The sequence below is a fragment of the Microcoleus sp. B5-D4 genome (assembly GCF_036705145.1).
Classification (GTDB): domain Bacteria; phylum Cyanobacteriota; class Cyanobacteriia; order Cyanobacteriales; family Microcoleaceae; genus Microcoleus.
Window position 1 is genome coordinate 58,545 of the sequence record NZ_JAUBTV010000013.1, and the last position, 57,671, is coordinate 116,215.

The 57,671-nt window shown below is 44.1% G+C and carries 54 protein-coding genes and 1 tRNA gene (1 of these 55 only partly in view); 28 read left to right on the top strand and 27 right to left on the bottom strand.

Going from position 1 to position 57,671, the window contains the following annotated elements; genetic code table 11:
* A partial coding sequence (locus tag QUB10_RS09070) for a WD40 repeat domain-containing protein (RefSeq protein ID WP_333201403.1) occupies positions 1–3,027 on the top strand: 3,027 nt, incomplete at its 5' end.
* 587 nt (positions 3,028–3,614) lie between these two features.
* Here QUB10_RS09070 and QUB10_RS09075 read toward each other — a convergent pair.
* A complete protein-coding gene (locus QUB10_RS09075; protein ID WP_333201405.1) occupies positions 3,615–4,226 on the bottom strand; it encodes a 2OG-Fe(II) oxygenase in 612 nt (203 codons plus the stop codon).
* Between the two features lie 239 nt (positions 4,227–4,465).
* On the opposite strand from QUB10_RS09075, the gene QUB10_RS09080 reads away from it, so the two are divergent.
* From QUB10_RS09080 to QUB10_RS09125, 10 genes are all read left to right on the top strand, one after another.
* On the top strand, positions 4,466–4,684 hold the full coding sequence (locus tag QUB10_RS09080) for a hypothetical protein (RefSeq protein WP_333201407.1): 219 nt from the start codon (positions 4,466–4,468) through the stop codon (positions 4,682–4,684).
* 176 nt (positions 4,685–4,860) lie between these two features.
* Positions 4,861–5,220 carry a group 1 truncated hemoglobin gene (locus QUB10_RS09085; RefSeq protein ID WP_333160123.1) on the top strand — a complete coding sequence of 120 codons (360 nt, stop codon included), beginning with the start codon at positions 4,861–4,863 and terminating at the stop codon, positions 5,218–5,220.
* 171 nt (positions 5,221–5,391) lie between these two features.
* Positions 5,392–5,691, top strand: coding sequence for a hypothetical protein (locus tag QUB10_RS09090; protein ID WP_333201409.1), 300 nt, complete (start codon positions 5,392–5,394; stop codon positions 5,689–5,691).
* Between the two features lie 103 nt (positions 5,692–5,794).
* Entirely contained in the window at positions 5,795–5,926 is a 132-nt protein-coding gene (locus QUB10_RS09095) for a hypothetical protein (protein ID WP_333201410.1), read from the top strand.
* A gap of 231 nt (positions 5,927–6,157) precedes the next feature.
* Positions 6,158–8,539 carry a glycoside hydrolase family 31 protein gene (locus QUB10_RS09100; protein ID WP_333201412.1) on the top strand — a complete coding sequence of 794 codons (2,382 nt, stop codon included), beginning with the start codon at positions 6,158–6,160 and terminating at the stop codon, positions 8,537–8,539.
* A gap of 161 nt (positions 8,540–8,700) precedes the next feature.
* Positions 8,701–9,045, top strand: coding sequence for a DUF433 domain-containing protein (locus QUB10_RS09105; protein ID WP_333201414.1), 345 nt, complete (start codon positions 8,701–8,703; stop codon positions 9,043–9,045).
* Positions 9,046–9,211: 166 nt separating this feature from the next.
* The gene (locus tag QUB10_RS09110) at positions 9,212–9,394 is read left to right on the top strand and encodes a hypothetical protein (protein ID WP_333201416.1); all 183 of its coding nucleotides are present in this window, start codon (positions 9,212–9,214) and stop codon (positions 9,392–9,394) included.
* Positions 9,395–9,541: 147 nt separating this feature from the next.
* Complete coding sequence (locus tag QUB10_RS09115) at positions 9,542–10,690, top strand: AAA family ATPase (protein ID WP_333201418.1); 1,149 nt, start codon at positions 9,542–9,544, stop codon at positions 10,688–10,690.
* On the top strand, positions 10,687–11,298 hold the full coding sequence (locus QUB10_RS09120; protein WP_333201420.1) for a hypothetical protein: 612 nt from the start codon (positions 10,687–10,689) through the stop codon (positions 11,296–11,298). Before QUB10_RS09115 ends, QUB10_RS09120 begins: the two co-directional genes overlap by 4 nt.
* A 106-nt stretch (positions 11,299–11,404) precedes the next feature.
* Positions 11,405–13,387 (top strand): ABC transporter ATP-binding protein, encoded by a 1,983-nt coding sequence (locus QUB10_RS09125; protein ID WP_333201422.1) that lies wholly within the window; start codon positions 11,405–11,407, stop codon positions 13,385–13,387.
* Positions 13,388–13,597: 210 nt separating this feature from the next.
* On the opposite strand, the gene QUB10_RS09130 is transcribed toward QUB10_RS09125, so the two are convergent.
* Positions 13,598–14,673 (bottom strand): ISKra4 family transposase gene (locus QUB10_RS09130; RefSeq protein ID WP_333201424.1). Its coding sequence is split into 2 segments (ribosomal slippage): positions 13,598–14,520 and positions 14,520–14,673, totalling 1,077 coding nucleotides; the frame shifts between segments, so codons are not numbered across the junction.
* 422 nt (positions 14,674–15,095) lie between these two features.
* On the opposite strand from QUB10_RS09130, the gene QUB10_RS09135 reads away from it, so the two are divergent.
* Complete coding sequence (locus tag QUB10_RS09135) at positions 15,096–15,692, top strand: Uma2 family endonuclease (RefSeq protein WP_333201426.1); 597 nt, start codon at positions 15,096–15,098, stop codon at positions 15,690–15,692.
* Positions 15,693–15,988: 296 nt separating this feature from the next.
* On the opposite strand, the gene QUB10_RS09140 is transcribed toward QUB10_RS09135, so the two are convergent.
* Positions 15,989–16,411, bottom strand: a complete 423-nt coding sequence (locus tag QUB10_RS09140; protein WP_333201428.1) for a hypothetical protein — start codon at positions 16,409–16,411, stop codon at positions 15,989–15,991.
* 293 nt (positions 16,412–16,704) lie between these two features.
* Between QUB10_RS09140 and gnd the strand changes: the two genes are divergently transcribed.
* From gnd to QUB10_RS09160, 4 genes are all read left to right on the top strand, one after another.
* Entirely contained in the window at positions 16,705–18,159 is a 1,455-nt protein-coding gene (gene gnd / locus QUB10_RS09145; RefSeq protein WP_333201429.1) for a decarboxylating NADP(+)-dependent phosphogluconate dehydrogenase, read from the top strand.
* 553 nt (positions 18,160–18,712) lie between these two features.
* Positions 18,713–19,192 carry a restriction endonuclease gene (locus QUB10_RS09150; protein WP_333201431.1) on the top strand — a complete coding sequence of 160 codons (480 nt, stop codon included), beginning with the start codon at positions 18,713–18,715 and terminating at the stop codon, positions 19,190–19,192.
* A gap of 72 nt (positions 19,193–19,264) precedes the next feature.
* Complete coding sequence (gene arfB / locus QUB10_RS09155) at positions 19,265–19,678, top strand: alternative ribosome rescue aminoacyl-tRNA hydrolase ArfB (protein WP_333201433.1); 414 nt, start codon at positions 19,265–19,267, stop codon at positions 19,676–19,678.
* Between the two features lie 172 nt (positions 19,679–19,850).
* Positions 19,851–20,090 carry a hypothetical protein gene (locus QUB10_RS09160; protein WP_333201435.1) on the top strand — a complete coding sequence of 80 codons (240 nt, stop codon included), beginning with the start codon at positions 19,851–19,853 and terminating at the stop codon, positions 20,088–20,090.
* Between the two features lie 123 nt (positions 20,091–20,213).
* Here the strand turns inward: QUB10_RS09160 and QUB10_RS09165 are convergent, their stop codons facing one another.
* From QUB10_RS09165 to QUB10_RS09180, 4 genes are all read right to left on the bottom strand, one after another.
* The gene (locus tag QUB10_RS09165) at positions 20,214–20,483 is read right to left on the bottom strand and encodes a helix-turn-helix domain-containing protein (RefSeq protein WP_190732409.1); all 270 of its coding nucleotides are present in this window, start codon (positions 20,481–20,483) and stop codon (positions 20,214–20,216) included.
* A 234-nt stretch (positions 20,484–20,717) separates the two neighbouring features.
* Positions 20,718–20,999 (bottom strand): helix-turn-helix transcriptional regulator, encoded by a 282-nt coding sequence (locus QUB10_RS09170; RefSeq protein WP_333102662.1) that lies wholly within the window; start codon positions 20,997–20,999, stop codon positions 20,718–20,720.
* A gap of 308 nt (positions 21,000–21,307) precedes the next feature.
* Positions 21,308–21,898, bottom strand: a complete 591-nt coding sequence (locus QUB10_RS09175) for a helix-turn-helix transcriptional regulator (RefSeq protein ID WP_333151447.1) — start codon at positions 21,896–21,898, stop codon at positions 21,308–21,310.
* A 327-nt stretch (positions 21,899–22,225) separates the two neighbouring features.
* Positions 22,226–22,498, bottom strand: a complete 273-nt coding sequence (locus tag QUB10_RS09180; protein WP_333038831.1) for a helix-turn-helix transcriptional regulator — start codon at positions 22,496–22,498, stop codon at positions 22,226–22,228.
* Between the two features lie 246 nt (positions 22,499–22,744).
* Here QUB10_RS09180 and QUB10_RS09185 point away from each other — a divergent pair, with 246 nt between their 5' ends.
* Positions 22,745–23,743, top strand: a complete 999-nt coding sequence (locus QUB10_RS09185; protein WP_333201438.1) for a hypothetical protein — start codon at positions 22,745–22,747, stop codon at positions 23,741–23,743.
* Positions 23,744–23,753: 10 nt separating this feature from the next.
* The gene (locus QUB10_RS09190) at positions 23,754–23,912 is read left to right on the top strand and encodes a hypothetical protein (RefSeq protein ID WP_333145087.1); all 159 of its coding nucleotides are present in this window, start codon (positions 23,754–23,756) and stop codon (positions 23,910–23,912) included.
* Between the two features lie 122 nt (positions 23,913–24,034).
* On the opposite strand, the gene QUB10_RS09195 is transcribed toward QUB10_RS09190, so the two are convergent.
* The 12 genes from QUB10_RS09195 to QUB10_RS09250 all read right to left on the bottom strand — a co-directional run bounded on the left by QUB10_RS09195 (position 24,035) and on the right by QUB10_RS09250 (position 40,630).
* Positions 24,035–25,351 (bottom strand): transposase, encoded by a 1,317-nt coding sequence (locus tag QUB10_RS09195; protein WP_333201441.1) that lies wholly within the window; start codon positions 25,349–25,351, stop codon positions 24,035–24,037.
* Between the two features lie 428 nt (positions 25,352–25,779).
* Entirely contained in the window at positions 25,780–27,261 is a 1,482-nt protein-coding gene (locus tag QUB10_RS09200; RefSeq protein WP_333201443.1) for an AAA family ATPase, read from the bottom strand.
* Positions 27,258–31,073, bottom strand: a complete 3,816-nt coding sequence (locus tag QUB10_RS09205; protein WP_333201445.1) for an Eco57I restriction-modification methylase domain-containing protein — start codon at positions 31,071–31,073, stop codon at positions 27,258–27,260. Before QUB10_RS09205 ends, QUB10_RS09200 begins: the two co-directional genes overlap by 4 nt.
* A gap of 73 nt (positions 31,074–31,146) precedes the next feature.
* Positions 31,147–31,386: a type II toxin-antitoxin system HicA family toxin gene (locus QUB10_RS09210; RefSeq protein WP_333201447.1), complete on the bottom strand. Its 240-nt coding sequence runs from the start codon at positions 31,384–31,386 to the stop codon at positions 31,147–31,149.
* Complete coding sequence (locus tag QUB10_RS09215) at positions 31,383–31,604, bottom strand: type II toxin-antitoxin system HicB family antitoxin (protein WP_333201449.1); 222 nt, start codon at positions 31,602–31,604, stop codon at positions 31,383–31,385. The genes QUB10_RS09210 and QUB10_RS09215 overlap by 4 nt, the downstream gene beginning before the upstream one ends.
* Positions 31,605–31,787: 183 nt before the next feature.
* Positions 31,788–35,150, bottom strand: a complete 3,363-nt coding sequence (locus QUB10_RS09220) for a helicase-related protein (protein WP_333201451.1) — start codon at positions 35,148–35,150, stop codon at positions 31,788–31,790.
* A gap of 266 nt (positions 35,151–35,416) precedes the next feature.
* A tRNA-Val gene (locus QUB10_RS09225) sits at positions 35,417–35,490 on the bottom strand.
* An 86-nt stretch (positions 35,491–35,576) separates the two neighbouring features.
* Positions 35,577–37,769, bottom strand: a complete 2,193-nt coding sequence (locus QUB10_RS09230; RefSeq protein ID WP_333201453.1) for a serine/threonine-protein kinase — start codon at positions 37,767–37,769, stop codon at positions 35,577–35,579.
* A gap of 106 nt (positions 37,770–37,875) precedes the next feature.
* A complete protein-coding gene (locus QUB10_RS09235) occupies positions 37,876–38,322 on the bottom strand; it encodes an SRPBCC family protein (RefSeq protein WP_015175311.1) in 447 nt (148 codons plus the stop codon).
* A 193-nt stretch (positions 38,323–38,515) separates the two neighbouring features.
* Positions 38,516–39,952: a 9,9'-di-cis-zeta-carotene desaturase gene (gene zds / locus QUB10_RS09240; RefSeq protein WP_333201455.1), complete on the bottom strand. Its 1,437-nt coding sequence runs from the start codon at positions 39,950–39,952 to the stop codon at positions 38,516–38,518.
* Positions 39,953–40,014: 62 nt separating this feature from the next.
* Positions 40,015–40,371 carry a type II toxin-antitoxin system PemK/MazF family toxin gene (locus QUB10_RS09245; RefSeq protein ID WP_333201457.1) on the bottom strand — a complete coding sequence of 119 codons (357 nt, stop codon included), beginning with the start codon at positions 40,369–40,371 and terminating at the stop codon, positions 40,015–40,017.
* Positions 40,372–40,375: 4 nt separating this feature from the next.
* Positions 40,376–40,630, bottom strand: coding sequence for a hypothetical protein (locus QUB10_RS09250; RefSeq protein ID WP_333201459.1), 255 nt, complete (start codon positions 40,628–40,630; stop codon positions 40,376–40,378).
* A 28-nt stretch (positions 40,631–40,658) separates the two neighbouring features.
* Here QUB10_RS09250 and QUB10_RS09255 point away from each other — a divergent pair, with 28 nt between their 5' ends.
* On the top strand, positions 40,659–40,805 hold the full coding sequence (locus QUB10_RS09255; protein ID WP_333201460.1) for a hypothetical protein: 147 nt from the start codon (positions 40,659–40,661) through the stop codon (positions 40,803–40,805).
* Here QUB10_RS09255 and QUB10_RS09260 read toward each other — a convergent pair.
* Entirely contained in the window at positions 40,788–42,437 is a 1,650-nt protein-coding gene (locus tag QUB10_RS09260) for a DUF6930 domain-containing protein (RefSeq protein WP_333201462.1), read from the bottom strand. The two genes, QUB10_RS09255 and QUB10_RS09260, sit on opposite strands and share 18 nt — an antisense overlap.
* 245 nt (positions 42,438–42,682) lie before the next feature.
* On the opposite strand from QUB10_RS09260, the gene QUB10_RS09265 reads away from it, so the two are divergent.
* The 3 genes from QUB10_RS09265 to QUB10_RS09275 all read left to right on the top strand — a co-directional run bounded on the left by QUB10_RS09265 (position 42,683) and on the right by QUB10_RS09275 (position 43,972).
* Positions 42,683–43,036: a HesB/IscA family protein gene (locus QUB10_RS09265; RefSeq protein ID WP_006632680.1), complete on the top strand. Its 354-nt coding sequence runs from the start codon at positions 42,683–42,685 to the stop codon at positions 43,034–43,036.
* 125 nt (positions 43,037–43,161) lie between these two features.
* Positions 43,162–43,578 (top strand): tetratricopeptide repeat protein, encoded by a 417-nt coding sequence (locus QUB10_RS09270; RefSeq protein WP_190743632.1) that lies wholly within the window; start codon positions 43,162–43,164, stop codon positions 43,576–43,578.
* A gap of 196 nt (positions 43,579–43,774) precedes the next feature.
* Positions 43,775–43,972 (top strand): hypothetical protein, encoded by a 198-nt coding sequence (locus QUB10_RS09275; protein WP_006632682.1) that lies wholly within the window; start codon positions 43,775–43,777, stop codon positions 43,970–43,972.
* Positions 43,973–44,136: 164 nt separating this feature from the next.
* On the opposite strand, the gene QUB10_RS09280 is transcribed toward QUB10_RS09275, so the two are convergent.
* The gene (locus QUB10_RS09280) at positions 44,137–45,768 is read right to left on the bottom strand and encodes a DUF3352 domain-containing protein (protein ID WP_333201464.1); all 1,632 of its coding nucleotides are present in this window, start codon (positions 45,766–45,768) and stop codon (positions 44,137–44,139) included.
* Positions 45,769–45,916: 148 nt separating this feature from the next.
* Between QUB10_RS09280 and thyD the strand changes: the two genes are divergently transcribed.
* The 3 genes from thyD to QUB10_RS09295 all read left to right on the top strand — a co-directional run bounded on the left by thyD (position 45,917) and on the right by QUB10_RS09295 (position 49,362).
* Entirely contained in the window at positions 45,917–46,843 is a 927-nt protein-coding gene (thyD, locus tag QUB10_RS09285) for a thylakoid membrane protein ThyD (RefSeq protein ID WP_333201466.1), read from the top strand.
* Positions 46,844–47,350: 507 nt separating this feature from the next.
* Entirely contained in the window at positions 47,351–47,917 is a 567-nt protein-coding gene (locus QUB10_RS09290; RefSeq protein WP_333201468.1) for a transposase, read from the top strand.
* A 662-nt stretch (positions 47,918–48,579) separates the two neighbouring features.
* On the top strand, positions 48,580–49,362 hold the full coding sequence (locus tag QUB10_RS09295; RefSeq protein ID WP_333201470.1) for a hypothetical protein: 783 nt from the start codon (positions 48,580–48,582) through the stop codon (positions 49,360–49,362).
* Positions 49,363–49,900: 538 nt separating this feature from the next.
* On the opposite strand, the gene QUB10_RS09300 is transcribed toward QUB10_RS09295, so the two are convergent.
* Together QUB10_RS09300 and QUB10_RS09305 are read right to left on the bottom strand one after the other, a co-directional pair.
* The gene (locus tag QUB10_RS09300) at positions 49,901–50,845 is read right to left on the bottom strand and encodes a glutathione S-transferase C-terminal domain-containing protein (RefSeq protein WP_333201492.1); all 945 of its coding nucleotides are present in this window, start codon (positions 50,843–50,845) and stop codon (positions 49,901–49,903) included.
* A 208-nt stretch (positions 50,846–51,053) separates the two neighbouring features.
* Positions 51,054–51,956 carry a hypothetical protein gene (locus QUB10_RS09305; RefSeq protein WP_333201472.1) on the bottom strand — a complete coding sequence of 301 codons (903 nt, stop codon included), beginning with the start codon at positions 51,954–51,956 and terminating at the stop codon, positions 51,054–51,056.
* Between the two features lie 328 nt (positions 51,957–52,284).
* Between QUB10_RS09305 and QUB10_RS09310 the strand changes: the two genes are divergently transcribed.
* Both QUB10_RS09310 and QUB10_RS09315 read left to right on the top strand, forming a co-directional pair.
* The gene (locus tag QUB10_RS09310; protein WP_333201474.1) at positions 52,285–53,220 is read left to right on the top strand and encodes a class I SAM-dependent methyltransferase; all 936 of its coding nucleotides are present in this window, start codon (positions 52,285–52,287) and stop codon (positions 53,218–53,220) included.
* A gap of 303 nt (positions 53,221–53,523) precedes the next feature.
* Complete coding sequence (locus tag QUB10_RS09315; protein WP_333201476.1) at positions 53,524–53,847, top strand: hypothetical protein; 324 nt, start codon at positions 53,524–53,526, stop codon at positions 53,845–53,847.
* 175 nt (positions 53,848–54,022) lie between these two features.
* Here QUB10_RS09315 and QUB10_RS09320 read toward each other — a convergent pair whose 3' ends face one another.
* Positions 54,023–55,375 carry a cytochrome P450 gene (locus QUB10_RS09320; RefSeq protein ID WP_333201478.1) on the bottom strand — a complete coding sequence of 451 codons (1,353 nt, stop codon included), beginning with the start codon at positions 55,373–55,375 and terminating at the stop codon, positions 54,023–54,025.
* Positions 55,376–55,516: 141 nt separating this feature from the next.
* Between QUB10_RS09320 and QUB10_RS09325 the strand changes: the two genes are divergently transcribed.
* Positions 55,517–55,657, top strand: a complete 141-nt coding sequence (locus QUB10_RS09325) for a hypothetical protein (RefSeq protein WP_333201480.1) — start codon at positions 55,517–55,519, stop codon at positions 55,655–55,657.
* On the opposite strand, the gene QUB10_RS09330 is transcribed toward QUB10_RS09325, so the two are convergent.
* From QUB10_RS09330 to psb28, 3 genes are all read right to left on the bottom strand, one after another.
* Complete coding sequence (locus QUB10_RS09330; RefSeq protein WP_333201482.1) at positions 55,626–56,504, bottom strand: methylated-DNA--[protein]-cysteine S-methyltransferase; 879 nt, start codon at positions 56,502–56,504, stop codon at positions 55,626–55,628. The two genes, QUB10_RS09325 and QUB10_RS09330, sit on opposite strands and share 32 nt — an antisense overlap.
* Positions 56,505–56,778: 274 nt before the next feature.
* Positions 56,779–57,285 (bottom strand): MogA/MoaB family molybdenum cofactor biosynthesis protein, encoded by a 507-nt coding sequence (locus QUB10_RS09335; protein ID WP_333201484.1) that lies wholly within the window; start codon positions 57,283–57,285, stop codon positions 56,779–56,781.
* Positions 57,286–57,471: 186 nt separating this feature from the next.
* On the bottom strand, positions 57,472–57,671 hold the 3' portion of the coding sequence (gene psb28, locus QUB10_RS09340; protein ID WP_333057059.1) for a photosystem II reaction center protein Psb28. The gene runs 136 nt beyond the window's last position; only the last 200 of its 336 coding nucleotides appear in the window; the start codon falls outside the window, past its right edge; the stop codon is at positions 57,472–57,474.

Consider the following 57,671-nt stretch of genomic DNA (forward strand, 5'->3'; position numbering starts at 1 on the left):
CAGGATGCCTGTTCCACCACCACAGACAGGCAGGATGCCTGTTCCACCACCACAGACAGGCAGGATGCCTGTTCCACCACCACAGACAGGCAGGATGCCTGTTCCACAGAGGATGAGGGAGTTGAGGGGTTGGTGAGGTTGCGGGTTGTGGAGAATTGGGAGTCTCAGGATGAGCCTGAACATTTGAAAACTATTCGCGATCGCCTGTTGAGAAATCAGCAAAAAGCGGGGCAGTTATTGGGGCTTTACCAGCAAATTTTGGAATCCGCGCACCCCCCCCAACCCCCCCTTGCTAAGGGGGGGCTAAATGCTGATTTACCTTTGATTAGTTCCGGGATAAATGCTGCTGCTTCACCCCTGGGAGAGCAAGAAATAGCCACTCTTACTCCCCCCCTTAGCAAGGGGGGGCTGGGGGGGGTTCTTGCTGATGGCAGTCCCGAACAAACAGAATTGCGACTGTCAGGTTTAGTGGTGCAACAACAGGGAAAACTAAAAGTTTATAACCGAATTTATGCCGAAGTTTTCAATCTTGAATGGGTGGAAAAACAGTTGGGAAAGCTGCGACCTTATTCGGAAAGTTTTAATGCTTGGAATGCTGCCAATTTTGAGGATGATTCGCGGCTGCTGCGGGGTCAGGCGCTGCAAGAAGCTTTGGAATGGGCAAAATATCAAAGTTTAAGCCATCTCGATTACCGCTTTTTAGCGGCGGCTCAGGATTTGGAAAAGCGAGAAGTTGAATTGGCTTTTGCACTGCAAGCTGAGGAAAGTCAAATATTGACACAAGCTAATGAAACTTTAAGTCTGGCCCAGCATCAAGCTAAAACAGAGTTAACGTTAGCTAAAAAACAAGCTAGAAAAATAATTGCGATCGGCTCGACAATTTTAGGGATATCTTTAGCAGCAGCTATCGCCGTACAATTGCAAGTAATTAAAGCCGATCGAGAACTCGCAGAAACCAAAATAGTCCTCGAAAGTTTGTCGTCAAAGACAACTTTAGCCTCAAACCCTTTTCCAGCACTGCTCGAAGCACTGCAAGCAGCAGATAAACTTAAAAAATTAGAGGCATTGAGTCCGGCCAAATCAGAAACTAAGATGCAAGTATCGATCGCCCTCCAACAAGCAATTTACAGCATCCGAGAGCGCGATCAACTGCTTGGCCACCAAGCTAACGTCAGAAACGTCGTTTTCTCGCCCGATGGCAAAATCCTCGCATCCGCTAGCGAAGACGATACCGTCAAACTCTGGAACCCAGACGGCATCTTACTCAGAACGCTCACCGGGCACCGAGACAACGTTTGGACTGTCAGTTTCTCACCTGACGGCAAGACGATCGCATCTGCTAGTGACGATGCTACTATCAAACTCTGGAACATCGAAAACGGCACAGAAATTAGAACCCTTACGGGGCATAGGGGCTGGGTGAGAGGAGTCAGTTTTGCTCCAGACGGGTTGGCGATCGCATCTTCGGGTTCCGACGGCACTGTCAAACTCTGGAATCCAGCAGACGGCACTTTGCTCCAAACCTTTACTGGACATAGGGGCTGGGCAACAAGCGTCACTTTTTCGCCCGACGGGTTGGCGATCGCATCTTCGGGTAGCGATCGCACTGTCAAACTTTGGAATCCAGCAGACGGAACGGAAATCGCAACGCTGACGGGCCATACCAATGCTGTCAGAAGTGTTAGTTTCTCCGACGACGGCAAAACCCTAGCATCCGCTGGTGAAGACGGTTTAGTCAAGCTGTGGGATGTCCAAAACCTGACTCTCCTCAAAACCCTGCAAGCCCACAGCCGACAAGTCTGGAACGTCAAATTCAGTCCCAGAGGCAGCCTCCGCCAAACTCTGGCTACCGCTAGCGAAGACGGCACCGTCAAATTGTGGAATTTATCGCAGTTAGGAAACATCGATCCGCAAACGCTCAAAGGACACAGTGGCAGGGTTGCCAGCCTTAGTTTCAGTCCCGACGGCCGCACTTTGGCAACTGCAGGTACCGATCGCACGGTACGACTCTGGAACCTCACCGGCATCGAACCGAAAGTTCTGGAAAGCCACCGCCGTCAGGTTTTCAGTGCGAGTTTCTCGCCAGACGGCAAAACAGTTGCCTCCGGTAGCAGCGATCGCACTGTTAAATTGTGGAATGCACAAAACGGCAGCGAAATCAAAACTTTTCTAGGACATCAAGGTGCCGTCACCAGCGTCAGTTTCGCCCCTGACGGCAAAATTTTAGCATCCGCAGGAAGCGATAAAACTATTAAATTGTGGAACCTAGAAACGGGCACCGAAATCAAAACTCTTTCAGGACATCTGAGGGGAATTGACAGCGTTGTTTTCAGTCCAGACGGTAAAATCTTAGCATCAGCAGGAGTCGATCGAACTGTGAAATTGTGGAACCTAGAAAGTGGCAGCGAAATCAAAACTCTCAAAGGACATCTCGAAAGAGTTAGAAGCGTCACATTCAGTCCCGATGGCAAAACTTTAGCATCCGCAGGGAACGATCGCACAATATTTTTCTGGGATTTAAATAATTTAGAATCTACCCCAAGAATGATTCTGAGAGCCCATAACAGCCGAATTACCAGCCTGCGTTTCAGTCCCGACGGCAAAATCTTAGCATCCGCCTGCGATGACAGCACCATTAAATTGTGGAATGCAGAAACAGGCACCGAACTCAAAACTATCAAAGGACACGGAACTTGGGTAAAAAGCATTAGTTTCAGTCCCGACGGCAAAATTTTAGCATCTGCCAGTTTCGATCGCACAATTAAACTGTGGAATGTAGCAGACAGCAAAACTGGATTGGAGGCGGTGCCCCTACAAACTTTTGAGGGACATAGCGATCAAGTTAATGACGTTAACATCAGTCCCGACGGCAAAACTCTTGTTTCTGCCAGCGATGATTCTACTTTAAGGATCTGGAATTTGGAACTTGATGTAGATAGTTTAATGAAACTGAGTTGCCAATGGCTGAGCAATTATATTGCTAATCATCCCGAAGAAAAAGCGATCGCAGAAATCTGCAATCCTTAAAAACACCGCATTCTAATGCCCTCAAGTGTGCCGAAGCGTACCCATAGGGTTTCTGCATCCATGACAGTCTCTAGTAATTCTCAAGTGAGTGATATTAATTCCGGTTGCATTCGGCATGATTGTTGACTGTTGACTGTTGACTAAAATTCTCCCAACTGATATTAAATCCGTTGGCATCGGAATTATTCATCTCTCTCTTCGCTTTCTCTGTATCCTCTGTGTCAAGAGCGGTTTAATCATTCCCATCCAACGGGAATGGATATGACAACTGACTGTTTGGACATTTGAACAATACCGATGCAACCGGAAACGATATGAATCATTATCAGATTCAAAATTTAACTTCTCAAAAAATCACCTCCTCTCCTGTTAATACCATTTGAGATTTTAGATTAAAGAATAGGGAACGAGTGATGAACTAAGGGTTGGAAACACTGACCTCTAGTGGCAGTTTTTTTACTGGTATAAACAAGCGCCAAAGTATAGCTGGCTATTTAAGTGTCTTTTGGAGGTAATCTCGCATTAATTCCTTCTTTAAATGGCAAACAGTTTTAATTTTCCAAAAGTTTTTTTTGAGACAAGAAACCTTACTTAATTTTTGCTTTCACGGCCCTAGATTCCACTGTGAATCCTGGAATATCTTGCAGTTCAGTTTCGCTCAAACTGTACTGTTCGCAAACCAAACTCAAACGAGTTCCGGTACTTTTAACAGCGTTGACAGAGTGAGTCAAATCTCCTTGAAAATATATCAGCGAGTTGGCTTGCGGCTTAATCTGCCCGACTTGCTGTTTGTTGCGTCGCAGTATCAATTCTCCCCCTTGCAAGTTCGGCGGTACTTGCACGTACAAAACGCTGACGGCTGCGGGAGGTTCAACTGTTTTGCAGTACGATCGCAAAGATCGATCGATATGCGGATCGACGCGGGAACCTTCACCCAGCAACAAAGGGTTGAGGTAAAAAGCATTGCATTCAGGCAGTAATGCTTGGTCTAGATAGGGTTTGAACAAAGGGAACCGCCGTTCTACTTCGGCGATTTCCGAACGTTGAAACACCACGGAAAACCCTTTTGTGCCAATGAAATCGCGGTTGAGGTTGTTGATTGCTAGATAAGGGGAGGCTAGAATTGCTCCTCGCAAGTCGTTGAGGTACTCGATCGAGAAAGCGTTCGGATGTTGGCTATAGTATTTCAAGGCACTCAAAAATCATCAAAGTTTAAGGAAACAGCAGATAGAAATGCAGCAATCGCTCAGACTTGGGATTGCTTCGTTCCGCGCAATGACATAATAATGTTTATTTGTGTCCGCGTACTTAAGTTAAAGGTTTTTCTTAACTGCGGGCGATCGCCCGGAAGTGTCAAAACCGACTAGCAACGGCAGAATATCAGTATACAGGCGATCGTCGTTGTGATTCGATTATATTTGCAATTCGCTTATACATGATGCCGCTGGGCAGCCGATCGCCGATTTATTTTAACTTGTCCAATTGCAGGGGCGATCGCGTAAATTGCGATCGCATCGGGCCTCTGTTTTATCACCGATTTCTTGAGTTTGCTAGCTGGAAAACAGATGCGTGTTGGTGGTGTATAGGAAACATCTTGCTAAAACAAGCAATCCGTGCATTAGGTCAAAATGCTAGCAGGGCGATCGACAATATCTAACTGGCGATAGAACCTTAATAAAGTTTACAAATAGAGGGTGGCCTAAACAATACCAGCAGTCGCAACAGTTACTAAGTAATTATTTCACATTAAATTAATATTTCACAGGGTGAAAAAAGCAAAACTGCCAGCTATAATTAAAGAGTAAGTGAAAAAAAATAACTCGCTGAAACGATATGGCAACAACATTGTACGAAAAAATGGGTGGAGAGCCAGCCATTAAAGAGATGGTAGATGATTTTTACCGCGATGTTTTGGCTGACGAGATAGTGAGCCACTTCTTCGATCATACAGATATGGAAAAGCAGCGCCGCCATCAAACTGCTTTTATCTCCTATGCCCTTGGCGGCCCCAAGCAATACTCAGGCCGTTCAATGGAGAAAGCACACGCAGGTTTGAATTTACAGCCTGAACACTTTGATGCAATTGTGAAGCATTTGACAGATGCAATAGTTGCCCACGGCGCGTCCCAAGAGGATCTCGATGAAGCGCTAGGTAAGATCGCGACTTTGAAAGAGGCTGTTTTGTACAAGTAAGATATAGTGAATGCAACAGGGTTTTTGCAGCCACTAGAATAGTGATAAAAGTGGAGATTTCGTAATTGTGCAGCGAAAGCTCCACTTGGTTTTTTGCCGGATATAATGAACCGCTTTCGACGCGAAGGAAGAGAAAAGTTCACAATTGAGGCGTTATCAAGAACAGGCAAGATGCCTGTTCCACAAGAAAATTTAGTCTTTGTGGAACAGGCATCTTGCCTGTTCATAAAGCCTGATTTAAAAGGAAAAATGGTGCAAAGGCTCAGTTATTTTCCACTTAATTTATGGATACCTGTTTCATTTTTTATAGTAGCTTATTCGTTATCAAGAACAGGCAAGATGCCTGTTCCACAAGAAAATTTAGTCTTTGTGGAACAGGCATCTTGCGTTATCAAGAACAGGCAAGATGCCTGTTCCACAAGAAAATTTAGTCTTTGTGGAACAGGCACCTTGCCTGTTCATAAAGCCTGATTTAAAAGGAAAAATGGTGCAAAGTGTCAGTTATTTTCCACTTAATTTATGGATACCTGTTTCATTTTTTATAGATGCTTATTCGTTATCAAGAACAGGCAAGATGCCTGTTCCACAAGAAAATTTAGTCTTTGTGGAACAGGCATCTTGCGTTATCAAGAACAGGCAAGATGCCTGTTCCACAAGAAAATTTAGTCTTTGTGGAACAGGCATCTTGCCTGTTCCTAAAGCCTGATTTAAAAGGAAAAATGGTGCAAAGGGTCACTTATTTTCCAGTTAATTTATGGATATGTTTCATTTTTTATAGATGCTTATTCGGCTAGCCACGGTATCGCTGAAGTATATTTTACCGCATTGGTTTATTTACTTGAAATGCTGAAAAGTTATATTCCTCCTTTAGCTAGATGACGGTAGTCAAGTGCGGCTTGCACGATCGGTTTACTAATTGTTAATTACCAAATCGTATATGCCGCAATACTTCGGAAATCTCCAAACTACTGAACAGCCTTGGTCAACCATCGGCTCAGTACAATCTATCAATAAGACCGATTCCCTACGGGATAGCTGCGCTTCACGCACAATTCACTTTAAGTGCGGCGAGACCTCCCTAAATATCAGCATCCTCGCACCGAATTTAATCCGAGTGCGAATGTCCCCGACAGGTGAATTTAACAGCCGATCGCACTCAATAACCGTCCCTGACGAAGAGTGGGAAATTATACCATTTGAAGTGCGAGAAACAGACGAAAAAATAGAAATTGAAACCGCACAAATATTGATTTCCGTAAAGCGCGATCGCACTTCCATCGAATGCTTCGACAAATCGGGAAAACCCTTTGCTAGCGACTGCGATCCCAGTATGGGATGGCGCACCGGCGCAACCGCAGGCTGGAAACGCATCGAAGCAGACGAACACTTCTACGGTTTCGGCCAACGCACCGGCTTTCTCGACAAACTCTCCGAAGTCAAGACAAACTGGACAACCGACTCCCTCGACTACAATTCCCTCACCGATGAAATGTACCAGGCGATTCCATTTTACATCGCCCTGAATCCCGATCGCGCTTACGGCATTTTCTTCAACACTACATTTTGGAGTCAATTCGACATCGGCGCCGAACAACCGGGGGTTTTGCGGATGGAAACCAGAGGCCCGGAACTCGACTACTACATTATTTACGGCCCGGAACCCGCCCAAATTCTCGCCACCTACACGCAGTTAACCGGCCGGATGCCGCTTCCGCCAAAATGGGCGCTGGGATACCACCAATGCCGCTGGAGCTACGAATCCGAGGACGTTGTGCGCGAGTTGGCGAAGGAATTTCGCGATCGGGCGATTCCCTGCGATGTCATCCACCTCGACATCGACTATATGCGCGGCTACCGCGTTTTTACCTGGAGCCCGAAGCGTTTCCCCGATCCCGCGAAACTGATCGCAGACTTGAAAGCAGCGGGTTTTAAGGTTGTCACGATTGTCGATCCCGGTGTCAAGTACGAACCGGAAGCAGATTATGAGATATTCGATCGCGGTGTGGAGAATGACTATTTCGTTCGCACCGCAGAGGGAAAGCTATTCCACGGTTACGTTTGGCCGGACAAAGCGGTGTTTCCCGACTTCCTGCGGCCGGAGGTACGCGAGTGGTGGGGCGAATTGCACAAAACCCTGACAGATATTGGGATTGCGGGGATTTGGAACGACATGAACGAACCTGCGATCGCAGAACGGCCTTTTGGTGACGGCGGCGAACACATCAGCTTTCCCCTGGATGCACCGCAAGGCCCGGAATCCGATCGCGCTACCCACGCGGAAACGCACAATTTGTATGGGTTGATGATGGCGAAAGCTTGTGCTGAGGGGTTGCAAAAAGTGCGATCTGGCGATCGATCTTTTGTGCTGACGCGATCGGGTTTTGCGGGCGTTCAGCGTTACTCCTCGGTGTGGATGGGCGACAATCAATCGCAGTGGGAACACTTAGAAATGTCGCTACCAATGCTTTGCAATATGGGGCTTTCCGGCGTGGCGTTTGTCGGTTGCGACATCGGCGGTTTTGCGGGGAATGCAACGGCTGAATTGTTCGCGCGGTGGATGCAGGTGGGGATGCTGTATCCCTTGATGCGCGGTCATTCGGCGATGAGTACGGCGCAGCACGAACCCTGGGTTTTTGGATCTCGCACTGAGAAGATTTGCCGCGAATACATCAATTTGCGCTATCAGTTGTTGCCTTATATTTACACGTTGTTTTGGGAAGCAGCGACGACGGGAACGCCGATTTTGCGACCGCTACTGTATCATTTTCCGCGCGATCGCACAACTTATCACCTTTACGATCAAGTATTGCTCGGCCCGTCGCTGATGGCTGCACCTGTTTACCGCCCGGGTGTTGAACACCGCGCCGTGTATTTGCCGGAGGGGACTTGGTACGATTGGTGGACGGGCGAATGCTATCAGGGCCCGACGCACATTTTGGCTTATGCACCTTTGGAGAGAATGCCGCTTTACGTGCGGGGAGGGGGCATAATTGCGTTAGCGAAGCCCTCGAAGAGGATCGCACCTGTGAGGCAATTTGTCAGCGAAGAACCGCTTGAGTCATTAAAAATGCGAATTGGGCCCGGAAGCGGTGAATGGACGCTTTATGAGGACGACGGACACAGTTTTGAACATGAAAAAGGTGTCTGGGCAACGACTAATTACAAAGTGTATTTGGAAGGGGACAAAAGTATCGTTGAAATTGCCGCGCGCGAGGGTCAATTTTTGATATCAGAACGCGAAGTTATTGTGGAAGTTGTTGGCGTTGGCGAACAGCGATTTACAGATGATGGTACGGTGCGGCGTTTGACATTTGGATAACTTTGGCATAAAGCGGTTTATGCTATGGTGGGATTGATTCAGGGCGATCGCTCGATCTGGTAGAGTTTGAGATGGAAAGGGCGATCGTATCTATAGAAAACAGTGAGCCTGCGTTTGGGTGCGATCGGGTATTGATAAATTAACAAATGGAGGAATAAACTATGCTTCTAGAAGAATATTTTGAGTTTTTAGCCGATGATGACATTCGAGTAAAAGGGACAAGAGTAGGAATAGAAAGCATCCTCTACGAATATATTTATCAGCAACGTTCACCCGAGGAAATTTTAAAACACTTTTACACTTTGACTCTCGACCAAATCTATGCGACAATTTTGTATTATTTAAACAATAAGACCGTCTTGGATAAATATATCGCAGACTGGCTAGAATGGTCGTACCAACAACGCAAAGCCCAAGAACTAAACCCTCATCCAGCTTCGATAAGACTCCAAAAAATAAAGGAAGAAAGAAACAAAAAAAATGGCACTCAAGTATCTCATGGATGAAAATATTGACCAGATTTATCCTACTTAAATTCGGAGCAAACAAGTAGGATTAATTATTCGGGTCATTGGCGAACCTTTCATACCAGCAAAAGGAACTAAAGACCCGGAAATTTTAGAATGGTGTGAAAAATATGACTTTATCCTAGTCACGAATAACCGTAAATCTATGCCTGTTCACTTAAACGATCATTTGCAAGCCAATCGTCATATTCCTGGGATATTTATTTTAAACGCGAATTTAAGCATTGGGCAAAACATCGATGAATTAATTTTGATTGGTGAATGTTCTTTTTTCAATGAATATCAAGACCAAATTATTCATCTACCTATCACTAAAGAGGTTTATTGATGATGATTCAATCGATACCCAAATTAATAACTTTTCACGATTTTCTGGAAGGGACACCCAAAAACGGACGCTATGGGCTACATAACGCAGTTATTTTTGAGATGCCAAATCCAATATGCTCAACTATTTCTTGATTAGGTTAAAATAATGATTATCTCCCATATAGCTCTGAAAAATTGGCGCAATTTTCAGTCAGTGAATGTTGATTTGCGCGATCGCGTTTTTGTGGTAGGCCCTAATGCTTGTGGTAAGTCAAACTTTCTCGATTCATTGCGCTTTTTGCGGGATCTGGCTAAAGCAGGAGGCGGATTGCAGAAAGCCGTGAGCGATCGAGGTGGCGTATCAAAAATTCGCAGTCTTTATGCGCGCCGTTATCCAGATGTAGAAATAGAAATTCACCTTTCCGAATCTAATGCCCAACAGCCATTATGGAGGTATGGGCTGGGAATTAAACATAGAAAAGGCGGCAAAAATGAGCCGATTGTTGCCTACGAACGAGTTTGGAAAGGCGAGGAGCAAATTGTCAATCGCCCTACTCCCGAAGATAAAAATGATGAGCTACGTCTCACCCAGACTTATTTAGAGCAAATTAATGCCAATGCAGAATTCAGAGAAATTTCTAAATTTTTAGAAGCGATTTTATATTTACATTTAATTCCTCAGTTAGTTCGCCATCCCGAAGCTTTTGCTACCCCTGGACTTTCCGAAGATCCTTTTGGGAGAACTTTTTTAGAGCGAGTTGCTAAAACTACCGAAAAAACCAGAAAATCGCGATTAAAAAAAATTGAAGATGCTTTAAAGCTGGCCGTCCCACAATTGAAAAACCTCACAGATACCAAAGATGTGATGGGAGTTCCGCATTTGGAAGCTGTTTACGAACATTGGCGGCCCGGAGCAGGAAAACAACGGGAAGACCAATTTTCTGACGGAACGTTACGGTTAATTGGTTTACTCTGGTCACTGTTAGAATCCGATTCATTATTGTTATTAGAAGAACCCGAACTTTCCTTAAATTCGGCGATTGTTAGCAATCTACCCTCTCTGATTTATCGCCTTCAGCGCCCGAAAAAGCGACAGGTTATTCTTAGTACCCATAGTGCTGATTTGCTCTCAGACAAAGGCATTGGCGGCGAAGAGGTGCTGCTAATGACACCGACTCCTGAAGGAACTCAGGTAAAACTTGCTTCAAGTAATGAACAAATCAAAATGCTATTAGAAGGAGGTTTAAGCATAGCTGATGCTGCACTTCCTCTGACAGCACCGCCCGCGATCGAACAACTCAGTTTATTCAAATGACAGATATTCCCATCAATCTAGTGTTTGAGGATGTACTGAGTGAAGCAGTTCTTAAACAAATGCTCAAACAGTCTCAACGTCCCTTTTCAGTGGGACACTGCTTGAATCAGAGAGGATATGGCAAAATTAAAAAGATTATTTCTGGATTAAATCATGCGGCCAAGGGAATGCCATACTTAGTCTTAACTGATTTGGATAATGCAGAATGCCCGCTAGTAATTATTTCCGAGTGGTTAACTCAACCAAAGCATCCTAATCTGCTGTTTCGGATTGCTGTTAAAGAAGTGGAAGCGTGGTTACTTGCACATCGATCGGCATTTGCCGAATTTCTGGGTATTTCAGTAGACTTGATTCCTGGCGACGCGGATCGAATTCCAGACCCCAAGCTGCTTTTAATCAATTTGGCTAAAAAGTCAAAGAAGCGAAATCTGCGGGAGGCGATCGTCCCCGATCGTAATAGTACGGCAAAAATTGGTAAAGACTACAACGGTCAACTGATCCAGTTTGTCAATCAAAGTTGGCAGGTTGCGTCAGCACAGACTAATTCCCCCAGTTTGGAACGAGCTATGAATGCACTCATAAATTTTCAACCAACCTGGGAAAATTGAGGAGAAAGACCAATACTGCGCCCTGTCATTGTTTGGCAAACAGTTAATAAATACTGTTACAATATAGCGTCCGGGGATGACTAGACCCGACACCTACCCACAAACTATGCAAGCCATCCAAATTACCACCTTCCAAGCTTTGTGGCGCAGCCTGGGCCTGATAATCAAAGCCGCACCAATAGAACTCCGCAATTTAATAATACTCAACATCATCGCCGGTGCGGCCCCATCTGCCGTGCTTTTTTTAGATAAATTAATCATTGATGAAGTATCTCGGTTGCTGTCGCAAACCCAAACAGCACAGCCCTTTGCTTTGATGCTTTCCCGGCCAATATTGCTGTGGAGTATTGCCGGAGTCTTAAGTCTTAGGTTAGTCGGCGATGCCCTAGACACAATGAGCTCTTTTGCAGCGACATCTTTGCGCGATCGCGTTCAAGGCTTTGTCGAAGGAAAAGTCCTGGAAAAAGTCGCTAATTTCGACGATATTGCCCTGTTTGAAAACCCGGAACTATTAAATATAGTAGAACTCGCAAAAACCGGAGTATTCAAAATACAGCAACTAGCATTTACCATCAGCATGACCATCACGGGAATTTTTATATTTATTCCATCGATAGGCCTTGCTGCTGCGATAGCTTGGTGGGTGCCAGTAGTGATGTTGATTTCATCCTGTCCCTCAATTTACATCCAAAGAAAATATAGCAAAATCATCTGGAGAGTTCAAAGAAAGCAAGCTAAAATCAGCCGCGAGATGAACTTATCCGCTAGAGTCTTGACGGGCGAAGAATATGCTAAAGAATTGCGTTTGTTTGGCTTGCAGGAACTTTGGCTCAAACGCTGGCAGGATCAGTTTTTGCAATTTTTTAGCGAGATGCAGCAAATCCGAAAAAAAGGAGCAATTGTTTTACTTTTGTGGTCAGTGTTTAGTAGAATCGGAGTAGCTTTGCCATTTGTTTATGTGGTAATGGGAGCTTTGGGTGGTCGCTATACTTTGGGAGATTTGGCGCTGTATTCTGGTTTGATTGTTCAGGTGGAGCAAAGTTTGCAATTACTTATAGGCAATTATGCTAATTTGTACGATATCTCTCTCGGTGTTACTCCGATTTTTCAACTTTTGGAACTCAAGCCAGAATTGCAGTCTCCGCTTGGGGATGTAGCATCTCGCCTGCCTAGCTTACCAGAAGACGGGCAAGATGCCCGTGCCACAAGTCAATTACCAAGTCACGGGCAAGATGCCCGTCCCACAAGTCAATTACCAAGTCACGGGCAAGATGCCCGTGCCACAAGTCAATTACCAAGTCACGGGCAAGATGCCCGTGCCACAAAAGATAAAATTGGCATCGAGATTAAGCATCTATCTTTCTGCTATCCCGGTAGCAATAAAAGCACGGTTGAAGATATCAACTTAACGATTAATCCGGGTGAAATGCTAGTGCTTGTTGGTGAAAATGGCGCGGGTAAAACAACTCTTGGCAAACTCCTCGGCCGCCTGTACGACCCGACAAGTGGTACGATCGACTGGAACGGCAAAGATTTGCGATCGTACTCTCTAGCATACGTGCGATCGCGCATCGCCGTCGTCATGCAAGATTACGCCCGTTTCCCCTCCACAGTTCGCGAAAACGTCGGTTTCGGCGACTTGCTTTCACTCTCAGATGACAGCGCAATTAACGAAGCTATTTCCGAAGCAGGAATTAGTGCAAAAGTCAATAGTCTTGCCGCAGGTTTAGAGACTCCCTTGGGGAAACAATTAGAAGACGGCATAGACTTATCGGGGGGACAGTGGCAAAGAATTGCGATCGCCCGCGCCTTAATGCGGCTTTCTACAGCCGAAGTGCTCATTTTTGACGAACCAACCGCCGCCCTAGACCCCAAGACAGAACACGAAATTTACAGCATCTTCCGCCAAATAGCCGCCGGGAAAACAACCATAGTCATCAGTCACAGATTGGGATTAGCAAAAATTGCCGATCGCATCGCCGTGATGGAAAACGGTAAAATAGCAGAAATAGGAACTCACGACGAATTGATAGCATCAAACGGAATTTACTGCTCAATGTTCACCCGTCAAGCTAGCAGCTATATTTAGAGTTAAACAAACAGTCCGCCAGGGGTTAAAACCCCTGTCTCATAGCGAAAGTCGGTTGAAACCGACTGGGGAGATATTGCAATGCTTGTTCAAAAATGTGTCTTTCAGTCCTCTTTGAGAGGACTTTTGCTATGAGACGCGGGCTTTCAACCCCGGCGGACTTGTGGGTTAGCGTGGGGAGCATGTCACTTTTGCAGTGAGCAATTATACTTAGGCAGGTTTTCCCTGATTACCAATTAAGCCGTTTAAGTAAGCACAACGATGAGCTAATACTTGTCCCACATGTTCTGATTTCCAACTAGCTCCTGATATTTTAATTCGTCTGGCTATTTGCTTAATCCCTGATTCTACCGCTCCTGAACCAATTGAACAGATGCCATCCCTTGAGCAAACTTCATAGTTGATAATCCTTTGTTTATGCTTTTCTAAATATTTGCAAAAATTCACTGCTGATTTTTTCTTGAGCTTTGTAAATAGAGCTACCGCATTCTCTACATTCCCTTGCCACAAATATGCTTCTGCTTGCTTAATTCGCTTCATTGAACCACCTACTTTCTGAAGATTTTGATTCAGATGATACCAATCGAGAATTTCTCTTCTGTCCTGTTGACTACTGATTTCCTTAAATATATTCCACACTCCATCATGTCCATCACCTACGCAAGTTACAGGTTTTGCTAACGGTTGTTTATTTGCCCAATTAACGAGGATATCATTTTGATTGAAACTAGCCATCATACCAGCTTCCGACACAATTGCTTTATAGTCTTTCCATTCAGACTTTTCTCCTTGAGGTGCCCTCAGTCGTACTTTTCCACCATCTGCACTTAGCTCCGAAATATCTTCTGTTGATATCGGTTCGCTGAAGTCTTGATAATGTACTAATATGAGTTGTGTTTTAGCCGGAACAGTCACTCCCGTTAGATACTTAATATCTTGGGCTGCATGCTTATAAGCAACATTGGCACTCAGTCTTAAGCAACAGTTTTCTAAATGTGGACTCAACCTGCTAGCACTACCGCAGCCTAGTTTAGCTGCTTGCTTCTCGGTGATACTTAAATTACCTAGGGTACTTTTTAAGGTCTTGATTCTTCCGGCTTTTGTACCGCTAGCTGAGCAGATAAAAAAAAGCCGATATGTGGTGTCACATGAGTCAAAACTTGGTCTCTCACTGCGAGTTCAATATCTTCTAATGTCTGCAAGGAATCAGGATTATAATCATCATAAAGTATGGCAGAAATAGCATCTAGGTGTGTTTTAATTGTCTGTTGTTGTTCAGGTGTCATGATTATATATGCAGTGGGAAGAGATGATAATTATCGCCATTATACTGATGATGGGTAAAAAAGTCATGGTGGGGTTCACGAGTATTTATACTCATCGCAAAAGTGACACGCTCCCAGTTAGCGTGGGGACTTTGGCGCGGGAGATTGTGATAAATTCTCGCGGATTTGCCATCTAATTTCTCTCGTTAGGTGGCGATAAACCGAGTTTCTGCGACAAGTTTCAGTTGAGTACGAGAAATATCGGAAGAAACCCGGTTCCTGGGATTAGCTGCGTGGCGATAAACCGGGTTTCTGCGACAATTTTCCGCCTCGCACGAGAAATATCGAAAGAAACCCGGTTTCTGAGCGTGCGATCTTTTTGAGAAAATTGTCAGAAAGTGGGAGTTATAATAAAACCAAGCTAGTTGGCGATAATATCAACGATGGAAACTATAACTCTCAACCTACCTGCATCCGTCGCTTTAACCGACGAACAATTTTATCAATTGTCCATCGCTAATGAAGAGTGGCGATTAGAACAAACCCCCGAAGGAGAACTAATTATTATGCCTCCAACAGGCGGCGAAAGCGGCATCAGAAATTCGGATCTCAACCTGGGACTCGGTTTGTGGAATCGTCAGACTCGATTGGGAAAAGTCTTTGACTCTTCCACCGTCTTTCAATTACCCAACGGTGCGAAGCGTTCCCCTGACGCTGCTTGGGTACTCCGAGAACGTTGGGAAGCATTATCTGCAGAAGATAAGCGCAGGTTTCCTCCCCTGTGCCCGGACTTTGTAATTGAATTGCGTTCCCAAACGGATTCCCTAGAAACATTGCGGGCTAAAATGCGGTATTATCGAACTAACGGCTGTCGCTTAGGTTGGCTAATTGACCCGCAAACGCCTTTAGTAGAAATCTATCGGTTGTCTGAAGATGTAGCAGAAGTAATTAATTTCTCTTTTGACCAACCGCCTACACTTTCGGGTGAAGATGTACTTCCCGGATTTCTTCTAGATATTACACCTATTCTCAATCCTTGAATCTAGATCGAGAACTGTCGCCCAAGTTGCGAGAAACCGGGTTTCTGCGACAATTTTTGGTTGAGTACGAGAGATGTAGGAAGAAACCCGGTTTCTGGGATTCACTGCGTGGCGAAAAACCGGATTTCTGCGAATAATTTGGATTGAGTACGATAAATATAGGAAGGAACCCGGTTTCTGGGATTAGCTGCGTGGCGAGAAACCGGGTTTCGGCGAGAATTTTTGGTTGAGTACGAGAGATATAGGAAGAAACCGGGTTTCTGAGATTCTTGTGCCTCCAAAAAGTCGATCGCAAATTATCTCCCCGTCAACGTATCCGCATAAGGATCGGGCAAAGCTTGCTGCACCTCCAAAAGCGGCAAAGGATCTCCAGTCAACGGTTGGCTAATCAAATTTTTTTTTACCCCATCCCCCCGGCGATCGCGCTCTTGCAAATGCGATAATTCCTCTTGATAAACCGCAACAATCCGCGCCAAACTCCCCGCCAAATCATCCCAATTCTCATCTCCTCCCAACTTCTCAGAAATTCCCTCAAATAACTCTCCCGCTTGCCTTTTTTGAACATAAGCTTTCAAAAGCTTTCCCGACTTTTGCAAAACCGCCTGATAAATATCCCCATCCGACCACCACAGCCCCTGTTGACTCAGCAGCCAAGTCAAAATATACTCGCGAGCGTGTTGCTCCTTCACCCAGGCCGCGAGATACTGCAAATCTTCCATAGTTACAACAGTCTCCTCAATTTTCCTTAAAATGTCCGCTTGTTTGTATCTACCGTTACCGCGATCGACATAATACCTGCCTTATCATCACCTGTCCCCGTCATTAATATCCCTTAAATCTTAAAAAAACCCTACTGATTTACCAAACAGCAATTCTGAGAATATAAAAATAAACCTAAACCTCCTAGGTCTATTGTCCAATACTTTTAGTCCACCGGAAAGCGGTACACCCCGCCTCGCTTTCCTCTCTCGCAAACCTATCATCAAGCGGGAACAACCAGCGGGTTATTAGCATGACAAAGCAAAATTTTGGTTTAATCGGTCTAGCAGTGATGGGCGAAAACCTAGCGCTCAACGTCGAAAGCAGAGGCTTCTCCGTGGCTGTATACAACCGCACCGCAGCCAAAACCGACGACTTCATGGCCCAACGCGCCCCCGGCAAGAACATTGTAGCCGCCAAGACTCTGACAGAATTCGTCGATGTCCTAGAAACCCCACGCCGAATCTTAGTCATGGTGCAAGCTGGGAAACCCGTAGATGCCGTCATCGACCAGCTCAAACCCATGCTGTCACCGGGCGACATGATTATTGACGGCGGCAACTCGCTCTACGACGACACTGAACGCCGCACCAAAGATTTAGAATCGATGGGACTGGGATTTGTCGGCATGGGCATCAGTGGCGGCGAAGAAGGCGCGCTCAACGGTGCTAGCTTGATGCCCGGTGGCACCCGCACTGCTTACGGCCTACTAGAGCCAATTCTCACCAAAATTGCGGCTCAAGTAGATGACGGCCCCTGCGTCACATTCATCGGCCCCGGTGGCGCTGGTCACTACGTGAAGATGGTTCACAACGGCATTGAGTACGGTGATATGCAGCTCATTGCTGAAGCCTACGATTTGCTCAAAAACGTTGGTGGATTGAACGGCCAGCAATTGCAGGAAGTTTTTGCCGAATGGAATACCACAGACGAACTCAACTCGTTTTTGATTGAAATTACGGCTAATATTTTCAAGTACATTGACCCGGAAACTAAGCAACCCTTAGTTGAGGTAATTATGGACGCAGCCGGTCAAAAAGGCACCGGCCGCTGGACTGTTATGAGTGCTTTGGAATTGGGCGTGAGCATTCCCACAATTATCGCTGCTGTGAATGCCAGAATCATGTCTTCTTACAAAGACGAGCGCATCAAAGCTTCCCAAGAACTTACGGGGCCTAGCGGCAAGTACGAAGGCGATACTAAAGAGTTTGTGAATAAAGTCCGGGATGCGCTTTACTGCTCGAAGATTTGCTCCTACGCTCAAGGCATGGCGCTGTTGAGCGCGGCGTCGAAGTCGTACAATTACGACTTGAGTTTGAGCGAAATTTCCCGAATTTGGAAAGGTGGCTGTATCATTCGGGCTGGCTTTTTGGACAAGATTAAAACAGCTTTCAAAGACGACCCCACGTTGCCGAATTTGCTGTTAGCGCCGGAGTTCAAACAGAGCATTCTCGATCGCCAATCGGCTTGGCGAGACGTGTTAGCTACTGCTTGCCAACTGGGGATTGCAGTGCCAGCATTTAGCGCCTCACTGGACTATTTTGATAGCTACCGACGCGAAAGATTGCCACAAAACCTCACGCAAGCTCAGCGTGATTATTTTGGGGCTCACACCTACGAACGCACCGACAAACCGCGCGGTGAATTCTTCCACTCCGAGTGGACGCAGACTGCTAAAGAGTCGCTGCAAACCGGTACTACGGACTAATTAATTTTTGTAGGGTGCGTTTCGGCGCACCTTACTAATTATTCTGGGGTTGCTGTTTTGACGTTGGTTTTTGAGATAGCTTTTAATATATTCGTCGTTAAAGAGCGATCGGGCGATCGTCATTCCTTATTTTCTTTCTTCGTCTGTCATGTAATCATCGCCTTTTAAACCTGATGCCGGCTGTCGAGGATCGCCGCCGGGATCGAGGAATCGCTGACGTGCGTTAGCAAAGCCCTCGAAGAGGATCGCCATTAATTATCCCAATCTGCGGTCTTGCTCTTGAATGATATCATGCGGTTTCGTCATAGTCTTCTACCTCCTCTAGTCGAGCGGGTGTAGTTTAGCCGGTTGGCTATTGTATGACCCATTGCTGACAGGATTTTCAGCTATCATTGATTGTTTCCTTGCACCTATTATCAATTCTCATAAATTCCGGGTTTTCGGCGTAGATAATCAGTAATTAAGATCACAATGTGCTTGTGATATGGGTAGATAACTATACTGACTAAATCTGGTACGCTCGTAAATACTTCTTTAAACTAAATATAATCTTATGTTAGATTTTATATTAGTAGCCGCTATCGTTTTCGCTGCGGTAAATATGATTTGGGAATGGGTAGATACATGGAAAGAAGAAGAGCCAAGAAAATGTTTATCAGACAGTGGTATTCTGGAAGTGGATGAAATGACTGGCAAAGAGTTTGAAAACTTTCTAGCTTTCCATTTTATAAACTGTGGTTATATTGTTAATTTAACTAAACATAGTCAAGATTATGGAGCCGATCTAATTTTGTACAAAGATGGCTCAAAAACTGTGGTTCAAGCAAAAAGAACCAAAAGACCAGTTGGTATTAAAGCAGTTCAAGAAGTAGCAGGAGCGGTCAGATATTACAAAGGAAATAAAGCCCTAGTAATCACCAACAACAGATTTACAAAAAATGCTTACAACCTTGCTGAATCTAACCAAGTAGAGTTATGGGATAGAAAAAGACTCATCGAATTCATCCTGATAGCTAATAATTGTAGTAAATAACTTATCTACCAAAGTAAGTTATATATAAAAGATGCACTGCTTTCTCAGTATCTTTAATTTCACTTATTCATCATGTTACAAATTTCTAATACTGTGTTCATTCCTGATGGCGAAATCGAGATTAGTGCGATTCGCTCTCAAGGCGCGGGGGGGCAAAATGTAAATAAGGTGGCGAGTGCGATTCACTTGCGCTTTGATATCCCAGCTTCCTCATTGCCCGATCGCTACAAGCAGCGTTTGTTGCAAATCAACGACCAGCGCATCACCTCCGAAGGTGTGATTGTCATCAAAGCTCAGGAACACCGCAGCCAGGAACAAAACCGGGAAGAGGCTTTGAGACGGCTGCAAGAACTGATTAAAAGTGCGATCGTCATACCGAAAAGGCGCAAACCCAGCAAAGCAACTCGTAGTTCCCAGCGCAAGCGTCTCGACAGCAAAACCAAGCGAGGGCAGATTAAAGCTCTGAGAGGGAAAATTACGGAGTGATTGATATAGCAATCCTTGCAGGAGTCGTAAATTTTTGACCCCACCCCAACCCTCCCCTTATCAAGGGGAGGGAGTAAGAAATTCACAAATGATTTAGGATGGCTATAATATCAATTCCTATTAAAATTAGGATATAATTTTAGGTGATGATTGTTAGTTTTAGGAAACAACAATGACAACTACTACAAGTAACGAGCCGACGCTAGCCGATGTTATTGAAAAGCTCGACAAGCTATCGGCAGAAGTTGAGAAATTATCAACTGATGTTGAGAAAACTAATGACAAAACAGACAGATTCAATGACAAATTCGATAACTACCAGAAAGCTACCCAATGGGTTGTGCAACTTGCTTTCACTTTGATTGCAAGCGCCACTATCACGGTGATTATCACTTCTGTTCTCCGTAAGTAATACCAAATCCTACTTTAATATCCTTTTTATAACTTGCTTGTTAGATGCCCGAATTCTTCAAGAAGTCGGGCATCTAATCTGCTTTTTTAGGTTTGTCTAATTAGAACTAAGCAACAAAAGTTCTCAGTCGGGATTTGGTGGGCCTAAGTCGTTAGGCAAATCGTTAAGCGTTTTTCCGAGAGCTTTGCAAAGGGCTTTCATTTGAGCAATGGTCAGTTCTGGTTGGTCTAGTCCTCGCTCCCAGTTACTGATTGCTTGTTGGCTTAGGGTTTTTGCGCCCGTTTTGTCGGGAATTTGCTTTGCTAAAGCCGATTGCGATAAACCAGCAGCTTCCCGCAAGATTTGCAGTGCTGGTATATCTTTTGACTCTTGAGTTTGTTTCTTTCTGGGCATATCATAGGAAATTTACAAGCAGACTTGTTGACAACCCGGAAGTTTACAAGTATCCTTGTTAAAGATAGAGACAACACAAAGGCGGCTGCTTTAGCCGGACGGTGGAAACGCTTTGGTTTAGCGAGCTGCCTTATTTGTTGTTTCTACCCATTATGCCTGCATACCCTTAGTATTTTCCGGGCTTGGGTGCATGACTCAAACCCTTTTCCCTAGACATTTCCGAACCCCTGCGGGTTAGTTGTCGTTCGGCGAGGGCTCACGACTTGGTAAGTCATCGGGAATTTTGGTTACATCTAATCCTAAAAGCTCAAACATAGTTTTTAGAGAAACCTGGTACAGGTTAGCCATAGCAAGTATGTTTTCAGCGTTAGGTAGAGCCTTGCCTAATTCCCAGTCAGCTTGTCTTCGCTCGGAAATTCCGATTTTTTCTTTGACTTGAGGGCGTGTTAGTCCAGCTTGTTCTCTGAGTAGTCTCAATGGAGACTTCTCCTTTTCTTGTAAATCTTCTTCTATCATAGGACGAAATATTCATGATGTAAACGTCTTGACAAAGGCTTGCATAAGACGTAAACTTCATGTTGGTAGGCAAAACAAAGGCCGCTCAACGAGCCTCCAAGGTCAAAATGCAGGTTTGAAGAACCGCCTTATTTGTTGTGTCTATCAATTATGCCTGCATACCCAAGCGTATTTTCGGGGGTTGGGCGCATACCTCAAGCCCCTTTTTTCTCAACGCCGAGGAGGTGATGCCATGTAAAAGGTCGATCGACCTCACAGCCTGACTCAAAATTGTATCAAATGTCAACACCATGATTTAGCTGTGCTTGTTAGTTATCGTTCGATGAGGGCTCACGACTTGGTAAGTCATCGGGAATTTTAGTTACGTCTAATCCTAAAAGCTCAAACATAGTTTTTAGAGAAACCTGGTACAGGTTAGCCAGTGCAGCTACGTTTTCAACCGTTGGCATCGACTTTCCTGATTCCCAGTCAGCTTGCATCCGCTCAGAAACGCCGATATGTTGTTTGACTTGAGGGCGGGTTAGCCCAGCTTGTTCTCTGAGTAGTCTCAATGGAGACTTTTCCTTTTCTTGCGAATTTTCTGCCACAATACATGAAGCTTGTTTCACAACCTCTAGGTTCTTGACCTCCTCCGAAAGATGAAGTACACTTAATGCTTGTAGGTCATCGGGAATTTTGGCTACGTCTAATCCCATACATCTAGCAAGTGTTTTTAGAGGTACGCCTAGCTCGCGCGCCAGAGCAATGACGCGATCGAAGCGAGGAATTGATTCTCCTCGTTCCCAATCGCCAATAATGCGAATTCCTACCCCCATTCGACGACTAAGTTCGGGTTGGGTCAAATTTGCACTTTCTCTAAGGTTTTTCAAGGTTATGGTTTCTTGATCTTTAGCTTCCATCAATTGTAGCAGTTAGTTGCTAGCATAATAGTGCTTGACAAATTTGACTTATGGCACTAAACTGCTAGTAGATAGGCAAAACAAAGGCAACCGGGCGAGCCTCCAAGGTCAAAATGCAGGTTTGAAGAACTGCCTTATTTTTCGTGTCTATCAATTGTGCTTGCATACCCAAGCGTTTTTTTGGGGGTTGGGCGCATACCTCAAGCCCCTTTTTTCTCAACGCCGAGGAGGTGGTGCTATGTAAAAGGTCGATCGACCTCACAGGACAGCCCAACTCAAAATTGTATCAGCAGTAATAATTTTTTAACTGTTGGTTTAATTTAATTGCTAATTCGGCCCAAAGCTCTCTGGAAGTTCATCGATTTTTTCTATTTTTAGTTCTCGGCAAATAGCTTTCAACTGAAAGAGAGAAAATTTTGGTTCTGTGGCTCCAGATATCCATCTATGATACGTGGCCCGGGGAATCCCGCATCTAAAAGCAAACTCATCTTGTGATAAGTCTGTTTTGTTGATTCTTAGGGCTTCCAATGGTGAATTGCCCTCCTGTCTTCGTTCTTTTCTTGATGACATTGTAACATAAATCTCAAATTGAGATGTCATACTTGACAAATTTAAATCGACATCTCATAATGAGATACAAGTGACAGAACAAAAGCTGGCCGGTCAGGGCGAACAGCCAAAACCTACAGTTTTGAATAACCGCCTTGAGGTGGTGCCATGTAAAAGGTCGATCGACCTCACAAGAGTGCCCAACTCAAAATTGTATCAAAGATCCAGACCAAAACTTCAACTTTGCGATCGCACAACTTCCGTGCTATCGTGCCATTTCTCGAACCATTCCAGATCATGCCCCCATCAATTGACAACTTCTACCTAGGCGATGTCGCCTCCAACTTTCACTTTGCAGGCCCGCTGCTAGACTTTGAAGAAGAAATCCAGAATCAATCTCCCTTTCACGATTTAGACTACCTGACAGGCGAAATTAAAAGGGGATTCCTAGACTACGTGCGTCAAGGAATCATGCTGGACGCCATCCGAAAGCTGCGATTGTACAAAGACAAGTTCAAAACTTTTAAAAGTTACTGCGAACAAGCATTAGGTAGGCAGTATTTTTACTGCACACAAATTATCAAAGCTGCGAGCATTTGCCTGCGCTTAATTAAAGCAGGATTTGAGATTTTGCCTAGCTGCGTTGCTCAAGTTGTTCCTTTGTTCAAACACGCAATTACCGACCAATATGGCGACTGTCGTTTACAGGAAAAGTGGCAAGAAGTTGTCGATGTCATACCCAAAGAAAGGATTACCGCAGTAACTATTGCCGAAACCGTTGACAACAATCCCAACCTGCGGCTCAAACAAATTCGCATAAAAACCGACACCTACGCCCTTTTAACGAAAAAAGCAGCCGCAGCCGGACTGTCAATTTCGGAATTTTTGGCAAGGTTGGTTGGCGAATACAATCCCAGAAATTCAGACCAGCCAGCGGAACATACTCCCGAACAAGAGGAGATTTTAGACCAATTAGACGCGGAGTTTAAGAAGCCGGCCACGGAACAGACTGCAACTTCTGCCCCAGGAAAAGTTAAGTCTAAAGGTTTTGGAGTGAAAGTTGAGCCTAAAGGTGGTAAAAGGGAAGTGAAGGCGAAAACTTCGGAAAGGGAAGTTAAGGCAAAAACTTCGGAAGGTGAAGTTAAGTTCAAAAATCGGCAAACTGAAATCCAAGCCGAGAAACAGTCGAATTCATTTAATGAGAAAAATCATGAAGTCATCTGCCCAAAATCCTATCATGCGTCAACTGAAATTAATGGAGGCTCAACTGAACGAAATTCAGTGCCACCTTATTAAAGCCAGTGTGTTGAATTGGTGGCAAATAGTTTTGCCTGACGGTCAGAAAATTGCGATCGAGCACGCGGGCGGCGGACACTGGATTTTTCGGGCTAACGGGCTTGAGAAATTTCATCCAGAAGTGCGGCTAGCGGTGTTAAGGGCGATCGCCGAAGGCTGTCGCCGGTAAGTTACGGGTAAGGACACGGCATCACAGCCGTGTCCCGGAAGGGGCTGGTGGGCGATCGATCTGATTTCATATCATTTGGGGATGCAGTGGGCGATCGTTTATACTGCGTCAACTACCCAGCATCAAGCGGAGTACCGCCGGAGATGTGGGCTTGTATCTGAGCTCCACCGCAATTCCGAGAATCTTTGCAGAATCTCAGCTTTAGTTTCACGGCCCGACACATTAGGGGATGCTGACAAGCTCCCCGTACTCGTCCAGTCCTGCCGGACAAGCAACGTTCTCATGGCAATATTTCGCGCACCCACCAAATCAGCATGAAGCTCGTGTCCGCAACATTCACAGCGAAACAATAGCCCTTTTTTTGGTCTATTGCCTGCTGATGTGTGTCCGCACTTTGGACAGCTTTGCGAAGTATAATGAGCTGGGACTTTAGTAGCTAAAGAGCCGTTCAAATTAGCTTTGTAGTCAATATAGCCGTGCAATTCGGCAAACGACCATTTAACTTTATTTCGATTAGCTCTTCGCTGTTTCTTGCTAGCCTTTTTACCAGACTTGGACTTAATTCTATCCCGAACTCCGGTTAGGTTTTCCAGTCCAATCAAAGTATTAGGTTTGGCAATATCCTTGCTAATTTGGTGGTTCACGTCAGCGATCAACCGTCTTTCTCTTCCCGACAAAGCAATTAGTCTGCGCTTGGCCGAACGAGTGTCTTTACGCTGAAGAGTTTGTCTAGCTTTATGATAGCGGTTGGCTTTATGTCTAGCTTCTGAACCTGAGTAGAAATTAGACTTGTTTTGTAAGTCTGTTTCTACGGCTAAGTAGCGCATCCCCACGTCAACGCCAGAAACTCTAGTTATTTTCAGTGGGTCGAGTTCAGGGGTTTCTACCTCAATACTTACCATCAAATAGTAAACCTTAGAGGAACGCTGATAGACAATTTTAGCTGCTCCAAACTTGGAACCCTTGGCAATCAAATCCAGATGCTTGTTGTAGCCATCATACGAAACTACTATTCTACCAGTCAGGGTAATAATACTCACCTTCTGCTCGGATTTAAACGAGTAGTCACGCTGATAATTCAAGGTACAGGTTCGAGAGATATACTTAGGGGGTTGGTCTAGTCCTTTGTACCGTTTCTTGGTGTACCCTTTAGCGATAGCATCGTTAGATTGTTTTACCTTAGTCCAGAGAGTTTTATACGTTGCCGAAACTTGTCTCGGTACATTGCAAGCCATCTGAGCGCCAAGTCCAAATCGAACTCGCAATTCATTGTAGACAGCCTTTTGTAACTTAGCACCATTGCTGGTTTTGTTCGCATCAAAAGCAACTTGTGAAGTATGATTCAAGGCATCGCGATAAGCCAAGGTAGTCTGAGATACCAAAGCTTTTTGCTCGGCATTCAGGTTTAGTTTTAGCTTGGCGGTGATTATTTGAGGCATTACTTTCACGAACTCTGACAAAATTCTATCTCGTGAAGATGGCAAAAGCAAGTGGTGTAGCAAAAATTATTTGTTCGCTCATCGACCGCCCCGAACCTTCCGACACATAAAGTCATCGGTTTAGTTCGGGGCGGCTCTCCTCGCTCACGCAAATTCCTCCCGACGCTCACCTGGGTACAGGTAGAGCGCGGGACTCCTTTTGGTTTAGTTGAAAGTCGGATTGTCGATCGGCTTGTAGGGCGCTTTGGGCACGGCCAAAAAGCCTTGGACGTAGAGCGCCCCCTCAATAGCTAAGGCTGCCTTACAAGCGTTGTCAAAGCAAGTTTTAGCTTGGCTTTTGATCGGGGTCGCGATTTCTATCTATCGCGCCTCATCTAACAGTTCGGTCATGAGGTTTTCTGTCGATATCACTCAGTATTAGTTTAATATCATATGCCCAACTCATGTTTGAGAGTTTTTACTGCATCAATTGCTTCTTGAATTTCGCGATCGTAAGTTTGGCTAATTTGTGCATGATTTAGGGGATTCATAATTAATGTACGATATAATTCAATATTTTGTTTACAGGTTGCACTTAGAAACAGAGTTCCATCCTTTTTGTAGGCGATAAGTGGTTGCCAAAAGTCATCGGTTGTTAATTTTTTAGACTCTTCTTGATATTTTACCTTTAAGTAATGCTTATCACAGAATTTTTTGAGGATGACTTCAAAGGCGGTACGCAAATATACAGCGGATGCTTTGAGATCGGGAGCTTGAGGAGGAATCGGGGTGAGATATTGTTGAGCTTTGTCTAAATAATCAGTGTCTTGCTTCCAGACAGGAATTTCTAAATCCTCTGTAATTTTTCCGCAATAAAGTTCCTGAAAAACCCATTTGTTACCATCAAATCTCTGTTTAAGAATTTCATACCACTCCCGATCGTAGGTCATCAAAAATATTTGGTACTCGCTGAATTGATCTTTGATAATATCAATTAAGGGGAGACGATTAGACATATCTAAGCCAATAAAAATATCATCTAAGGCGAGTAGTTTGAGTTGGGGTTTCGGTGCTACGAGGAGAGAGCTAAAATAAAGCGCGATCGCAATAGCAGAGAGTTTTGCTTCATTCAGGAAGTGATGTGGACTAGATATTTCTCGGTCTAGAAACTTAATATTTAATAAAATCTTTCGATTGTCAATACAATTTTCTTTTTGGTCGTCTCTATATTTGGCTGTGTTATCAAAAGTAATGCCTTGAAAATGTAAAGAAATGACAATTTTATAGCCAAAGTATTCCATCAGTTGTGTAGCTTTTTGCTCTAACTCGTTGAGCTTGGCGCGTAGTCCTTGATTAAAGATTTGGCTTTCGGCTTCAAAAATAGCAATTTTGCGCTTGTGATTTTTTTGTTTTGGAACAATTGCTAGTAAGTCTCTCCAGTTATCAGGAAAGGTTCTTTGCAGGGGATGAAGGTCATTAATACACTGTCCTAACAGGCTATGAACTAATAACTCAAAAATATTGACTTCGGGCTCTCTGTGATGGATAAAATGAACTTCAAGTAAACGTTTATAGTCTAGGATACCTTTAGCTTGAGATGCGGCAATTATGTCTGGATCGTTGGTAGTGCAGGTGGTAGATGACCACTCGTGAACAATTTGGGGTGTATTCAGGTTTTGTCGCAAAAAGAATTTGATATAGCCTTCGTCAGTTTCCGGTGCAAATATATTTTTATATTGCTCAAAGTCTAGATTATTAATTCCAGATTCAAGCAGATACTGAAGTGCTAATAAAAGGGAGGATTTACCGCTACCATTTTCACCATAAATCAGTAAGTTTGGTTTACCACGTTCTCCAACTTTTGCTAATTCGACAATATGATGATTGTAGAAAGCACGAAAATTTTTAATCTCAACTTTAATAATTCTCATCCTAAACCTCTAATAATCCGCACGACTTCTAAACTCTTCAAAAAATAAATATTAACGCGAATCGGATGCTCTGAGTTAAATAGTCGTTTAAAGATTTGTCTCAGCGCTGGCATTTTATCACCTTTGACGGTATCGAAAGCGGGAAGATTTTCCGATAACACATGACTCATGAAGTATTTGTCATGGCTGTGCAATTCTTCCGGTAAATATAACTCCATCACCAGTGCATCCACAATTTGCTCAAAATAACTCAGCATCAGTTTGTCTTCTGCTGTTTCTACCATCTTTTCACCATGACTAGGAATATCTTTGAGTTCGGCGGTAAGGTAGATGATGTAATTAACTAGGGTTTCAATAACATTGCGCTGTGGTTCAGTGGTCGTAGGGATAGAAATTTGAGAGACATAGATAGATTTGAAACGCTTAAAGTCACCACGCACAGCAGGACAAATTTGATTGATAAAAAATTGTATCATTCCAGAGTTAAGAAAGCCTAGTAAATATTTTGACTCTGCTGGAATCAAAAACAAGGTACAGTCAGGGTAAAAACTATTAGTATCAAAAGCAAATTCACAACGAATAGCAATATCTGGGTAAACAATTTTAGGCTGCTCAAAATCTTGCCAATAAGCAATGTTATCCTGAATTTCGTACCATTTATAAGTACCTGCTTTTCTACCTGTACCTGGTGTGAGCTTTTCTTGGTACTGGCTTAGGTAATTTTCAATGGCTGGATACTTCTTGATATCAATTCCTCGTCTTGTAAAAATCAACCATAAGTTTTGATATTCAACACGCCATCTTTTAACATCCCTTCCGCGCAAAAAAGGTTTGAGAACTTCCGCCGATGATGGATGTTCAGTAATTAGCCTATCTCGCGTTTCTCTATCCACCACAAATGCGTCGTTAAAGCCAGTTAAAATGCCACGATAAAATCTGCCATTCACATATTCCCCTAGCGGTGTACCAGTTGTTCGCAGTTTTTCCAACAAATTGAGAACTGTTGACGACTCTAGCCGCCAACCATCAGCAGTCAACTCCTTTTGTGCCATCAAAAAGCTCTGATTTTCAAACACTGAAGCAAACTGATCGACTGGTTGCCCGAATTCCCAATTTAAAACGCGAGTTTGATGATTTTTAGGCTGTTCTTTACTAGCAATAATGATGCTAGGGTAAGCAATAGCCGTAAAAATCGGTGCATCACCAAAATCAATTAATTGCTGAATAGTCGATTCATTACCTAAAAACTTACGCAGCTTTTCCCCGTAACCAGAGCGAAAATATTTATTTGAGGAGATGTAGCAGAGAATACCTTGATTTTTCAGGAGCTTTAACCCTTGCTCATAAAAATAAACATACAAATCAGCTACACCTGTATAACAATCATATTGACTTTTAAAGATGGGTTTAAACTCTTTAATTTGTTCTTGGCGCACATAGGGCGGATTGCCAATACAAACATCAAAACCATCACCTAGCCCAAACATCCATTCTGAATCAAAGAAATCAGCCACAGCATTTTGCTCATAAGGCTTCCAATTAGCCAACTTTTCCGCACTTTCACTCGGAAACCCACCACTTTTAAGAATATCACTAATCTGATGACGAACTTGATCATCTAATTCTCGATACTTAGCCTTAGTTTTAGGAGTACGAGCCATAAAATAACTTTTGCGAACCTCTGCTAATTCCTTTTCCTTTTGTTCAATGCGAGGATCACGTAAAGTAAAATCAGCAGCCCCTTTAATTCCAATCAAAGCATTAGCCGCCACAAACTTAGTTTCCAAATTGGGTAAAGGACGTACACCCCGATTTTCCTGAGAATCATCAATATTTTGGTGAACAATCAGCGAAATGAAAAACCTTAACTTAGAAATCTGGATAGCCACCGGCTGAATATCTACCCCATAAATGCAGTTTTCAATTAAATATAACTTCCGTCCATAATCCAACTCATTATGCTCAAAAGCTTGCTCAATATCCTCAATTACCTTTTCTCGAATCGTGCCATCAGGAATCTCACTAGCCTTAGATATTTGTTTTTCCTTCCATCTGCCATTTTGCGGGTCAAGCTTACTCAGAATATATACCAACTTATGCAAAATACCCATCGGGAAAGCACCCGAACCGCAAGCCGGGTCGAGAATTTTCAAATTATCAATCCCCTCTATTAATCCTGATACTTCTGTATCTGTAAACTGATGCGACTGATTATTATAAGCAAACAGATGGCGCAACCTTTGATTCGCTTCTCTTTCTCCACTGAGTGAAGTCAATTTACCTTCCAAACAAGCAATTAATGCCTCATCTACCATGTAATCAACAATTTCACGCGGCGTATAAAAAGATCCGGTTTGCTTCCTAGCAGTTGTATTCGTTTCCGGGTTATAAGCAGCGAGTAAATTTTCAAACACCTTCCCTAACAACTCAGGATCAAGGGCAATTTCTTCCTCAATCGGCGTATTTTCCGTAACAGTAAACTTATAACTATGAAAAATATTAATTAAACCTCGCACCGTATAGCGCTTGTTTTTTGTCCCGTAAACATCATTCAGATCAATTTGTTGCTCAGATTCACTAAAAAATAGACAATTAGGAATATTTAGCCGATTATCCTGACGTTCCGAAAAACCATCAATGCGGACAATCTGTTTAGGCTGATATTGATCGGGTTTATCCAAACATTCAAATAAACCACCATTCAGAAATGGAATATTATCAAACAATCTGAGTATCGCTGGGGAATCGTGAAAATAATCCTCATAGCGATAGACATTATGCACCATGTAATTTTGGTCACGTCCCCCTGCTTGCTTCGCCTTATTTCTAAACTTACGATTATCAGGTTTACTAGGAGTATTCATCTCCTGATTCAGCGTTGCAAAGAATAAATTTTGCAGAATCGCTTTATAATAAGTGCTTTCTGTCGGTTCATTGGACTTGATTAATTGCTGTACCCTTTGATAGTTAAACAAATCATCTGGTACTAACCCTTTTTCCTTCAGAAACCAAACAAAAATCAATCTCGTAATTAAACGAATAACGCTAGTAGCATTACGAATCTCGACATTTCCCCCCGCACCTTCGGGAAAACTAACATTTTGTACTGCCCAAAAATACCAGTTAGCTACTTCTTTAAAAAACCGTTTATTTAGTTCAGAAGTATCAAGAGTTTTCTGCCAAGCATCATGCAATTGGTCAAAATTGGTAAATTGATACTGTTTAAACAACTGAGGTAATGAAAGGTCAAAAAGTATTTCAATATGAGCGCGATGGGGCTGAAAAATATTAATATTTTTAATTAAAGTGATTTTTTCTAAAACATCCTTAGAAGTTTCTCGTTTATTAGGACGGCGGTTAATTATCGACAAAGTAAAACACTCACCATGTCGGAATAAAACCATAATCGGAATATCAGATTGATGGTTAACTTCGCGAGTAATATCCGATAGCTGACTGCGTGTGTAATCATTCTCGCGCAACTCAACCGCCAAGAAAATATAAGATTGCAGATAATTTTGATCTATGTTACTAAAAGATCCTAATTGACCATTGGATTTAATCTCATCTTCAGTCAGTTGAAACAAAAAATCAACGGACTTCCATTGAGATAAACTCGCCCGTTGCTGGTTGATTTCCCCAAATCCAAAAGTATCGATAAAATCTTCAGGGTGATTGCTATCTAACTCAAATTTTCTTTGCGTCGTATATCCTAGGGTTTGGAATAATAGCTCTAGCTTCTGGGCTGCATCACCCGCAGCTAAATTTTGGATAGATTTCGCAATTTTATCTTTCATTTCTTGTTCATTCATCTTTAATACTCCACTATACAGGTATTGGTGTCTAGTAGGTAAATCATCTAGCTAAAGTATGCTATAGCCTATTTCAACAATTCTCATAGGCGGTAATAAATTCTTCTCTAGTGATTCCTGATTGAGTACAAATCAACCTAAGTGTTGAACCTTTGATTTGATTATGATTTGGTAATGTCAAAGGTGTTGTTGTCCCATCATTATTCATGCGAACCATAGAAATATGTTCCTTTTCTCGAATGATTTGGAAACCCAAAATTTCTAAAGTTTTAATAACTTTAGATTTGGGAATATCTTTAGGAAATTTTGTCATGCTATACTCATCTCTGTTAGAAAGACTTCCGACAATGGAAAATCTGACTCTATCACATCACTACCAAAAGTTTCGATATGAAACTGGAGTGCAGATTTGACATCGGTTAGTGCTTCTTCATATGTGTTGCCTTCACCAACGACAACGCCTTTGATGCCTAGTGGATAAGCAACATAGCCATCAGAATGTTTTTCGACAATGATTTTGATAGTTGACATAGATTACCTCTTTTCAGTAAATAACATTTCGATTTGATCCCCAATATTACAATCAAAATTTGGGATAGATTAGGCTATTTTATCTTTCATGTGTTCATTCATCTTTAATACTCCTGGACGCAGAAACCGGGTTTTTTACGAAAATACTGGATTTGAGGCTTTAACACTGGTAAAAAACCCGGTTTATTTGGTATTTGTGCCTAATTCATCTTTAATCACCAACCATGTAATTAAATCGAAATCAGTTTTGCTTGTCACCTGTTTTTTGTGTTCTGGCATTACCGCACCTTTACCAGACTTAAACAAATTACTACCTAACCGCTTCTTAAAAGTCCGAGTAATCGAATCAACCGCCCTCTCAAGTAAATCGTTATAAACACTCATATCTTCCCCGTTATTCGTCTGGTTGTCAAACAAATTACACAACGAGTCATAAGCTTGCGCCTGATTCGCACACAACAACCGAAACATCTCTAAAATCTGCTTAGGTTGAGCAAAACTGAAACGTACTACCTGATCCTCTCTAATATACACCAGAAAGTACGGTTGCAGAGGATTAACCTGCTCATTTCCCGAAGTATCACCTTTCTGTTTTAAACAAAAAATTACTCCTGGTGCAATTATCGGATTTTCAGACGCTGGTGGAACGACTGCATAAATACCCAAAGGTGCATCTTCTAGCTGTTTCTGGTTCCTTTGTAAATAATTACTTAGTTCAATGCGAAAGTCATCTAAGGTAAACTCATTGAGGGCAACGCTTTCGTTGAAATCCTCTAAATCTAATACCTCATTCTGCAATCGTAATAACTGTTTATCTCTATATTTTAAATCCGTTTGAATTAACTCTTCAATTTCATCCGGTTCCAGCAAGTTGTCTTCAAAGGTAGCGGCAATATCTACCAACGCCATCCTTGCTTCTACTCGATTTTTGAGATTGATGTATTTATTTAAGTCATCAGTAGGCCAGAAATTCACTAACTGTACTGTATGGTTAACACTACCGATACGGTCAATCCGTCCAAAACGCTGAATGATTCTGACTGGATTCCAATGAATATCGTAATTAACTAGATAATCGCAATCCTGTAAATTTTGCCCTTCAGAAATACAATCTGTCGCAATCAATAAATCAATCTCTCCATCTTGGGGCATAGATGGCATCTTGTCGCGCTTTTTGGAAATGGGAGAGAAATTAGTCAGAATTTGATTGAACTCATTCTTGCCAAATGTGGTTTTATTTCTGCCAGTTCCCCCAACTACTAAAGCTATGTTAATATTGAGCTTAGAAGTTGCGATCCATTCGTGCAAAGCCTGATAAAGATACTCTGCTGTATCGGCAAAAGCAGTAAATACCAAAACTTTACGGTTAGGTTGATTTTGTTTATTAATTGTTGGCTGTTTTACTTTGTTTTGAATCAAGTTTTTCAAATCGGCTAACTTGGCATCCCGTGTTTCATCAACCTGCAAAGCTGAATTATAAAGAATCTTGAGTTGTTGCTTATCCTCTGCTAAATCTTTTAACCATTCATCAGTATCAAGATGTGCCATCTTAAAAGTAAACCTGGAACCAACCTCGATAGCTGCTTGTAGTTCTTCATCATCAATATCTTCAAGATTTAACTGATTAAACTCAATATTCTGGTTTTGATCTCGAAACTGCTTAAAGGTTTTAATTCGTTCCTGTAAATCTGCAATTTTAGCGATAGTCCTTGCCATCGTAATTGCAAAGGATGTCACCGAACTTTCCAGCCGTTTAAGAAAGTTAACTTTCATCATCCCGATGAGGAAATATTCGCGTACACTCTGCTTAAATCTTTGTCCTGATTTATGTTCGTATTCTTCTCTGTACTGCGGCAAAACATATTTAGAAGGGTTAAATAATGACAATTGATAATTAGAAATTTCATCATTGAGTTTGTCGTAGGACATAAACTTACCTTTCAAATCAATTGTTGGAAAGATAGACAAGGGTTTTATCCTAATTGGGAAGCCGCCTAATTGCTCTACAACATCTTTATAATATTTTTGAATATGTTTGCGAGAACGAGCTATGGTTAATTCGTCAAGCAGTTTAAAAAAACCAGAATCAAGGGAATTTAAGAGTTCGCTAGTTATGCGAATACTCTTTTTTGACCAAGTGGTAAAAGCTCGTTGAGCGCTAGCTAGAGTATCTTTCAGACTAACTACACCAATTGATGCTTGAAAAGCATCATCCTTTCCTTCAGTGATAAATTCAAGCTGATGTCTTAAATCAGTCAGGTTATTGTTAACAGGAGTAGCAGAGAGTAAGAGAACCTTGGTTTTAATGCCAGCTTTAATAATGTCATCCATCAGTCGCTCATAACGACTTTTACGAATTATATTTCCATCTTCATCTCGCTTACCCTTAGTGTTGTTGCGGAAATTATGGGACTCATCAATTACTACTAGGTCATAATTTCCCCAGTTAAGAGTCCCTAAATCGGTATCACCGGATTTGCCAGACTCACGACTTAAATCTGTGTGAGATAAGACTGTATAATTAAAGCGATCGCTAACAAATGGATTTAGTTCACTATTATTCTGTGCGTGATAGATTGTCCAGTTTTCGCGTAACTTTTTTGGACATAACACTAAAACTCTATAGTTCAGGATTTCAAAATATTTAATAACTGCCAAGGCTTCATAGGTTTTTCCTAAACCCACACTATCGGCAATAATACAACCATTGTGGGTGCGAATTTTATTAATTGCTCCTATTACGCCATGTTTTTGAAATTCCAATAAAGTATTCCATATGGTAGTATCAACTAGCTGGTTGCTTTCACTGAACAATCCAGCGTCTTGTTGGTCTGCTAAAAATTTTTCAAAGATATGAAATAGGGTTTTGTAGTAAACCAATTCTGGAGTGGAATTAGTATATAATTGTTCTAAATAAAACAACACATCTGCTTTGATATCTTTTACCATTTCTTCATTGTTCCAAATTTGGTCAAACCAAACTTTCAAATCATAAGTGTCTTCTATGCTACTAACGATTAAATTTAATTCAATATTGTTGATATTGTTAGATAATCCTAAGCCTTTTATGGTAAAATTAGAACTTCCCATAATCGCGGATAAAACTCGATAAATGGTTGTCGATCCATCGGGTCTGATGTCCTGTACTTCATTGTCAATATGATAGAGTTTTCCGTGCAAGAAGTTAGACTTTGCGATCGATTTTATCTCTACTTTTTCTCTAATCCAGTCAGCACAATCTTTGGCTAAACGTTTTTGTTGAAGCTGCTTTTGGAGGGTTAACCCTTCTCGATCGATTAAGAAGGCTTTGGTTTCCTTTCTGTGAGGATCGAGAACAAAAGTTGGTTCGCCAAACAGGAATTGTAATTTTTCAATTTTCAATAGCTGTTCTTTCAGCTCTTCAAAAGCATAAATTGTAAAATAAGCTGAAACAATTGATAAGCGGGAACCTTCTTTGATTTTAAATCTTAAAAATTCACCAACACACCCCCGTGTGTGGTTATCTTTAATGCCTGAATATGATAAGGAAAAAATCGAACTGGGCATATTTTTTACCTGTTCAAGGTTTATTGTTAAACATATTTTTTTTTAAGAATGTTAAAATCTTGTAGGACTTACGCAAGTGTCACAGTTAAATCAACTTGTAGGATGCCCCGGACATTGATTATTTCGATTTCAACAGATTTTTCCGATCCGGGACACCCTACGGAGATGCTACATTAAGGGAAGAGTGAGCCAAAGATCAGCGGAAAACAGAACTCTTAGTGAGATCGAAAACCTAAAACCCTTGATTTATAAATGATGGAAATTCATGGACACAACTGGACTCGAACCAGTGACCCCTACGATGTCAACGTAGTGCTCTAACCAACTGAGCTATGCGTCCTCACGAATTCCTAATGTAGCAGAACATTCGATCGCCTGTCAAGCATAAATATGAAATTTTTTAAGCAGGCACTCTTGACATCGCCCCTAACTCCCAATCCCCCGCCAAATTTTCACAGTTCGATCGCCCGCACCGCTAGCCAAACTCCCCCCATCAGCACTAAACGCCACCGACAAAACCTCCCCCCCGTGGCCCGTCAGAATTTCCAGCAAACCCCCCGTACCCGCATCCCACAAATAAATCGTGCCATCCCGACTCCCCGTCGCCAAAACCCGACCATCGGGACTCAACGCCACACACAAAACATCCCCAGAATTGTCCCTCATACTCCGCAACAGCGTCCCTCGCCCCTGTGCATCCACCCGCCACAGCTTCGCCGTACCGTCCCGACTCCCCGTCCCCAAAATCAATCCTTCTCCTACTCCCCCCCTTACCAAGGGGGGGCTGGGGGGGGTTTGACCGGCTGGGGACACAGAGGAAGTCAATCCTTCTCCTACTCCCCCCCTTACCAAGGGGGGGCTGGGGGGGGTCTGACCGGCTGGGGACACAGAGGAAGTCAATCCTTCTCCTACTCCCCCCCTTACCAAGGGGGGGCTGGGGGGGGTCGGGCCGGCAAGGGAGTTGGGGGAGTTCGCAGCAAAAACGATCGCCCGCACCCAATCCCCGTGCTCCGCCAGAGTACAAATCGATCGACCATTTTGCCAATCCCACAACTGCACAGTCTTGTCCCGACTGCCGCTAGCCAAAAACTCCCCGCCAGGACTAAAAGCCACAGCCTCCACCCCGCCAGCGTGACCAGTCAAAGCCGACATCCGCCTTCCCTTATTCAAATTCCACAACTGCACAGTTTTGTCCCGACTGCCGCTAGCCAAAACCTGACCATCCCGACTAAACGCCACAGCAGAAACCCTGTCAGAATGACCAGCCAAAGCGTACCACCACTTACCCTTATTCAAATCCCAAATATGAATCATTTTGTCCCGGCCGCCACTAGCCAAAGTCGCGCCATCAGGACTAAACGCCACACAAGTCACCCAGTCAGAATGACCCGTGAGAGTGTACCACCGCCTACCAGTCTCCAACTTCCACATCTCAATCGTCTTGTCCTCACTGCCGCTAGCTAAAGTCGCGCCATCAGGACTGAAAGCTACCGACGTAACAGCATTAGAATGCCCTACCAGAGTATGAACACACCTCCAAGTAGGCGCGCGTGCCGGTACAACCCGCTGCATCGGCGGCACAGGTAAAATAGTGCCTGCAACCGTTGGCGGCACTGCATTCTGCACCACAGGCGTCCTCTGCGGCACGGGAATTGTAGGCGCTGGTAGGGGCGGTGCCCCCGTGCCCGCCCCCGTGCCCGCCCCCGCCGACTGCTGCGGCTGCAAATCTTTCAATACCTCAGCTACAGATTTGTAGCGCCGACTGAGACTCGATTCGATCATTTTGTCGAGGATGCGACTTAATTTCGGATCAATTGGAACCTTCAAAAAGTCTCGCCAAACCCAAGCATCTTGATTGATATCGAACAAATCAAAAGGAGATATTTGAGTCAGCAAATAAATGCAAGTTACTCCCAAACTATACAAATCACTGGCATAAACCGCTTGACCTCTAATTTGTTCCGGCGCGACGAATTCGGGAGAACCGATGACTGTACCGGTTTCTCTCAAACCCTCCACAAGTTTTGCAGCGCCAAAATCCACTAAAACTAATTCCCCGGTTAATGTTGGGTAAGTATAAATGGTGGGAGTTTGAGAAAGGCGGCGGCGGATAATATTGGGGGGTTTAATATCTCGGTGAATTACACTGCGATCGTGCACGAACTGCAATACTGGCAATAAATCCTTCAGCAGACTGAGAATCTTACTTTCGCTGAAAGGCCCAGTCCGCGCCAACTCTTCCTGTAAATTCTGACCTTCTATAAATTCCTGTACCAAATACTGATAGCGTTCCTGCTGAAAGTGCGCCAACAATTCTGGAATTTGCGGGTGTTTCCCTAATTCGTCCAGCCGCACCGCTTCTCGGTTGAATAATTCTGCTGCTTTTTCGCTGCTGCTGGTACCTTGGGATAGCGGGAAAAACTGTTTAATTGCACAGCGCGGTTTTGAGGGTTTGTCTTGGTCTACTGCTAAAAAAGTGCGGCCGAAACCGCCGCGCCCAAGGGGTTTGATGGCGCGGTAACGCTCTCTGAGCAACAGTTTGGAGCCGCAATTCAGGCAGAATTGAGTACGATCGGCATTTTGCGGGTTTTGACAGGCGGGGTTTAGGCAATAACTCATAACTAAACCGAGAAGGAATCAGCAGCACATCTCTATGATACTGACGCCAAAGGGCGATCGACTCTCGCGTTACAATTAAAAACCACAGGACTTTAGTCCTCAGAATTTAAGATGTCGCTTTTACTTTCAGAGCATACTCTTTAAACCTTTCCAAGTCAGCCTGAATTGTCGATTCAACCACGCGGCCCAGAAATAGGTTATCCATCAATTTTCCCAGCCAGCCGGGAATTCCGTAAGCCACTGTCAGCTTGACGATACTGCTGTCTTTGCGATCGTAAAATCTTACGGCACCTCGATTTGGTAAGCCGTCTACCGATTCCCACTGAATTATCTGATTCGGCACTAATTTGAGAATCCGAGAAAGCCAGCTAAATTCTAACCCGCCAGTTGCGAGTTTCCAGCGAGACAATTCTGGATCTTCTTCAAGAACATGAACAGATTCTATCCACTTCATCCAGCGCGGCATTTGCTCTAAATCTGACCAGAGTTGCCACGCTAATTCGATGGGAATTGCCACTTCTACTTGGACACTGTGTTCTAACCAATCAGTCATGGGATTTTAGATTTTAGATTTTAGATTTTAGATTGAAGAATTGTTTCTTTTTTTCTTGTTACCAGGCTCTGCCTGGTAACGCAGATCCAGAGGCTCCGCCTCACTTTTCCTCTCGAATACTGGAGGCAGAGCCTCCTGATCGCCCTTCCCAGGCAGAGCCTGGGAACGAGAGAAAACGATAGAGGACTAATGACTAATGACTGTAAGCTTCGAGAATTGCCTTAGCCGCTTGATGGCCTGAAAGTGTCGCTCCTTCCATACTATCAATGTAGTCTTGCTGAGTGTAACTTCCTGCTAGAAAGAAATTGGCGATCGGAGTTTTTTGAGCAGGGCGGAAAACATCCATTCCCGGTGCTTCGCGATACAAAGATTGAGCTAGCTTCACTACACTGTACCAAGTCATGTTTAATTCCCGCGCTGAGGGAAATAAATCCTGAACTTGTTTGAGTACGTGTTGGGCGATCGCCTCATTGCTTTGTTTAATAAACGGATCTCCCGGAGTCAACACCAACTGCAACAGAGAACCTTGTCCTTCCTTATAATAATCCTTGGGACTTGTTAGCGCCAAATCAGCAAAACAGGAAAAATCTGCATCTGCTGAATATAGCAAATTATCGATGCCGACAGCGTGGCTCAACTGTTTGCGCTTGGCTTCGTCTTCCAATTCCGTTACCCAACCGTCGAACCGCAATTGCACTGTAGCAACCGGCACAGCATCTAATTTATAAATGTTGTCAAATTCTGACCATTTGCGCCAAGCAGGGGGCAATATTTTCTGAATTCCTGGTACGTCTAATGCAAAAAGATAAGCATCAGCGGTAATAGTTTCTTCAGTTTCGCCGCTAGCTACTGCCAAGCCTGTCACGCGGGTTTCTTCGCCTTCTTCAAACTGAATTTCTCGGACTCTGCGCCGCGTGTGGATTTTCGTTCCTTTGCTTTCCAAATATTCCACAATTGGTTTGTGCAAATATTCGTTGGGAGAACCAGCCAGCATCCGCATGACAGAGGCTTCGGTTTTCGAGGCAAAGAATTGAAAGATTGTCAACATACACCGGGCTGAAATATTTTCAGTGTCGATAAAACCCAGTGCGTAGGCGATCGGATTCCACATTCTTTTGAGGGAGTTTTGGTTGCCACCTTGACTGCGGAACCAGTCAGCGAAGCTAATTTTATCCAAATCGCGGATAGTTTTCATCGCTCCTTCAAAGTCTATCAAACCTCGGACGATCGGGCTAGTTCCCAGGGCGATCGCATTTTGAATTTTGTCTTGTACGGATAGCTGGGATGTAGTAAAAAATGCCTTCAATCCGTGCAAAGGAGCACCCACGGGAAAGCGAAAATCTAAAGAACCAGTTTCGCCGCCTCGATTGATAAAAGTGTGGACGTGTTCTTTGAGGAGCAAGTCGTCAAAAGCTCCCACTTTTTTCATGAGCGCAAATAAGTTATAATAGCAGCCGAAGAAGACGTGCAAACCCATTTCAACGTGATTGCCGTCTGGATCTACCCAACTGCCGACTTTGCCGCCGACAAAGGGGCGGGATTCAAAAATTTCTACTTCGTGGCCGGCGTCCACTAAATCGACTGCTGTGGTCATTCCAGCCAGTCCCGCACCTGCGATCGCAACCCGCATTTTACCTATCCTTTACAGTATTTTTACAAATTGTAACAAAATTTAGAATATTAGAAATATTATTAAAGTTCGTAAATGCCGATCGACACTTGTATAGCCCTCTGAATTCTGGCTAGGACATCGGCACTAAGTTGACCGTAAGGGCCTTGTTCCAGATAAGTCTTTTGGACAGTTATAATTTGCTCGCAGACAGCCAGCGAGTCAGATTCTAACCCTCCCTCACCTGCCGGAATCAAGACACGAGTCGGAGTTTCGCCCCCTCTCAAATCGCTAGTAAAAGGGACAATCAGTACAGTACGGCTCAATTCATTCCGGCTATCTATGGAAACGACAGCAACAGGACGCTTTTTGGTATCTCCGATCGTTCGCAAAGCTCTAACAAGATAAACTTCGCCTTGTCGCGGATAAGCTTCTGTCATTGTATCAAAGACCTTCCTCTATTAAAATTTCTTCCATTTGTTCCTGAGCAAATGTTGCCCATTCTTCCTCAAACTCAATATCTTCTTGGCTGCGATTTTGATAAAACTTCCGCAACTTATCCTCGATTTGCTTAGCGTACCAGAGACGGAGAGCTTGTTCGATCGCTTCCGTCCAATTATCAGTAAATTGGTCTATTTTATCAGCGAATTCCGCATCAATGGCGACTAACACTTCTCGCTTTTGAGTAGAATTTGACATAATCATTCTCCTTAATAATTTAAAAACTATGGTGCGCTGTGGCGCACCTTACAACTTACTTTTACCTCTTCCTTCTCACAACAGTCAACAGTCAACAGTCAACAGCCAACAGTCAACAGTCAACAGTCAACAGTCAACAGCCAACAGTCAACTAACTTTAAAACATCGGCATTAACTGAAGTGGCCCAATTCCCAAGTCTTTAGCAGACACCCAGCGCACCTCAAGCAAAGCGATCATATCCTTAAACTGAGGCTGACCGCGAGAAGCACCCATCAACCCTTTAGCAATAATCAAACCGCACCAACCGTTGGTTAATTTACAGCGGCGATCCCACTTCTTGCGAGCTTCCTGATGCACCGGATCGTCTTCATTAAACTCCCCAAACAAATACAACTCGCCATTTTTAGTTTGCAAAATACCCAAGTCGTATTGCTCATCCTGAAAAGGATTTTCGCCCGGATTAAAACCAATCCCCTTCACACCTCCAGCTTCTTTCAAATCCTGAATCATAGTTTTTGCCTTCGGATGAGAAGTTTGGATCATCACCACCGGCAAACCATCTCCGGCGGTATTAATATCAATTTCTGCACCTTGGTGAAACTGGACACTTTGGCGCAGGAAATCTACCGTTTCCCAAGGTACGGCACCGAGACTCAAAAATGAATTTTGCGGCACCAAATCGTCCCGCAGCAGTGGCTTGTCAAATTCATCATCATCGTCATCATCGTCATCATCGTCATCGCCGAGCATCTGTAATAATTCGTCCGACACATCCGGCATCGTGGAAACTTTAACGGATACCTGTTGAATTTCTCCGTCAGGCTGCGGAACTGGGATGCGGTAGCGGCTGCTAAGAGTGGGAAAAGTGTCTGATCCCAATTTCCGGCGACCGTTGCGGAAAAAGCGATGAAATGCTTCGAGAGCAACTAACATCGTGAGGGCTTCTTCTTCGTAAAGAATCGATCGCAATCCTTCTAAAGGATGTAGGTTGCCGAAATTTGGTTCAATTTCCGATGGAGGCAAATCGGCTAAATCAATTTCTTCGTCGTCGTCCTCATCAAGCTCTGCTGCACTTTCAAAGGTAACAAACAAACAGTCTTGCCCTAAAAAAGCCTGTTCTAAATCTTCAAAAGATTCATCGTTGACGACTCGTTCTCGAAACCGTTTCAAGGATTCTAGAGAGCGGTACAGTAAAACTCCGTAATCCATTCTGCCTTGCCCCAATACGGACACGTAGAGGCTGGCGACATCCCATTGATTGATTTCAATAGATATAATTTGGTGTTCGCTCAAAGTCCGCCACGGAGCATCTTGCCAAATTTGAGCAGCTTTTTCCATTAAAACTTCAGCATACTGAGGGGGCAACTCAGGAGGTCTGTTGATCGCGACCTCTTCCATGCCGCGAAATATTTCGTCAATTAAGGGCAATTCCGGCACGTAGTCAATGGAAATGCCTAAATCTTGAAGTACGCCCCGCAGATAAAATTGAATTTCTCGGTTTTTGACTACTATTTTTTGGGGGCGGACTGCGGGAGCCGGACTTTGGGGATGTTCCATTGCCCGTAGCAGGGCCCGGACGAGCGCCTCTGGGCCGGCATCAGGGCCTACCATGTCCATAGCCCTCACGACTCCTTCGGAGCCATCGACCCAGAGAATGCACTCGCCACCAGCTTCTAGAACGTCATCGTCATCTAGCATCATGTGTGAGTCAGCATTAGATAAGGGTCGGCGATCGCCCTCCCACACGCTGGGAATTTGAGGTAAGTTTTGTAGCCGACGAAGAGTAGTGCGATTCAGCGCTGCCATAGAGTAAGCCCGTTGGGTGAAGCATTGTTGCGGTGCCGGTAGCCGGTCAACCGCTGCTTATCAATCATAAACCCTATAGGGGGAGAGGACATCGAGCTGGGGAACGAGGCCCCACGGGAATTAAAAGTTAGAAGCTAAAAATTCTGCCTTCAGCATCTAACCTTATGCCTTCTGGCGAATGCCTGTACAATGGAGCAATAAGATTAAACTCTTTGCATTAGACAGTCTCAGGAGTTCGGCAAATTATGACTCAAGCCATTTCTGAAAAGCGCGGCATTCAAATGACAGACTCTGCTGTCCGTCAAGTTTTAGCTCTCAGAGAAAAACAAGGTAAAGACCTCTGCTTGCGGGTAGGGGTGCGCCAGGGCGGATGCTCTGGAATGTCCTACGTGATGGATTTCGCAGATCCAAGCACTGTGAAATCCGACGATGAAGTGTTCGACTACGACGGTTTTCAGGTAGTTTGCGATCGCAAGAGCATTCTTTATCTCTACGGTTTAGTTCTCGACTTCAGCGATGCTATGATCGGGGGCGGCTTTCAGTTTACTAACCCCAACGCAACTCAAACTTGCGGTTGTGGCAGTTCATTTTCTACATAAATTGGAAAATAGGGCATTGGGGATTGGTAATTGCTAATTGCTGAGAATGCCTCGGACTGCCTTGCTGCGTCCGGCACCCCATGCTCTTTCCAATCTAAAATCTCAAATCCAAAATCTAAAATCGAATGACCCCTGAAGAATTGTTTAAAGACGGTTTCGATCGCTACCAAGCTGGCGAAGCCCCGGCTAATCTGATCCCCGTGTTTAAAGAAGTGTGCGAAAAAGCTCCCAAAAATGGCAATGCCTGGGCTAGCCTCGCGTGGCTCTACCTGTTAGAAAATAAACCCGCACCGGCTCAAAAGGCAGCGAAAACCGCAGTTAAATTGAACCCTCACGACCCCCAAGCTCGCATCAACCTAGCAGTAGCGATCCTCGATCTCAAAGAAAAAGGAGTGCGCCCCCACGTAGAAGTGGCTCAGCAATTACTGATGGCTTCCGAAGAGTTGCTCGACGAAGTTAAAAAAAATTTTGAAGAAGGATTAAGCAGAAAACCCGACTGGAAGAGTCTCGCCCGCGTTAAACAGTGGCTTCTGGAGCCGTAACCGCGTAAACAAGTCGATTTTTGGGCGGGGATCGAGGAAATCGGCTTTGTGGTTTATTACGATATCGTAATAAATCAATAAATAACTTTATGGAAAACTCAGGAAGTCAGTGCTAGTATTTGAAGACTTAGACGATTGACAAACCCGCTCAGCGGTTTTGAGATTTTACTACGATAATACTAGGAGTTGTAAAAACATGAGCACTGACAGCCACGTTAACATCAAACCCGCAACCCGCAACCACAAAGGTTTCTTTATTCAGCCAGCTTCTTATAAGTTGATGAGCATCGATAAATCCGGCTGGGCCTTAATTTGCATGGACAAAGCAGTTTGTCACTACGTAGACCCGGATGATTTGCAATTGCCCAATAAATCAGGAATGTCTGAAGGTTAATTCTGAAGTTGTGAGAGACTTTAAGATGCTTTATTTGAGTAGCTGCCCTCCATTGAGGGCAGCATCTTTTTTTGGTCAGGAAAAACTCCGGCAACGCGCACTGAATCGGGATTTAAGGGATAGAAGGAAGAATTACCGATTAGAAATTACCGATTCCCAATTCTCTAATTGTTAGATTTTAAGGCAAAAAGCATCTCAAGCTGAGCAGTTGTCGGTTGTGTAGAAGCTGTGGCTACGCTAACTCCTCGGAGAGAATTCAGCAATTCAGCGGCGGGCGGCGAAACTAAATTTGGCTGTACTGCGAGCAAATATTGGTTAGCCCAAGACATGGTTTTTTCCATATCTATGTAAAAGTAACCTTGGTTGACTTGCGGTAAAGAAGTGGCGATCGCCTGAAAACTCGGACTGCTGCTTAACGGCTGGGGTGGCGTCGAAGTAATCACATCAACTAAAGGGCCACCGAAAGCTACAAACACAGAATTTTCATTCAGCCAACCGTGCCCGAATAAAGTGCCTTGCTGGGGTATTTTCCATTCCGTAACTTCCTTTCCTTGAACTTGTCTGGGGGCGACACTGACTGTAGCATTGCTTTTGGCGATCGCATCGAGTTTTTTCAGAGTTGCTTCTGCAGCAGGGCGATCGCTCGTTTCAAAAATCATCGCCGCTCCCATCCCCAACTGAGACAAAATACCTTGATCAGAACCGATCGCCCCGATCGCAAATTCCCCATTCATCCAACCAAAAACCTCTCGATCCGCATCCAAATCCAACCGCTTAAAACTATCCCTCACCTGCTGAACTCCCCTGTCAACTTCCGGGCTATCTTGTGCCTCAGCGGTTGCTTGCGACCAAATTTTATCGATTCCCTGGCCGCCGACTAAAGCAATAGTTTCACCAGGAAATCTGGGTAACAATTTCGATGGGACTTGTGGATTTTGCTCGACGAATTTAGGGTCTAACTGAGCGATAGTTTTTACCCTCAATCCCGCACTGTCCGCCCCAATTCCCGCAACCATTGACTTGACTTGTTTGAACTGCGAAAAAACTGTCCAAGGCAACTGGATATCAGCGGGCAAATTAGCTTTCAATTGCTCAATTGCAGCAGGATAATCAGCAATATAAACAGTTGCGATCGGATTCTTGACACCAGCACTCTCTGCAAAAAACTTAGTTGTACTCTGCTGCGTAGCGAGGGAGGGTTCTCCTTTAAAAGTATCGATCGCCAATTCCACAGGCTTTTTCAAAGGAGCCATCACTAATTGGTCGTTCAGCAAAGCCACACTGTAGCGCTTGCCAGTTGGCTCTGCAATCTCATAAATTTTAACTCCTTTATACTCGGTTTCTTGAGTAGTTGCACCGGGCTGAGATTTTAATTTATTCGCAAAATTCCAAGCGCTAATTTTATTTTTGACGCTGACTACTACCAGCAGTTTTGGAGGCTCTGTATTCGTCACAGCATCAGGGGGTAGCAAAGCGACCATCACCCCCCCTAACCAAGGTTTTAAGTCCCTGTCAAAGTCGATTTGAGTGCCGGCCAAGCTTTGTTCTTGAAAGGCCTTCAAACCCTGACCGACCAACTTTTGAGCCCCTGGCGTGCCAAATCGCTGCAACTGGGCCAACGCTTGGGGATTGGGGGAGATAAACGCGGCCATCATTGCTTCGTCGGGTACAACTTTGGCGCTGTCTTGAGGGTTGGATACTTGTTGGCTCAAACCCTGGAAGTAAAAGTAGACCGCAGCGCTACCTGCTGCGGCGATGGAGGCAGCAATTAGAAGCTTTGATTTTTTTGCAGGCATGGTTTGTTTTCCTCGCGTCCTTTATCAGTTTAATGAAAATACAGAAAGCTTGTGGGGAGGCGATCGAGGCTGCTCTTTATTTTTGTATGATTTAACACAAGTTTGGACGATCGTCTAAACTGCTAGAACTGTGCATTATTGGTAAAAGATGAAAGTAGCGATCGCGGGAGCAACGGGATTTGTAGGTAGCCGGCTGGTGGAGAAGCTGCAAGCTGCGGGACATCAAGTGGTGGTTTTGAGCAGGGATGGGGCGAAGGCTAGCCGAGTTTTTCCGGCTTCAGCTTATCCGAATTTGGAAGTTGTCGCCTACACTCCAGCGGAGTCTGGTGATTGGCAAAAGTCGATCGCGGGCTGCGACGCTGTTGTCAATTTAGCTGGGGTTCCGATTGCAGAAGAAAGGTGGACGGAGGCGCGCCAGCAAGCAATTCTGGACAGTCGCAGACTGACGACGGCAAAATTGGTAGAGGCGATCGTCAATGCTAATCCTAGACCATCTGTGTTTGTTAGCGCATCGGCGATCGGCTATTACGGAACCAGCGAAACCGCTGAGTTTGACGAAACGAGCCTCGCGGGAAACGATTTTTTAGCAACAGTTTGCAAAGACTGGGAAGCAGCCGCCCAACCTGCAAAAAATGCGGGAACGCGGTTAGCAATTTTGCGGCTGGGGATAGTTTTGGGAATGGGAGGCGCGTTGGCAAAAATGCTGCCACCTTTTAAACTATTTGCTGGCGGCCCAATTGGGACAGGAAAACAGTGGTTTTCTTGGGTTCACCGCGAGGATGTGGTTGATTTAATTTTGTATGCTTTGCAAAATTCGCAAGTTGAAGGCGTTTTGAATGCGACAGCACCGAATCCGGTGCGGATGAATGAATTGTGTCAAACTTTAGGGGAAGTTTTAAAGCGACCTTCTTGGTTGCCGGTGCCAGGTTTTGCATTAGAAATGCTGTTGGGAGACGGGGCAAAAGTTGTTTTGGAAGGGCAGAAAGTGTTGCCGAAACAAACTTTAGCTAGCGGTTTTCAATATCAATATCCGACGCTTAAATTAGCACTCGAAGAAATTTTATCGGTAAGCTAGAAATCGAATCCTCGTTGTTCAAGAAACCGGGTTTCTGCGATAATTCTGGCATCTTCACGCCCGATTTGGTGAAGAAACCCGGTTTCTGAGGCCCTGCCAACCATCCAAGAAACCGGGTTTCTGCGATAATTTTGGCATCCTACCGAAGATTTGGGTAAGAAACCCGGTTTCTGAGTCCCACGCAATCGCGCCTCAGCCTCAGCCAAGAAACCGGGTTTCTGCGATAATTTTGGCATCCTAGCGAAGATTTGGGTAAGAAACCCGGTTTCTGAACCCCACGCGAGCGCCCCTCAGCCTCAGCCAAGAAACCGGGTTTCTGCGATAATTTTGGCATCCTAGCGAAGATTTTGGTAAGAAACCCGGTTTCTGAGTCCCACGCGAGCGCCCCTCAGCCTCAGCCAAGAAACCGGGTTTCTGCGATAATTCTGGCATCTTCACGCCCGATTTGGGTAAGAAACCCGGTTTCTGAACCCTCCCCTTCCGCTAGCCACTCACCTATCCTCTGATATGCCACGTCGCCAAATTATCTTCCAAGCGGGTAATTACTACCATGTTTATAACCGAGGTAATAACCGTCAGCTTATCTTTTTTGAGCGAGAAAACTATATTGATTTTTTACGTCAATTAAGAAACCATCTGATTATTCATGGTGTCGATATTATTGCTTATTGTTTGATGCCGAACCACTATCATTTATTAGTTTACCTGCAAACGGATGATTTTTCCAAGCTGATGCAGTCATTTACTCTGTCTTATGCTAAGGCTATCAATAAACGCTATCAAAGGGTGGGTTCACTATTTCAGGGACGGTTTCAGGCGATTCATGTGGATGGAGAAGACTATTTATTACACTTAACTCGATATATTCACTTAAACCCAGTCTGTGCTAATATAGTTGAAAAAGCAGAGGATTGGGAGTTTTCCAGCTATCAGGAATATATTGATTTGCGTCAGGGAAGTTTACCTAAAATAGATGGAGTGCGATCGCAATTTTTTTCAGCCGATGCTTATCGTGACTTTTTAGAAGGTTCAACTAGCGATAAATTAATCCAGTATTTAACATTTGAAGAATAGAAGGCTTTAAGAAACCGGGTTTCTGGGAGAATTTTGACATCCTCACGCCCGATTTGGGTAAGAAACCCGGTTTCTGAATCCCCACGCGTGTTTCCAGAAACTCCAAGAAACCGGGTTTCTGGGAGAATTTTGGCATCCCAACAGAGATTTGGGTTTCAAACCCGGTTTCTCTCTCAACCCCCCACGCGATCGCGCCTAACCCTGAGCCAAGAAACCGGGTTTCTGTGATAATTTAGGCATCCTACCCAAGATTTGGGTTTCAAACCCGGTTTCTGAACCCCACGCGCGACTATATCTAGTTGTTATAATAAATAAACCTGAGCATTTTTTCTTCTAATAGAATAGCTTGTATTAATTGCCAGATGAAGATTAAGCGCGATCGCCCCCCCGGAGAGTGACAGAAGAGGGATATAGGGTTTAATCTTCAATATTGCGATCGCAATATAAACGCATTCTTAATATTCTGTTTATTCCTTGCTATTGAAACTGTTTCAGAGTAATCTAGTAACCATAAGTCAGTTATAATATTTTCATAAGTTGGATTCACGAAAAATTTCTGCAAGTTTAACTCACATCTCTGGCGCTCAAATCATATGGACACATCTGAAAAGTTTTGTTTTTGTACTCTAGCTGTAGGTGATAGGTATCGTGCTCATGTAAAGATGCTAGCTCAAGATATCCAGACCCATATGCCTTCCACAACTTTATGTATCCTAAGCGATCAACCAGAGCAGTTTAAAAATTTCCCTCATGTTCTGGTGTTCAAGCACCACCTCCAGAGTGTGAAAGGGTATCATGACAAACGTTTCGTTCTTGAAAAAGCTCTCTCACTATTTGAGAGTTGTATGTTTTTAGACTCTGATGTTAGATTGCTAGGCCCTCTAGTAGAAGAAATGAATTGGTCTCCTGGAATTACAGCAAGAGCAGGTACTGATTTGGTCAAACACATACAAAACATTAAAAATCCGAAAGAAATTGAAGTTATAAAAGCAGCAGGGCAAAAACTAAATATTGATCTTCAACAAGTGAAGTGGCTTCACGAGTTTATGTTTGTCATGAAGAGACAGAATGGATTAGAAGGGGAATTTTTTGAACTTTGGCAGACAATTTCTTACTTTTTTGAAATGCAAGAAATCTATCATGGTGAGGGTTATGCTATGGGGCTAGCTGCGGCTCGAATTGGGATGACATTTGATTTTTTCCGCGAAGACAAATTTCCATTCTTTAAGGATAATATTGAACGAGTAAGAATCCAAAATGGACAAGCAATTATTCAGGAGAAACAAATTTACTTCGACATCCATAAACAGATTGAATATCCCAAACGTTCCCTTTGGGAGAAAATCAACAACAAACTAAGTAAACAGGTTGTGTTTTATTATCGATTATTTAGACTGAGAGTTTTTATTAAAAAAGATCCTAATTATTATAAAATCTTTGGATGAGTATACAAAAAATAATGGCTCTTCATTACTTGGTATGCCAACTTGTATAGAAATGTAGTCAAAACCTTTGCTCCGCAAAGGTTTTGACTATTTATTTAGATGAATTGGGCTAGAATGAGCGATATTTCGTTTAATCCTTATTTAATATTGTTTCCGGTTGCATCGGAATGATTTAACCACAGAGAACGCAGAGAACACAGAGGGAGATAAGAGAGATGAATAATTCCGATGCTACCGGATTTGATATAACAAGGTTTACAGCTTGATTTTGGGTTGTTTAGCATACTACGTACTGAAGAACCAAATATTTCAACCTGAAAGCAGATGATGCAGTAATTTGCAGTATAGAAAATGGAAAAATAGTCATAGAGCCTGTAAATCAGAAAGTTTCCAAATATACCTTAGATGAATTATTAGCAGGCGAAATAGAACCGGGCGAAGAAATCTCTTGGGGAAAACCAGAAGGAGAAGAATTTTGCTAAAATATATCCCCGAACGAGGTCATTTTATTCGCTTCAATTTCGATAATCACAGAGATTTATGGAGAAACCCGGTTTCTGAACCCTGCGCGATCGTGAGCTTTGAGCAAACTCGCCGGATCGGGCCCAGCGGGGATAATGCAGCCGGGATTCAGCGGGAACAAATTGCCGTAATAATCGCGCTTGACAGCCTCCAAATCGCAAGTGCCCGCAACTCCCGGTAACTGGTACAAATCGCGCAGATAAGCTCCCAAATGCTCGTAATCTTGAATGCGGCGCACATTGCATTTGAACAAGCTGTAGTAAACAGCATCAAAACGGAATAGAGTAGTAAAAAGTCGCACGTCTGCTAATGTCACCCGATCGCCACAAAGGTAACGACTCCTCAACAGCGATCGATCGATCTCGTCTAAAACAGCAAACAATTCACTGCAAGCCGAGTCATAAGCAGCCTGAGATTGCGCGAAACCGCAGCGATAAACGCCGTTATTCACCGATTGGTAAATCTTCTCATTCCACTCGTCAATTTGCGATCGCAAATCCAGAGGATAAAGATCCATTTGAGGATTGCTAGCAAACTCATTAAACTCCGAGTTTAGCATCACAATAATTTCCGAACTCTCGTTATTGACGATCGTCTTTTTCGAGTCATCCCACAGCACCGGCACCGTACACCGCCCCTGATAGCCCGGTAAAGCCAACTGGTAAAGTTCCGGCATCGTGTTGCAGCCAAAAGTCTCCGACTCCATCACCCACATTCCCCCTTCAGAGGGATAGACAATAGACACGGATATCGCATCCTCAAGCCCTTTGAGCGCCCTCGTCACCAGAGTGCGGTGCGCCCAAGGGCATCCCGTACCCACGAAGAGGCGATATCGTGCCGTGGCGGGCTGGTGAGGGTTGTCTGGTGCAGTGCTGACAAAGTTGCGGAAACTGCTGCTGGGGCGAATGTATGCTCCCGTGCGATCGGGCGGCGCTAGTTTTGACATCATTAATTGCCACATTGATGTCCAGACAAATTTGCCTAGCTTGACTGTTACGGATGAAGGAAGCGATTTGTTTTTCACAATGCGATTAAAAGAGGTTTGCTAAACATAATCTGCTTATTTTAACTCACATTGCCAGGTTTATTCCCTCGTCCCCAGGCTCTGCCTGGGAACGCATATCCCGAGGCTCTGCCTCGCTCTGTTGCCTCACCTGGGAAAGACTTTTCTAGGATCTGCCAGAGGCTATTTCAGCATAAGCTCGATCGATCAATCGGCGAGCAACCGTCTGAATTCCCGTATGTTCGTAATAATTGGTAGTCATGTCTAAAAACGCGGCGACATAATCCAATTTGTCATCGGCAACATCAATGTATTGCTTGAGATGGCCTAAAACTATAGCGGGAGTTAAGCCGCGAGACTGTACTAAATTGTTCATCCAACCTTGGGCTGAGGCGAAAGTTGCTGTCACAAATCCGAACTTTTGTGAATTATTTGCGCCGGGAATTAGATTGCTGATATTTTGGAATGTTGAGTTTTGCTGCAAGGTTGAAGGATTCAATCCGCCTAGGGTATTTTGTGCTACTCTAATGAAGTCCGGGCCAAGGGGAATTAAACCGTCAGCACAAACTAAAGCAGCCATCCGCATCACAGATTCGCTTTTGTAATTTGATAAATAATTACCAAAGCTTCCCACATTGTCAAGGGAAATATTGTTAAGTTTGCAGAAGGCAATTAGCTCGATCGCCACTTTGACGCACAAGTCGATCGTTTGAGTGGTGTCAGCTTTGGGAGTGAGGCGGTTGAGAAAGGAAAGAAAGCCGATGTTTTCGCCGATTTTATTCGCCATAGCCGTTGCACCTAACGCACTGTCGGCGCTGTCTGCTAACTGGTAAAGCCTGACTACGCCTTGATAGGGTTCATTTGGGTTGGCGTAAAGCTCGATCGCGCGATCACGAATTTTTTCAACTAATTTGCGCTTGGTTTCCCCTGTCACCGCTTGAATAGTATTATCAAAACCCGTGAGATTATTCCACTCCCCCGGAACCACAAAATCGAGAGATTTGAGCATCATCACAGTAACGCCCCCCGACGGCAAATTGTCAACCAATTCCACAATAGATTTGCTCATCACAAACTCCTGAATAGCCCGATTTAAATTGTTCTTCCAATTACTCCAACTTCGGCAAATCCGATTCCAGATTCCAGATAAATTCCCCACAACTAAGTAGGTAAGCACAAATAAATATTACACGACGAGAGCCAGTTTTGCAATCCTCTGAGCTTTTCTCTCTTCTCTAACTCTGCGTTCTCTGCGCCCTCTGCGGTTCATAAAAAGTCTTTACCACAAAACATTTGCATTTCACTCCCCAGCACAAAGTTAAGTTTCATTATATTAACCAACTCAAAAGCCCCGGCACGTGGTAAAATAAATGGCGCAAAAACGAAAAAAATAAAATATGACTGTTGCAGTTAACAAAACTCCGGGATTAGCCTCGCGTTTAGTAAATGGCGTCCTTTCCATCAAGCCTTTGGCTAATCTAGCCAAGCACCAAGCGCGGGAAATGATGATAAAAAGAGGAGAAAAAATCGGAGTGCATTGGCGACAAGAATCCCAAGCACTTTTGTCCCGGAATTGGGATGCAGAATTGCTCAGCGTTCAAAATCCCGATCTTGTTTACCCGAAATATTATCTAACATCATTCCACGCTTATGAAAAAGGTAATATGAGTTGGGAAGCTGCTACAGAAGTTGAAGTTGCCGCCCGTACAGTTCACGCCACAATTTGGCCGGAAGCAGGTGCAGAAGGCGATGCTAAACTCCGCGCCAGCTATCACGAAGTCATCAAATCTCAAATTGCTTCTTCACCGCAGGATATTGTTGATTTGGGATGCAGCGTGGGCCTGAGTACCTTTGCCCTTCAGGATATTTACCCGCAAGCGCAGATGACTGGGGTAGAGTTGTCGCCTTATTTTTTAGCAGTTGCTAAATACCGTTCCCAACAGCGAGAATCTGAATTTATCAATCAAAAATCTCCGACTTGGGTGCACGCTGCTGCTGAATCTACTGGTTTACCGGCGGCTGGTTTTGATTTAGTTTCTATTTGTTTAGTTTGTCACGAATTGCCACAGAAAGCTACTAGAGAAATATTCCGGGAAGCGAGGCGTTTGCTACGTGTGGGCGGACATTTGACAATTATGGATATGAATCCTCAGTCGGAAGTTTATGCCAAAATGCCTCCTTATATTTTAACTTTGCTCAAGAGTACGGAGCCTTATTTGGATCAGTATTTTGGGTTGGATATTGAGCAAGCTTTAGTTGATTCTGGTTTTGCCCAGACCACCATCACTTGCAATACCCTCCGACACCGAACTATTGTTGCTGAGGCAATATAGCGCTTTTCAGTATAGTGAAGTACAGATATCGGGTAGGACACGGCACTGCCGTGTCTAAAGCTGTATTTATTTAATTCGATTGAAAACTGCTATAAATGGTAAAGTTGCATAGATATTATTCAGTCTTTGGGGCGTTGCGTGAGTGTAAATAGTCTAATCTGTGGATTTTAAAATTTATGCGATCGCGCCCCCTACCGATAAATAATTCCGATGCTACCGGATTTGATATTAGACAGCCGTAGAAGCTATTCACAGCGCCATTCGTTACACATTTTGATAGAACCCTAAAAGAAGGACATCTTCATGAACCCGACTGCCCCCTCTCAAAACATCATCGATTGTTTACAGGTTATCTTGGATGCCACTGCATCGAAGAATTACGAGCTTTTTACTACAGTCGGTGATGCAGGCTACAAAGCGAGCATTACACAAAAAATGTTTGACGATGTTAGCGAGCAGCTCGCTTCACGCCTGCAAAAGGGATACTCAATTAATTATTTTGGTGAGATAAAACAAGGTAATTTTCCGATTTATTTGTGGAAGCTGAGTTTTGAAGATGGTGGAGATGAATTTGTGGCACACATGACGATGAATGAAGACAAAGTTGCTGGGATTTTCATCGAATAACATATCTTTCTTGACCGAAAGCATCCAGGATACCCGCCACGTGATTCATCCGTCCAGAAATAAAAAACCTGTATCCGATGAAACTTGCCGCCCGAATTTATCCGTGGGCTCAATGCTTCAATCTAAAATCTAAAATCTAAAATCTAAAATCGATTGACACGGTGTTTCACTGAATCTAACGCCGATCGCCCACAACCGTTAATCGAAACCGATCGGGCGGCACAAAGGTGATTCCCCGGCGCACCGGACGAATTGGCCGATCGAGATTCGATACAAACTCACGGGAAGACAGCACCGTTGCTAAAACAAGCTTCATTTCAAACATCGATAACGCCATCCCGATGCAGCTTCGACTCCCGCCTCCAAACGGTAAAAATTCAGAGGCGGAAAACTTGCGATCTAAAAAGCGATCGGGATTGAACCCGGCGGGATTTTCGTAGGTTTCAGGCCGACGGTGCGCCAAATAGACACAGGGGATTAAAATCGTTCCCGGTTGATATGTATAGCCTTCGAGTTCGATCGTCCGTTTCACCTTGCGCGGCTGCGAAATTAAGGCAATTGGATAAACCCGCAGCGCTTCCTTGCAGACTGCTGTTAAGTAGGGCGACTGCGAAAGCGCGATCGGATCGGGATTCTCGCCTAATTCATCCAATTCCTGCCGCAACCTAGCGAGACATTCGGGAAACTGATGCAGCCAGTAAAACGCCCAAGTCAAGGCCGATCCAGTGGTTTCATGTCCCAACAACAACAGCGTCATCAACTGATCGCGCAATTCTCGATCGCCGAGGGATTCGCCGCTGTCATCGCGGGCCATCATCAACACCGACAGAATATCCGTGCGAGACGAATCGAGAGAATGCGATCGCCTCTCGGCAATTTCCGCATAAATCAGCGAGTCAATCTGGGCCATCTGCTGCAAAAACTGCCCCCACGGACTCCAAGGCCCCAAATTTTGCTGCAACGGTTCAAAGAAAAATTGCATCGAGTACAGTTCAGAAGTAATCGCCTCTAAAAGGTTGCTGAGCAATTGTTTCAGGCGTTCGTAGCGCTCTCCCGGCACTAATCCAAACACGACTTGCAAGATTACTTGCAGCGAAATTTCTGACATTTCTTCGCGGACTGCGATCGCATCTGGGGCTTTCCAGTCGATCGTGTGCTTTTGCGTCAAATCAACAATCAAATGCCCTTGACTGTGCAACTGTTCCCGATGCAGCGCGGGCATTAATAGCTGTCGCTGTCGCAGATGTCGCGGCCCTTCATTCATAATTAGGGATTCATTTCCCACCAGCGGGCGAAATATGTTGGTCACTTTGCCAAACTCAAAGGCATCGGCTAACGTCGTAAACACCGCCTGAATCGCTTCTGGACTGCCCAGAAACACCACGGGGGGCGAAGCGGGCCCCAACACGCGGGCGGTAAATGTATCGCCGTATTTGGCCCAGGAGCGATCGAAAAATGCGATCGGGTCAGCTACCAGCGAAAGCGTTTGGAACAAAGCAGGAGAACGAGATCCGGTAGGCAGCGTCATTCGATTTTAGATTTTAGATTTTAGATTTTGGATTGACTTGCGCGAGATAAATTCGGGGGCGTGAGGATTTTAGATTTTAGATTTTGGATTGATTCCACGGATAAATCACGTGGCGGGTACCAGCTTTGAAATTCTTGGTCATTGAAAAACTGGCGATACAGCAATATTTCTAGTGTATTATCGATCGCCCGATCGCCGCCTGAAATTTATTTGTGGCCGATTGCTTCGGCAAGTAGCAAAAATAGTAATGCTATCGGGATCGATCGCAGATTGTACGGCTAGCTTCCCAGCCTAACATGACTGTTTTACGCTCTACTCCCCAGCCATAGCCACCGAGTTCTCCAGATTCTCGAATGACTCGGTGACACGGAATTAGATAGCCGATAGGATTGTTACCGATCGCATTTCCTACAGCTCTAGCAGCAGTTGGGCGTGCTACCATTTGAGCTATAGTTTGATAGGTGGCGATCGCACCAAAGGGCAATTGCAAAAGTGCTCGCCAAACTTGAATCTGAAAGTTAGTGCCTTTTACCAAGAGCGTTAATGGTTTTTGCTCGCTGAGAGTTTCTGAATTGAAAATCAGGTCACACAATGATTGAGTGGCTTGCTCATCACGAATAATTTCAGCGTTTTTCCATGCCAATCGCAGTCTTTGTGCGGCGGTTTGTTCGTCTGTTGTCTCCAAGAAATAAAGATTACAAATACCACGGGTAGTTGTAGCAATTAGAGATGTGCCAAAGGGGGTATCATGAATACCATAGCGAATTTGTAAACCTGCTCCGCCTGCTTTGAACTCCCCTGGTGACATTGCTTCTAAGTTCACAAATAAATCGTGTAATCGTCCGGGACTCGATAGTCTCACGTCCAATGTTAGGTCTAGAAGGCTTTTAGTCTGAGTGATTTTTGACTTGGCATATTCAACTGTCAGATATTGCAAAAACCGCTTGGGGCTAATGCCGGCCCATTGAGTAAATAGCCGTTGAAAATGATATTCACTGAGTCCTATGTGTTGGGCCACAGTTGCCAGATTCGGCTGGTTTAGGTGGTTTTGTCGCATAAAGGCGATCGCCCGAGCCATCCGGTGATAATCTTCGCTAGCATAGACACTCGCATTCTGCATCGAAATCATCTATCTAAGTCAAGGGATTTTTGGTGTTTCCTTACTTTAGCCATAGAGTAGGCTCAAAGCCACCCGTTTCTTGCGGTGAATGCACTCAGTCAATTTTAGATTTTAGATTTTAGATTTTAGATTGAAGAGATTGAAGAGATTGAAGAAAGCGACCTCACCGATCAACCCGGGGGCTTGCGATGAGGATGAGCGAGCTTTTTTCTCGATCCGCAGATGAATCGGGGGGCTTGTAACCAAATTTCTTTCGGTCAGTCAATTAACCGAACTCCCGCCCTCACCCTCCGCGCAACTGCGTCACCAAGTGAACTAATTCGGGTAAAATTAGCTTTTCCACAGCTAGTTTCACGCCATTGCTAGAGCCAGGAAGAGAAAAGACTAACTTGCCTTGATACACGCCTGCAACTGCGCGAGAGGCGATCGCCCTTGAACCAATTTCTTGATAGCTCAAAAACCGAAATATCTCCCCAAATCCCGGTAAAATCCTGTCGAGCAAACTCTCCATCACATCATAAGTCGTATCTCGGGGAGCGATGCCCGTGCCGCCGTTAAAAATGATTGCATCTACATCTTCACGCTGGGAAAAAGCCTGCATTTGCAATACAATTTTGGCTGCATCATCTTTAACAACAGTGTAAGCTACCACAGAGTGACCCGCATCTTTTAGCAGCTTTTTAGTTAACAAGCCGCTCTTGTCTGTTTCCGCCGAGCGCGTGTCGCTAACAGTAATGATAGCGCAGTTTACGGTTATTTTAGATAAGTCGGGGTGAGGAATTTGCGTCATATAACAGATGTTGAAGGAAGAAGGAAGAAGCAAGAAGGAAGAGGGAAGAGGGAAGAGGGAAAAGCGAAGAAGTCATTAGTTAGTTGTTATTTCTTCGTTGTTAGTTATTCATTATCAAATAACTAACAACCAATAACCAATGCCCCATACCCCATGCCCCATACCCCATGCCCTATTCCCCATCAATTATGCCTTGCTAAATCCTAAGCCGTTTGATTCCGAGTAGCGTTCCATAAAACGCATAAATCGATCCCATTCTTCGGGACTTCTCATTAGATAAAGAGCTTCCAAACCAGCAGGCTGACCGTTGATGAACTTAGCCTTAACCTCGCGAGTGAGGAGTTCGCCTTCTTCGTCGATCATGTACATTCCAGTAATGTCTTCGG

What these genes read in the sequence shown, in the direction of transcription:
- QUB10_RS09175 (WP_333151447.1), bottom strand. Translation starts at nt 21,898, where the DNA reads ATGGAAGCTAAAGATCAAGAAACCATAACCTTGAAAAACCTTAGAGAA.
- QUB10_RS09255 (WP_333201460.1), top strand. Translation starts at nt 40,659, where the DNA reads ATGGTGCGCTGTGGCGCACCTTACAACTTACTTTTACCTCTTCCTTCT.
- QUB10_RS09170 (WP_333102662.1), bottom strand. Translation starts at nt 20,999, where the DNA reads ATGATAGAAGAAGATTTACAAGAAAAGGAGAAGTCTCCATTGAGACTA.
- QUB10_RS09080 (WP_333201407.1), top strand. Translation starts at nt 4,466, where the DNA reads ATGCCGCTGGGCAGCCGATCGCCGATTTATTTTAACTTGTCCAATTGC.
- QUB10_RS09315 (WP_333201476.1), top strand. Translation starts at nt 53,524, where the DNA reads ATGAACCCGACTGCCCCCTCTCAAAACATCATCGATTGTTTACAGGTT.
- QUB10_RS09150 (WP_333201431.1), top strand. Translation starts at nt 18,713, where the DNA reads ATGTTAGATTTTATATTAGTAGCCGCTATCGTTTTCGCTGCGGTAAAT.
- QUB10_RS09215 (WP_333201449.1), bottom strand. Translation starts at nt 31,604, where the DNA reads ATGTCAACTATCAAAATCATTGTCGAAAAACATTCTGATGGCTATGTT.
- QUB10_RS09210 (WP_333201447.1), bottom strand. Translation starts at nt 31,386, where the DNA reads ATGACAAAATTTCCTAAAGATATTCCCAAATCTAAAGTTATTAAAACT.
- arfB (WP_333201433.1), top strand. Translation starts at nt 19,265, where the DNA reads ATGTTACAAATTTCTAATACTGTGTTCATTCCTGATGGCGAAATCGAG.
- QUB10_RS09220 (WP_333201451.1), bottom strand. Translation starts at nt 35,150, where the DNA reads ATGCCCAGTTCGATTTTTTCCTTATCATATTCAGGCATTAAAGATAAC.
- QUB10_RS09235 (WP_015175311.1), bottom strand. Translation starts at nt 38,322, where the DNA reads ATGACTGATTGGTTAGAACACAGTGTCCAAGTAGAAGTGGCAATTCCC.
- QUB10_RS09205 (WP_333201445.1), bottom strand. Translation starts at nt 31,073, where the DNA reads ATGAATGAACAAGAAATGAAAGATAAAATTGCGAAATCTATCCAAAAT.
- QUB10_RS09180 (WP_333038831.1), bottom strand. Translation starts at nt 22,498, where the DNA reads ATGACATCTCAATTTGAGATTTATGTTACAATGTCATCAAGAAAAGAA.
- QUB10_RS09135 (WP_333201426.1), top strand. Translation starts at nt 15,096, where the DNA reads ATGGAAACTATAACTCTCAACCTACCTGCATCCGTCGCTTTAACCGAC.
- QUB10_RS09165 (WP_190732409.1), bottom strand. Translation starts at nt 20,483, where the DNA reads ATGCCCAGAAAGAAACAAACTCAAGAGTCAAAAGATATACCAGCACTG.
- QUB10_RS09290 (WP_333201468.1), top strand. Translation starts at nt 47,351, where the DNA reads ATGCCACGTCGCCAAATTATCTTCCAAGCGGGTAATTACTACCATGTT.
- QUB10_RS09265 (WP_006632680.1), top strand. Translation starts at nt 42,683, where the DNA reads ATGACTCAAGCCATTTCTGAAAAGCGCGGCATTCAAATGACAGACTCT.
- QUB10_RS09275 (WP_006632682.1), top strand. Translation starts at nt 43,775, where the DNA reads ATGAGCACTGACAGCCACGTTAACATCAAACCCGCAACCCGCAACCAC.
- QUB10_RS09100 (WP_333201412.1), top strand. Translation starts at nt 6,158, where the DNA reads ATGCCGCAATACTTCGGAAATCTCCAAACTACTGAACAGCCTTGGTCA.
- gnd (WP_333201429.1), top strand. Translation starts at nt 16,705, where the DNA reads ATGACAAAGCAAAATTTTGGTTTAATCGGTCTAGCAGTGATGGGCGAA.
- QUB10_RS09260 (WP_333201462.1), bottom strand. Translation starts at nt 42,437, where the DNA reads ATGGCAGCGCTGAATCGCACTACTCTTCGTCGGCTACAAAACTTACCT.
- QUB10_RS09090 (WP_333201409.1), top strand. Translation starts at nt 5,392, where the DNA reads ATGCCTGTTCCACAAGAAAATTTAGTCTTTGTGGAACAGGCATCTTGC.
- QUB10_RS09110 (WP_333201416.1), top strand. Translation starts at nt 9,212, where the DNA reads ATGCCTGTTCACTTAAACGATCATTTGCAAGCCAATCGTCATATTCCT.
- QUB10_RS09300 (WP_333201492.1), bottom strand. Translation starts at nt 50,845, where the DNA reads ATGTGGCAATTAATGATGTCAAAACTAGCGCCGCCCGATCGCACGGGA.
- QUB10_RS09310 (WP_333201474.1), top strand. Translation starts at nt 52,285, where the DNA reads ATGACTGTTGCAGTTAACAAAACTCCGGGATTAGCCTCGCGTTTAGTA.
- QUB10_RS09335 (WP_333201484.1), bottom strand. Translation starts at nt 57,285, where the DNA reads ATGACGCAAATTCCTCACCCCGACTTATCTAAAATAACCGTAAACTGC.
- QUB10_RS09230 (WP_333201453.1), bottom strand. Translation starts at nt 37,769, where the DNA reads ATGAGTTATTGCCTAAACCCCGCCTGTCAAAACCCGCAAAATGCCGAT.
- QUB10_RS09245 (WP_333201457.1), bottom strand. Translation starts at nt 40,371, where the DNA reads ATGACAGAAGCTTATCCGCGACAAGGCGAAGTTTATCTTGTTAGAGCT.
- QUB10_RS09095 (WP_333201410.1), top strand. Translation starts at nt 5,795, where the DNA reads ATGCCTGTTCCACAAGAAAATTTAGTCTTTGTGGAACAGGCATCTTGC.
- thyD (WP_333201466.1), top strand. Translation starts at nt 45,917, where the DNA reads ATGAAAGTAGCGATCGCGGGAGCAACGGGATTTGTAGGTAGCCGGCTG.
- QUB10_RS09330 (WP_333201482.1), bottom strand. Translation starts at nt 56,504, where the DNA reads ATGATTTCGATGCAGAATGCGAGTGTCTATGCTAGCGAAGATTATCAC.
- QUB10_RS09305 (WP_333201472.1), bottom strand. Translation starts at nt 51,956, where the DNA reads ATGAGCAAATCTATTGTGGAATTGGTTGACAATTTGCCGTCGGGGGGC.
- QUB10_RS09125 (WP_333201422.1), top strand. Translation starts at nt 11,405, where the DNA reads ATGCAAGCCATCCAAATTACCACCTTCCAAGCTTTGTGGCGCAGCCTG.
- QUB10_RS09280 (WP_333201464.1), bottom strand. Translation starts at nt 45,768, where the DNA reads ATGCCTGCAAAAAAATCAAAGCTTCTAATTGCTGCCTCCATCGCCGCA.
- QUB10_RS09200 (WP_333201443.1), bottom strand. Translation starts at nt 27,261, where the DNA reads ATGAGAATTATTAAAGTTGAGATTAAAAATTTTCGTGCTTTCTACAAT.
- QUB10_RS09115 (WP_333201418.1), top strand. Translation starts at nt 9,542, where the DNA reads ATGATTATCTCCCATATAGCTCTGAAAAATTGGCGCAATTTTCAGTCA.
- QUB10_RS09295 (WP_333201470.1), top strand. Translation starts at nt 48,580, where the DNA reads ATGCTAGCTCAAGATATCCAGACCCATATGCCTTCCACAACTTTATGT.
- QUB10_RS09195 (WP_333201441.1), bottom strand. Translation starts at nt 25,351, where the DNA reads ATGCCTCAAATAATCACCGCCAAGCTAAAACTAAACCTGAATGCCGAG.
- zds (WP_333201455.1), bottom strand. Translation starts at nt 39,952, where the DNA reads ATGCGGGTTGCGATCGCAGGTGCGGGACTGGCTGGAATGACCACAGCA.
- QUB10_RS09105 (WP_333201414.1), top strand. Translation starts at nt 8,701, where the DNA reads ATGCTTCTAGAAGAATATTTTGAGTTTTTAGCCGATGATGACATTCGA.
- QUB10_RS09185 (WP_333201438.1), top strand. Translation starts at nt 22,745, where the DNA reads ATGCCCCCATCAATTGACAACTTCTACCTAGGCGATGTCGCCTCCAAC.
- QUB10_RS09085 (WP_333160123.1), top strand. Translation starts at nt 4,861, where the DNA reads ATGGCAACAACATTGTACGAAAAAATGGGTGGAGAGCCAGCCATTAAA.
- QUB10_RS09320 (WP_333201478.1), bottom strand. Translation starts at nt 55,375, where the DNA reads ATGACGCTGCCTACCGGATCTCGTTCTCCTGCTTTGTTCCAAACGCTT.
- QUB10_RS09250 (WP_333201459.1), bottom strand. Translation starts at nt 40,630, where the DNA reads ATGTCAAATTCTACTCAAAAGCGAGAAGTGTTAGTCGCCATTGATGCG.
- QUB10_RS09120 (WP_333201420.1), top strand. Translation starts at nt 10,687, where the DNA reads ATGACAGATATTCCCATCAATCTAGTGTTTGAGGATGTACTGAGTGAA.
- QUB10_RS09160 (WP_333201435.1), top strand. Translation starts at nt 19,851, where the DNA reads ATGACAACTACTACAAGTAACGAGCCGACGCTAGCCGATGTTATTGAA.
- QUB10_RS09140 (WP_333201428.1), bottom strand. Translation starts at nt 16,411, where the DNA reads ATGGAAGATTTGCAGTATCTCGCGGCCTGGGTGAAGGAGCAACACGCT.
- QUB10_RS09270 (WP_190743632.1), top strand. Translation starts at nt 43,162, where the DNA reads ATGACCCCTGAAGAATTGTTTAAAGACGGTTTCGATCGCTACCAAGCT.